Source organism: Prodigiosinella aquatilis, assembly GCA_030388725.1.
GTDB classification, from domain to species: domain Bacteria; phylum Pseudomonadota; class Gammaproteobacteria; order Enterobacterales; family Enterobacteriaceae; genus Prodigiosinella; species Prodigiosinella aquatilis.
In genome coordinates this window covers 920006-977676 of record CP128857.1, presented here as the reverse complement: position 1 = coordinate 977676, position 57671 = coordinate 920006, and the positions used below count along the sequence as shown (strand labels likewise).

The following is a 57671-nucleotide window of genomic DNA, read 5'->3' as shown; positions in this document are numbered from 1 at the left end:
GAATCTCGGACTTTTTTGGCGTTTCTTGTGAAGAAATAGAAGATTAAGATCTTGAAAAGGTCGAGTTGCTTAATAAAACCATCTCTTTTGAAGGCAATAGAAATCCTTCTGCCGTACCGATAATTCCTCAGTCAGAACTACTATCTGTATTTGAACAAAAAATTGGACAGTTAACCATTCAATACCCGTTAACCTATTTCTTTGGCGATGAAGCAAATATGCTGGCGATAAAAGTAGAGACCGCTATTGGTGATCAATTCTCACCTAACGACACTATTATTATCAAACGCCCACCAGCACTGGTATTGAATACACCAATGCTCTGCTATTCATACTCATCTGGCTTTATTATCCAATCAGCAGAAGAGCAGTCTACAGCAGATAAAAATAAACCACATGATATAAAGCTTTTGGGATATATCATAGAGGAAAGATTGTAAATGGAGTCTAACAGGAAGTTTAAATTATTAGGTTTTAACCATAGCGGGAAACTATCAGCCAATATCATGGTTCTCGCTACGGGAAAAACCATCAGCATGGATCTGAAAGAACTCACTGATAGTGAAATATCAGAAGATTTCAATCGGCATGAACTGAATGCCTTATACAAAAAGCTTTATAGTGGAAAAGAAATTGTTACTACCTATGATCTTAGTGACCGTCATGATCGTTCCTGGCATGCTTATGTTCTGCTCAGTATCGCACTAACTGTTATTTTTATTTTTTCCACTATCGCCGGTGTTAAACCCATTAATATTCCCAAATTGAATATGATTGTTCCACCTGCGGTTTTCGTTTATCCCATTACGTTTATTCTGGTGGATATTCTTAATGAATTTTACGGTTTGAAACTGGCCAGACGGACGATTATCATCAGCTTCTTCGCCCACCTTTTTTTCGTGTTGGCGTTATGGATTACCAGCCTGATTCCGCCACTGCCCCAATGGGAATACGGCCAAACTTATAATGGCATTATTCATAGTATGATGGCGGTATTGGTGGCCTCATCTCTCGCTTATCTGGTTTCTGAAAACGTTAATGCCTACGTACTGTATAAAATAAAGATCCTGACCAAATCCAAATATCTGTTTATCCGAGTGATTACCAGTACCGTTACAGCGTCTGCCCTGGACAGTATTATTTTTTGTACCCTGGCGTTCTATAATGTACTAAGTTTTGAGATAATCAAAGAGATGATTTTGTCGCAATTTCTGATCAAAGTAGGCTATGCGGTGCTGGGTGTCGGCCCTATTTATGGTACCCGCAAACTGTTCAGAAGCTATATCAATACCGCTACGGCAAGGAACTGATTACATGCATATTACGGAAAAAGATCACATCACACATTTGGGCGTCCGCTCCCATTATCCAGACCAGTACTCACCCCAGTTGCTGGAAGCCTTGCCCCGCGCCCGTGGCCGGGAAGTGATTGGTTTGAATACGCCGGCGTTACCGTTTACCGGATACGACTTGTGGACAGCATTTGAGCTTTCCTGGCTGAATAATAAAGGCAAACCCGTGGTGGGAATTGCGGAATTTATTATTCCCGCCAGCTCTGAAAACCTGATTGAGTCAAAATCATTCAAACTTTACCTTAACAGCCTCAATCAGACCCGTTTCCGAGACCTTGAAACCCTGCTCGCGACCTTAATCAACGATTTGTCTGAAGCCGCCAAGGGAGATGTCAAGGTTACGCTGTACCCTGGATTATCCGGTTACTCTTCGGCTATTGATACACTGCCCGGTATCAATATTGACGATCTGGATATTGAAGTGAACAACTATGACTTTAATCCGGATTATCTGAAATACGCCATATCCGAAAAATCAGACTATATCGCTGAAACATTATGCTCCAATTTACTGAAATCCAACTGTCTGGTGACCTATCAGCCTGACTGGGGCAGCGTCGTCATTAACTATGAAGGTAAGCAAATCGATCGAGAATGTCTGCTACGTTATCTGATCTCTTTTCGTCAGCATAATGAGTTTCATGAACAGTGTGTGGAAAGGATCTTCAATGATATCAAACGCTACTGCCAACCCCAGAAACTGACCGTGTTTGCCCGTTATACGCGACGTGGCGGGCTGGACATCAACCCATTCCGCAGCGATTTCGAAGAAAAAACAACGACGGGCCGCCTGATTCGTCAATAAACCGCTATACCCCAAATAATTCGAGTTGCAGGAAGGCGGTAAGAGAGTGAATCCCGAGGAGCTTACTCAGGTAAGTGATTCGGGTGAACGAACGCCGCCAACACACCTGCGACTTGAAGTATGACGGGTATAACCCTTCCGCCTGCGGTTAAACCGAGTCATGCCCGTGCAATACCGGGCATGACGCGATAGAACAATAAAAAGTATATCAACCACCTGGGATGTTCCGGTGTAAACGGGGATAGCGTCTAATCGGTTGCTTCAGTTACCCCTTTCACCATCAAATGCTGCTTCAGGTAGCTAATAAACGTATTAATACGCACCGGTACATGACGGCGATGCTGATAAACCGCATAAATATCCGCATCAGGCGTTTTGAAATCCGTCAGCAGCGCCACCAGTTCCCCCCGTTCGAGATGAGCCTTCACATCCCAGAAAGAGCGCAGGATAATACCTTGCCCATCCAACGCATAATGCACAATCGTTTCACCATCATTGCTGGAAAGGTTGCCGAAAGCACGATGTGTCAGCTCCTCACCGTCCCGATAAAAACGCCATAACGCATAGTCACTCTCATACTGACGCAGCACCAGGCAATTATGGGCAACCAGCTCCGCTACCGTTGCCGGTGTTCCGGCACGTTCAAGATAGGCAGGTGCTGCGCATAATATGCGGGGATTATTCATCAGTTTATGAGCAACCAAGCGGGAGTCCGGTGGTTCCCCCACCCGGATATCAATATCAACCCCGGCATCCAACATGTTTACTGGCAGGCTCGCTAGCCGAAGTTGTATCTCCAGTTCAGGATGTTGCTGGGAAAAGGAGGAAATCAGCGGTGCGACATACCGTCGGCCAAAACCAAAAGAGGCATTGATGGTTAACTTACCGCGTAACGCCAGTTGATTACGGCCCACCACACTTTCCAGCTCTTCAATCTCATTCAGTATCGGTAGCGCCCCTTCAGCATAAAGTTGTCCTTCCGGGGTTAAATCCAGGCGTCGGGTCGTTCGTTGAATCAACTGCACACCCAAACGGTGTTCAAGACGAGTCAATCGTTTACTGACCGCGGGCAGTGACACGCCCTGTTCCCGTGCCACGGCAGTCAGGCTGCCAAGAAACGCAATGCGACTGAAAAACAGCAGATCATCAATAGCGCTCATACATTCTTCTCTTTAATTCAACAATGACTTGCTCATAAGACGAATTGTTTACATAAGACAGAGTAAATACACTGGTTCTTACGTTAGTACAACCACACAGGAATCTCTGATGTCTGCACCTCACTACAAAATTGCTGTTATTCCCGGCGATGGAATTGGCAAAGAAGTTATGCCGGAAGGCGTACGGGTGATGGATCGCGCCGCACAACAATTCGGCTTGAACATCCAATGGGAATGGTTCGATTTCGCCAGCGCCGATTACTATCTCAAGCACGGCAAAATGATGCCGGATAACTGGTTTTCCCTGCTGAAAGACGTCGATGCTATTTATTTCGGTGCTGTTGGCTGGCCGGAAGTGGTACCGGACCACGTGTCACTCTGGCAATCCCTGTTATTGTTTCGTCGCGAGTTTGATCAGTATGTCAATCTGCGTCCGTGCCGCTTAATGCCGGGGGTAAAAACGCCACTGGCCGGACGCTATCCGGGGGATATCGATTTCTATATCGTGCGCGAGAATACCGAAGGGGAGTACTCCAGCGTTGGAGGTACGATGTTCGCCGGTACTGATCGGGAAGTAGTGATACAGGAAACAGTAATGACCCGCGTCGGGGTTGATCGCATTCTGAAATTCGCTTACGAGCTGGCGATGCGTCGTCCTAAGAAACACCTCACATCAGCGACCAAATCCAATGGTATCGCTATCACCATGCCATATTGGGATAGCCGTGTCGCAGAGATGGGGAAAAACTATCCGCAGGTCACGGTGGATAAATTCCATATAGATATCCTCAGCGCCAACTTTGTACTGCATCCGGACTGGTTTGATGTGGTGGTTGCCAGCAACCTGTTTGGCGATATTCTTTCCGACCTTGGTCCGGCCTGTACCGGCACCATTGGCATTGCACCATCGGCCAACATCAACCCGGCCCGAAATTTTCCCAGCCTGTTTGAACCGGTACATGGTTCAGCGCCGGATATCGCGGGGAAAGGCATTGCCAATCCGATTGGTCAAATCTGGTGTGGCGCGATGATGCTGGAACACTTAGGGCATTTCGATGCTGGTGCAGCGGTATTGAAGGCAATTGAAACTGTGCTGGCGCAAGGGCCGGAACAGGCACCACTGACGCGAGATCTGGGAGGGAAAGGTAATACTGAATCGTTGGGAAGAGCAATTGCTGACGCATTGTAAGTGAGAATGGGGAAAGCACAAAAAAAGGCCGCTAAACGGCCTTTTTCATAGAAATATTAATGCATGGCGCCAGGAGGGACATCTTTATAGACGTTGACATAAGCGGCCAGGATTTTTTTCAGTAATTTACGCACGTTGATTGCCTTGATTTACGTTGTTGTCTTGTTACTTGCCGGTGAAATATTCTACTGAGTGTTGATAAGCACCACAATACTTTTGTGATATACATCACAAAAATATTCGTATACTCATCTTCTGGTGTACCAATAACGCGGCATATGCTGGTTTTTAGGACCTAAAATCAAACAAATTTTAACGTACTGATGTAACCTATTTTGTTATTCTTTGATATATAAAAGTATTTCACGATGACATAAAAACAGCCATACTAGTACTTCGCCGCCTAAGTCATTACCATCCTTATCTTATGGAAACATGGAAACTCAATCTCTTCTCTGCCTGGCTAGGGTGCTTTTTCACCGGCATGGCAATGAGCCAGATCCTACCTTTTCTACCACTGTATATAGAACAGCTTGGCGTCACTGATCATGCGTCACTGAATCTCTGGTCCGGTCTGGTTTTCAGCTCATCCTTTCTGGTTTCAGCCATTGTCGCACCGCTGTGGGGAAGCCTGGCTGATCGTAAAGGCCGCAAGCTGATGCTGTTGCGAGCCGCGCTGGGGATGGCGATCGTCATGTGCCTACAAGGTTTGGCAACCAACGTCTGGCAACTGTTTTTCCTGCGCGCGGCAATGGGCCTGACATCCGGTTTTATTCCCAATGCCATGGCGCTGATTGCCTCGCAAGTGCCACGCACCAAAAGCGGCTGGGCACTGGGAACACTCTCCACCGGGCAAGTTTCTGGTGTGATTATTGGCCCGCTGCTAGGGGGGTTCATGGCGGATCACCTCGGGCTACGACTGGTATTCTTCGTCACTGGCGGTATGTTGTTCATCAGCTTTTTAATCACACTATTCGCTATCAAAGAAAGTGTTATCAAAGTCAGTAAAGCCGACCGGCTAAGTGGAAAGGCAGTGTTCTCCACATTGCCTTTTCCAATGCTGATTATCAGTTTGTTCTTCACCACCATGATGATCCAGATGGCAAACGGCTCGATCAGCCCTATTTTGACGCTGTTTATCCGTAATCTCTCGCCCGGTATTGATAATATTGCCTTTATCAGTGGCGTCATTGCCTCCGTCCCAGGTATTTCCGCATTGATATCAGCGCCCCGGCTTGGCCGGTTAGGTGACAGAATTGGTTCTCAGCGAGTGCTGATTGTCGCGTTGATTTTCTGCGCCTTGCTATTTTTCCTGATGTCTTCCGTCCAAAATGCCACACAATTGGGTATTTTGCGCTTCCTGCTCGGGTTCGCCGACGGTGCCCTGATGCCCGCCGTACAGACCTTACTGGTTAAATACAGTAGCCAGCAGGTAACGGGTCGTATCTTTGGTTATAACCAGTCTTTTGGCTATATGGGCAATGTCGTCGGCCCACTGCTTGGTTCCAGCATTTCCGCCATGATGGGCTACCGCTGGGTATTTTTGGTGACGGCTCTGCTGGTATTGATCAACATGCTACAGTTACTCATCAGTTTCCGCCGTCTGCCAAGGAAAACCTGATGTTCCAGACTGTTGGCTAACCGATGTATGGTGTCAGAACAGTGATAAGGGGAAAAGAGTAAAGCAATCTGTGCCAATACTGGCGCGGTTTGAAGTTTACAAAGATGTACTAGCGTCTTTACTCTCTTCCCATTATCGAGGCCACTTGCACTTTGCCATCAAACTCATGCTCTTTATTCTCCATACTCTACACGCCGATAGCCGGGTTATAGCGGCTTAGTTGTCGCATCGCAGACTCTTCATCTGCCTTTCATGATTTTGTCATCTTCCTCCTCAAAGATAGCGCCTGTGCAAACGTATGCACTCCTGAAAAAAGGCGCTCACTATGTTTGGCAAGAAACCACTTTCACGTTTTATTCTCGCTTCCGGGCTGCTGTTCAGCCTGATAGGCCACGCAGCAGATTTGGTCATCGCTGGCCGCGATGACGTTTATGGCAAAGCACTCGACAGCACACTGACCCGTTTCCAGCAGAAACATCCCGGCAAGCAGATTGAACTGCTTAAGCTGCCCTACGGCAACCTGTATGAAAAACTGGTCATCTCCATGCGTGAAAACGCGTCAGCCTACGATCTGGTATTGATGGACGATACCTGGAGTCCTGAGTTTGCAGGCAACGGTTGGCTACAACCACTACCGAAAAAGATGCAGAGCAATGACTTTATCCCAGCGGTGATGGATATCTCCCGTGTGCCGGAAAAAACTGGCCCGGCGTACAGTTTACCGGTAGTCGGTAACGTAGAAATGTTTGCCCTGCGCAAGGATTTGTTCGACAAACACCAGCTCAAAGCCCCCACCAGTTGGAACGATGTGCTGAGCAGTGCAAAAATCCTGCAACAACAGGAACCCGGTGTATCCGGCGTGGTATTCCGCGGCATGAAAGGCAACCCGATCGTCTCTGGCTTTATGCCCATTCTGTGGGCCTACAACGGCGCAGTGGTTAAAGATGGTAAAGCCGCGCTGGATTCCCCACAGGCGTTACAGGCTCTGAAAACCTTCATCGCGTTAAAAGCGTTCGCGCCAACTGGTGTGGATGTTTATAACGCCGCCGATGTCCGTCAGTCGCTGGAGCAAGGTAAAGCAGCGATGGCGATTGAAGTGTGGCCGGCATGGGCGGCGGCGCTGGATAACCCGGACAAATCCAAGGTCGTAGGTAAGGTTGAACTACAACCGGCACCCGGACAGGTTGCCGGCCCATCCCCTATGCTAGGCATCTGGCAGATGGCGATTACCAAAAACAGCCAACATAGCAAGCTGGCACAAGAATTCCTGACCTACCTCACCAGCGCTGAAAATCAGAAAGCATTGGCGCTGGAACTGGGACTTCCGCCGACCCGCCGCAGTGTTTATCAGGATAAGCAGATTATCCAGAAATACCGCTGGTATCCGGCACAGTTGACCGCACTGGAGGCTGGCAGAGCCCGTCCACGGATCCGTAACTGGCAGGAAGTGGAAAGTATTCTGGGTGACTATCTGCAACTGGCGTTGATGGATCAAATGCCTGCGCAGGTCGCACTGCAACAGGCTAACCAGAAAATTGCCCAGGCGCTGAAATAGTCCGCCACGGCTGACAACGCGATCCCTGCCAACGCGGGGGATCGCGTTGAACACAATACTGCGGTGAAAACAGGACTCCTGCTTGTGCAGGTGTGACACCCAGGCTAACCGCCGGGTTCAACCGTCGGTATCCGTGATTTGATGGCTGAAGGACACTCCATGCTTTTTGATTCCCGCTGGCAGCGCTGGTTGTTACTGCTCCCCGCCACGTTACTGCTGGTGGCACTCACGCTCTACCCTATCGGACAAATGTTGCTCTATTCGTTCAGCCATGTCGACTATGCCTCCGCGAGTCATCACTGGGTGGGCTGGGATAACTATCGCCAGTTATTCAATGACTGGTTCTTCACCACCAGCCTGAAGAATACACTGGTGTTTTCACTGGGCAGTTCGCTGCTACAGGTCTTGCTTGGGCTGGTACTGGCACTGCTGCTGTATCGCCATTTTCCTGGTCGCCAGTGGGTCCTGAGCCTGATGATTTACCCGATGATGCTCTCCACGCTGGTCTGTTCCGCTATCTGGCGCGTCTGGTTTCACTATGATTTTGGCCTGCTGAATAACTGCCTGACATCGCTGGGCCTGATGCCGGTGGAGTGGCTCTCCAACCCACACATCGCCTTATTATCACTGATGCTGGTAGATATCTGGCAGTGGACGCCGATGGCCTGCCTGATCATCCTGGCGGGATTGCAGTCAATCCCCAAAGAGCTGCTGGAAGCAGCACAGAGCGACGGCGCCAACGGCTGGCGACGTTTGTGGTACGTCACGCTACCGCTTATTCGTCAACCTATTTTGCTGGCGCTGTTATTGCGCTCCATCGACACCTTCAAACTGTTTGACAAGGTTTATGCGTTGACGGGCGGCGGTCCCGGCTATGCCACGGAGACGCTGTCACTGTACATCTATCAGCAAGGATTCAAGTTTTTTAATCTGGGGCTGGCCAGCGCCGGAGCCGTTATCATGTTGTTGTGTGCCAGCGTGATGAGCCTGACATATGCCTGGCAATTGATGCGCAAAGGGGAACCCCAATGACACGTTTTTCCTGGTTATCGATCTTGCGCGCCATGGCCATTATCACAGCGATGCTGTTTTTTACTCTACCGATTATCTGGATGGCGGCGGCGGCCTTTAAGTCTACCGCCGAATTTTCCAGCCGACACAGTCCCTTCTGGCCACAGCACTGGACACTGACCCACATCACTACCTTGCTGGCAAACGGCTTTGTCGATCGGCTGATCAATACGTTGCTGGTCGCAGGCGGCGCTACCGCACTGTCCCTGCTGGTCGGTTTTATGGCGGCTTATACGCTGGCGCGTCACCGTTTTCCGGCACGACTGGATACGCTGTTTCTGTTGCTGGTATTGCTGATCAAAATGATGCCGCCGATTGTGGTAGCTATCCCGTTGTTCTCATTACTGAAAACGCTGCATCTGCTGAATAGCCTCGCCGGATTGGTACTGGTATATCAGGTTTATACGCTACCATTCTGTATCTGGATGCTGCTAAGTTTTATCCGTGAGATCCCACTGACACTGGAAGAGGCAGCGGCGATGGATGGCGCCAACCTGTGGCGACGTCTGCGCTACATCGTCATCCCCGCCTGCGCGCCTGGTCTGGTGGCAACCGCCATTTTCACCCTGATTATCGCCTGGAACGAATTTCTCTTTGCCCTGCTTTATCTGCAAACACCGCAGCAGTTCACACTGCCACTGTTCATCGCCAATTTTATGACGGAAAACCAGGTGTACTGGGGAGAACTGATGAGTATCGGTCTGCTCTCATCACTGCCGGTGTTGCTGGTGGCAGGTTTTGTTCAACGTTATTTGTTACGCGGCTTTGCCGTTAGCCAGAAATAGGAATCCGGGATGAGTGAATTACAGTTACATCACATCACCAAAGGCTTTGGCAAACAGTCGGTGCTGCATGATATCGATCTGCACATCAATCACGGCGAATTGGTGGTATTTGTCGGCCCTTCCGGCAGCGGTAAATCCACATTGTTGCGGATTATCGCCGGGCTGGAGCAGCAGGACAACGGCCAAATCCTGCTGGATGGCGAGGATATTTCCCGTCAGGCACCGGGACGACGTGAAATGGCGATGGTATTTCAGTCCTACGCACTCTATCCCCATATGACGGTAGCGGAAAACATGGGCTTTGCGCTGAAGATGGTCGGTGAGAAACAACCGGTGATTGCGGAAAAAGTCGCGCGGGTGGCAGAGATGCTTCAGCTCACGCCACTCCTGAAACGGAAACCCGCCGCGCTCTCCGGTGGACAGCGCCAGCGGGTGGCTATCGGTCGAGCCATCGTGCGTAAACCGCGTTTATTCCTGTTCGATGAACCGCTCTCCAATCTGGATGCCAGACTCAGAACCCACACTCGTGTACAGCTCAAAGCACTGCATCAGCAACTGGCCGCCACAATGATTTACGTAACACACGATCAGGTGGAAGCCATGACATTGGCTGATCGGATCGTGGTATTGCACAATGGGCGAATCGCCCAGATTGGCACGCCGGAAGAGCTATATCACCGGCCCGCCAACCGGTTTGTAGCCGGATTTATCGGTTCGCCGGAAATGAACTTCTTCCCGATCATCGACGAACAACCACTGGCACCGTGGTTGCAGCAACTGTCATTGACCAATACGACCGCCGTCACGGTAGGTGTGCGCCCGGATGCCTTTGAAATCATCGATAACGTACCGACTTTTCAAGTGGATCTGCTGGAAAGTCTGGGTGCGGTATACCACCTGCATGGGCACTTTATTCATGAACCGCACATTACTGCGGTGGTGGAAACCCGTCAGACCATTAAACCGGGGAACCGACTGGCGCTTAATGTCAATTTATCTCGCTGCCACTGGTTTGACGTAGCAGGCAATCGCCTGACTTCCCCTGCGGTGTCCTGTAGCGCAACGCAGAAAACCGAAAAGGGAATGTAATATGGAACTGGATATTCTTGGTAGCGGGGAAGCCTACGACAATCAGCGGATCAATGCCGCGGTTCGGCTCATCAAAGGGGATTTTCAGTTACTGATCGACTGCGGGCCAACGGTGCCTCAGGCACTCTGGCAACGGCAGATCCAGCCGGATCAAATTCAGGCGGTCTACTTTACCCATTGTCACCCCGACCATGTGCTGGGCTTCACGACCTGGTTGAACTGGTGCGAGTCTTGTGGACGCACAGCACCACTACAAGCTATTGCGCCCCGTCGACAACTGACTCAGTTACAAGCGCTGGCGGATTTCGCTTTTTGGCCCGCCAACCGGCCACAGTTCGCTATCCATTGGCTGGCAACCGACCAGTTACACACTATTGGCCCGTGGCAATGCCAGACCGCCGCCACACGCCACTCGGTGCCTAACGTATCACTGTTACTAACCGGGCCAGAAGGCTCACTGTTTTACAGTGGTGATGGCTCGTTGTCCCCGAAGGGGGAAGCGTTGCTCGCGCAAGCAGATATGGCACTGGTGGAATGTTTTTCCGTGCAGGACTGTGCCTCGCCTTATCATGGCTCCTGGTCACAGATCCAACACTTTACCCGCAAACCAGGTGCCATGCTGGGGCTTTACCACGTTCAGCAAATGCAAAAACCCTTACTTCAACAAACACTGAAGCAGACAAAACAGGTATTCCTACCCGAGCAAGGGGAACGCTGGCAACTGCATAATGGCATCTGGCTACCTATCGCAGGAAGACAATCATGACGGTAAAACGTGTCACGTCCATTGACGTCGCACGCTGTGCGGGGGTTTCGCCTTCTGCCGTATCCCGCACGTACACAGCACAGCACAAGGTCAGCCCGGCGACCCGAGCCAAAGTTCTGGCAGCGGCGGAAACACTGGGGTATCGCCCCAATGCGCTGGCGCGGGCGCTGGTAAATTCCGGACGCCAGGGCTCTGGCATTATCGCCGTGGTGATGAGCGAGTTCGATAATCCGTTTCAGCCCTATCTGTTTTGCCTGTTAACCCAGGCGTTACAACGGCATGGCTTCGTACCGATGCTGATCACCGTTATCGAACCCTGTGATATTCGAGCCCAGTTGCAACAGGCACTCTCCTATCAAGTGGAAGCCGCGATTATCTCAGCCGGTAGTCTGTCGCAGCACACCACCGAACGTTGTCTGGAACTGAATCTGCCCATGGTGCTGATGGGCCGCGAGGATAAGCGTGAAACCATTACTGCCGTGCTGTCCGATAACCGGATGGCCGGGCAGCTGGCGGCAGACTATCTGGTCAGTCTTGGTCTGACCCAGTTGGCGTTTATCAGTGGCCGGCAAGATGGCCAGGCTTCGCAGGAACGACTGGCTGGCTTCTGCGCCACACTGCAACAATACGGATTGCCATCGCCGCATATCATGATCAATCAGGACTACGCTTATCACAGCGGGTATCGCGCCATGAAGCAGCTGTTGCAAAGCTACCCCGAAACTGAAGGCGTGTTTTGTGCCTGTGACGCACTGGCGTTTGGCGCGTTGGACGCCCTGCGGCTGGAAGGTGGCGACACACAGAAAATTATCGGCTGTGATGATACACCTCTGGCAGCGTGGGAAGGTTATCGGCTGACCACGATCCGCCAGCCGGTAGAGCAGTTGGTAGAACAGGTACTGGTGAATCTGGAACAGGTACTGAATGGCACCGCCAGCAGTGGGGTTACGGTGCGTATCGAGCCAACGCTGGTAGTACGTTAATATGACACAACCGAACGACAATCATGGGTACCGTGGCAATAACCGGGTGAATTCCTGAGAGCGGACTCCATGACAAATCTGCCAGAAGCCGATTTGAACGCAGTGTGCAGCCGCCCCATAAGGGCGAGGCCCATGGATGATGAGGCGAGTAACTGAGGTTCGACACCATACACCGGCAGTTTGACAGATGACCGGTATAGAACCATTTTTTATAATCCGACTAATGTTCTGGCACCTATTCCTCTCACGCAGTAGGATCAAAATGGTTTTTGTGGTCAAACGAAGGAGGCTATTGTGTATACAGCGTATGACAGATACAGAAATCCACTCAACCCCGGTTGTCGGGTGATGCAAAACGGCTCTCATCTGGTGGGTACTATTGCCGCTATTCACGACGAAAAGTTGAAACGTGAAGAGATCCGTAAAGCAAAATGTGTTGAGCTGAGAAACGTGGATGGCTATTTCGCACCAGAAGAGCTGATGCGTCTTGGGGGAGACTAAACCACGTTTATCGGGCGTCGTTCTGTCGCCCGATAATCATGTTTTTTGCCGCATATTTTTCTCATTATCTGTAATAAATCCCACCACACACCTAAAACCCGCATCAGAAATGCTCGAACCAATCGAGGTTCTGTTGGGCAATCGGGGTGATGGAATAGATCATTTCCTGAAGGTGTATACGAATAGCATTCTCCGCATCATCCGCATTGTGGGCTTTCAGCGCGTTGAAAATCTGGTAATGCTGCTGAATCAGACTCTGTGGCGGTGATACCTGGCTCAGGCTGAGGAAACGAACTCGGTCCATGGTGGACTTAATGGAATCTATCGTATCCCATGCCAACGGACAACTCGCCATCTGGGTCAAAAGGCGGTGAAAATCATCGTCCAGGTTAAGAAATTCTCGCATCTGGTTGTTTTGCGCGGCCAGCTCCTGCCGACGCAAATTATGTTCCAGAATCAGCAGTTGCTCATCCGTCGCCGCTTCAGCAGCACGACGGGCAACGGCACACTCTATCGCCTGCCGAATGAATCTCGCTTCGGCAACCCGCTGCTCCGAAATTTTCATCACAAAAGTACCACGCTGGGGCAATATCTGCACCAAACCAGCTTCGGCCAATTTGATAAACGCTTCACGAACTGGCTGTCGAGAAACATCAAAACGCGTAGATATTTCCTTTTCGGATAACAGCGTACCCGGTGGAATACTGCACTCAACGATATCTTTACGCAGCAAACGATATATTTGCTGATTTATCGGCTCGTTGTTGTTGATCTGAGAAGATGTATCCATACCACACAGTGAGTTATTCAAGAAATTTATCAATCATGATACATGTATAATCAAGACGATATCCATCTTCTTTTCCCAGCATTACATCAATCTGGCGTTAATCATCATCACGCCCATATTTCATTGAATGCATGGAAATTTGGCTCAGTCTATACTCAAAATAATTCGAGTTGCAGGAAGGCGGCAAGTGAGCGAATCCCGATGAGCTTACTCAGGTAAGTGATTCGGGTGAGCGAACGCAGCCAACACACCTGCAACTTGAAGTATGACGGGTATATATGGAGAAACACTATACCGTCGGCAAGTGACGGTATAGTGGAGTGTTCATCTGAACAAGGGAGGGTTAGTCTGTCCAGACTTTTTCATATTTATAACCGGTTAAATCTTCAACAACCTGTTTGGTATTTACATCTACGGTTTGTTTACTACCGTGGTCTCTTAGACGTTCAACTTCATTGACCAGAATAGTGTGTGTTTTCTTATTCAATCTAAAGGTCAACGCGATCATTAATGCCAGAACTAACAGAACCCCCGTTCCCAGAAACAGGAGTAAGGCAATTGTTTTTATCGCTTCTGGTGATTGAATGCTACTACCCGTTACAAACCCACCTTCCTGTAAAACCACCCCTACAATAAAAGTAGCGATAGCAACGGTGGTTTTTCTGGAAAATGTCATTACTGCGGCAAATAACCCTTCGCGCCTTTTTTTGGTAATGGCTTCGTCCACATCCGGGATAAAAGGAAAAACATTCCAGGGAGTAAACTCCAGCACACATCGTCCAACCTGATAAATACCCGCAATGACAAACAACATTATGATTTTTGACTGTGGTTCATAAACATACACCGCATACAGGCACCCCAGACACAGCAACATGACGGAATAGGCAAATATATACAGTCTGGACGGTCCATACTTGATCATAGCCAGACCGGCCAACAGCGTCACAGGCAACCCGATAATACTTAATGACAGCAAACTGGCTGCCACAGAAGAAGAAATACTCAAACAATATACACAGAAGAAAACAAATACGGTGTTATAGATATCTTTAGCCGTAAACGACAGTAAGTAGATGGCTAAATGTTTCCTGAATGCTCTGACTTTTAAAGTAGAAGCATATTCGGCCCACAGATTACAAAAACGAGTTAACTGTTCTCCAAGCGTCCTCTTCTGAGTGGCTTCCGGGGACTCTAATACCGCCTTCATCTCATCCGTCAATTCACGTTCCCAGGTGACTTTATAAGAGATAAATACACAGATGGCGAACAAAATAGCGAAAAACAAACCATTCACAAAATAGGCCGATGGGTTATGTTCCCCAAAATGGCTAATCAACAAACCAGGGATAAAGGTTGCCAGAAATGTCCCGACTGCCGATAAAAACATGCGGCATGTTGACAGTTTGGTACGCTGATTAAAATCTTTGGTCATTTCCGATGGCAGCGTTTCCCATGGTATCAATACCATAGCTGCAATCACTTCAAATAATAGATAAACCGTCAGATAGAACCAGTAGTTCATACCATTCACCCACAAGAGGGTATAAACCAGCATTAATGGTGTGCCAATTAGCAGGAAAAATCTCCGCCGGCCAAATTTCTTGCCGAAATAATTCTTGTAAAAATGGTCGGTAAAGCTACCCATAAACAAGCTGATTATCGCATCGACAATACGGGCGATCGCAACAATTGACGCGGCTTCTATAGGTGTTAAACCAACAAATGTGGTATAGAAAAATAACAACCAGGCACCGATAACCGTAAAGGCGCCTCCACCCATAATATCTGTTAACCCATAGCCGATGCCAATGGGTACGGTAACTTTTTTAGACATTCTATCAAGCCTCTATTTGCAAAAAATTATACGCAATGAAGATATCGTGGTAAAAATGTTTTTTTAATAAGGCCATCAGATACAGAGAAAAAATCATCTTCATATCTAACTTATTTGAACATCATCATTTTCACCTGGTGTATTCATCTCCTCGACAATGAAAATCCTGATAGCGCTCTATTTTATTTTTATAAAAATCTCAAAAAACAACATAATCCAAACTACATTTGATAGATAAAACCTCATTTAATAAAGACATGAAAAAAAATATCAAGCGTAGTTATCCTTCTTTAAAACTAAAAATTAAAGTAATCCCGTGCATTCTGATAACAGATATTCTTAATCAGTCGAGTTAGTAGCGCATTATCTTCAGGTATTTCACCATCCGTTACCCACTGCCCGACTAGATTGCATAAAATACGACGGAAGTATTCATGTCGGGTATAAGAAATAAAGCTACGTGAGTCAGTCAGCATACCGACAAAATTCACCAGCAAACCATGATCAGCCAGTGCGGTTAATTGTCGAATCATTCCACGTTTGGTGTCATTGAACCACCATCCCGCCCCCAATTGCATACGGGATTTCACAGCGCCAGCCGCCTGAAAATTTGCCAGTGAAGAGGCCACGACATCGTTATAGGTTGGATCCAGGTTATAAAAAATAATCTTAGGCAGCGCGTCATTACGCGACATCGCATCAAGCAACCCATTTATATTACTGGCGACATCCGTTTGATCACAGATAGAGTCATAACCGACATTGGCGCCTAACTGTTTAAACATACGGCTGTTATTATTGCGGGATGCGCCGAAATGAATTTGCATTGCCCAGTCACGTTTGGCATAAGAGGCCGCTAACGACAATAGCACCGCAGATTTATAGCGAGCATCATCATCGCGAGATAATACCAGACCTTGTCTTTTTTTCGCAAAAAGCGCTTCCTGTTCTTTTTCATCCGATGGAATGAATTCCAATTTGGTTAGACCATGATCGGATAAACGTCCTCCTTTCTGATGAAAATAAGCTACACGCCTATCTAATGCATCGAGGAAGTCTTGAAAATGGGTGATCGTTTTATTGTTCAATTTTTCCAGACGGTCAATAAACTGAATAAAGGTGTCACCCTGACCATCGAGTGCATCATCCGGCCGAAATGTCGGCAACACTTTGGTTGTAAATGTTTTATCTGCCCGCAGAATATCATGATATTCCAGTGAGTCAGTCGGTGCATCTGTTGTACAAATGGTTTCCACATTGGATTTTTTAATTAATCCTCTCGGAGAAAATGCCGGTGAGCGGAGTAATTCATTACATTTTTCCCAAACAGATTTCCAGTTATGACTATTTAACGTCTCCGTGATCCCGAAATAAAAATTTAATTCCAGATGCGTCCAGTGATAAAGCGGATTACCAATACACGATTCAACGGTTTCAGCCCATGCCTGGAATTTCTCTATTGCTGTTGCATTCCCGGTTATTTTCTCTTCCGGAATGCCATTAGCACGCATTGCCCGCCATTTATAATGATCTCCGGCCAGCCAAAGCGCCGTGATATCAGCAAATGGTCTGTCTTCAGCGATTACTTTTGGATCGAGATGACAGTGATAATCAATAATCGGTTGATGCTCAGCCACATCATGATAAAGTTTACGGGCGATCTCATTGTTTAAAATAAAATCCTTTCCGATAAACGCCATACTTTCCCCCTTACATAAATAAATTCACACCACAGTCCATTTTTTTCTAGTGGAAAGATAATATCCTTTCCTCAATAAGAAAAAATAACGTCATATTTAGTGCCAACTCATTAATATATAGGGATAATGCGTTACACCGTTTATCCCTATTACCCAATATCAGTCAGATTATTAAATCAGTATTTATTTACCTTCTGTAAAATCAGGCCAACTGATTTTTTTGCACCATGCGTTTGCAGTAAGGTATAAGCCGCAGAGACCTGTTGAATAAAAACAGAACTGTCTGGCAAATCGTGACCAAATACATCATGTAGACTTAATAACGCGTTGACTCTGGCCTGGCCATCCACACTTTGTGCCACCAGTTGTGCCAGTTTTTCTTTCAATGGATCACTGATCTCAATAGCTTGCCCTGCATCGTCCACACCACTGACATAGCGCATCCATCCCGCCACGCCCAGTGCCAACAAATCAAAAGACTCGCCTTTAGCCAGATGGACACGAATCGAGTCCAGCATGCGTTGTGGCAGCTTCAACGTTCCGTCCATCGCAATTTGCCAGGTACGGTGTTTTAGCCCGGTATTCCGGTAACGGTCGAGCAATGACTCGGCATAAGCCACCAGATCGACATTTTCAACATGTAACGTTGTTGCCTGCTCATTCAACATCAATTGCCGAGCTGCCTGTACATAGTCCTGGTCCTGCATGCACTCATCAATATACTGATAACCCGCCAGATAACCGAGGTAAGCCAGAAAAGAGTGGCTGCCATTCAGCATTCTCAGTTTCATTTCTTCGTAAGGCAGTACATCGGCTACCAATTCTGCACCGACCCTCTCCCAAGCGGGGCGTCCAGCGACGAAATTATCTTCAATGACCCATTGTCTGAAGGGCTCGCAGGCAATCCCCACCGGATCCTGAATGCCCCCAATGACCTGTGTAATTTTCTCCAGAGAGTCTGGTGTTATCGCGGGAACAATCCGATCAACCATCGTTGAAGGGAAGCTGACGTTGTCTTCAATCCATGTGGCCAACGTAACATCCTGCGCTTTAGCCAATGCAAGAACTACGTTACGGGTGACGCTGCCATTATTTGGCATATTGTCACAGGACATCACGGAAAACGGCATCAGGGATTTTTCCCGACGTAACCGCAATGCTTCAATAATCACCCCAGGCGCGGAGTGTGGCTGACGCGGGTGAGCGATATCATGCTGAATCAGCGGGTGACTCACATCAATAGATGCGGTTGACGGTAAATAGCAATACCCTTTCTCCGTTACCGTCAGCGAGACAATCGCAATATCAGGCTGAGTCATCGCCGCAAGCACCTTCTCGATACCATCCACTGCGCCGTGAAGCGCTTGTCGCACAACACCCACGACACGACCATGCCAATGGCTGCCACTCATTTCACAGACGGAATAGAGTAAGTCCTGTTGTTTCAGATCAGCAATTTGCTGCTCGCCGCCAATCAGGTTAACTTCGCAATATCCCCAGTCGCTACCATGTTCAGCCGCCAGTTGATCAGCGAAAACCGCCTGATGTGCCCGGTGGAATGCACCGAAGCCAAGATGCACGATACGAATTTTCAGTAAACTACGGTCATATACAGGAACAATCACCCCTGGCGACACCTGTTTAAGATTATTTTGTGAAAGATTCATCGAAAGACTCTCATTTCAAATTCAGCAAGCTAAGCGGAACCTTAGCCACAATTTTACGAACCTGCTGTACTGTTTCCACCTGACATAACGGAGTGTGAATGTCCCAGGGGAACAGCACGACAAAATCACCACTATTGAGGATCAAGGATTTTTCGTTACCTGATTTTCCATAATAGAAATCATTGTCCTGTTCAGGATGTGCCTCATCCGATGTCCGCGAGAGCACCGGCTGATATTCCAGATACTCAGTGCCAGAAATAACGAACTGTACATCTATATTCTGTCGATGAGTTTCAGCGATACGGGTTGCTGATGGCGCAGTATTCGCATGGAATGTTTTGTAAACCACACCCTGCTCGACCATTTCACCGTCTGGATGCTGGCTAAAATCCAAATTACGGATCCGAGCCAAAACGTCATAGATAGTCTCAGCAAACTCAGCTCGGCTTTTTTCTAGTTGGAGAATATTGCCAATAATCATGCGATCACCGATTTCGACAATGCCAAAACTTCAGCCCACACCCCATCGTCGACCGGAATTCCCTGAACCCGATTTTCATTGCGGGTTTTCATCTCACGCTCTCCTGGGTAGTAAACCTCTTTCTGCCCTTCGGCAAGTTCCGACGTTTTAACGTAATCCGCTACGCTATCAGCCATACGATTACTGAAATCACTCCCGCCAAGCTGAGTTGGATCAAAAACGATAAAAATCTGACTGGCCCCGGTACAACTGCCTCGCCCAACGTTATCGATCTCATTCGTCGGATTACCGGCAGAAAGCAGAGCGGCCATCGCATCAAGCAGAATTGCCATACCGGAACCCTTCCAATAACCGGTAGGGAGAATACGCATGGATTGTTCAATCGGGCCGGGTTCATCCGTCAGGTTGCCCTCTTTATCGTAACCGCCGGGGAAAGGTAAACGTTCGCCTTTCAGGCGCGTTACCTGTAACTTTCCGTACGCATATTGCGACATCGCCATATCCAGTACCAACGGCCCTTTTTCACGCGGCACCGCCATCACAAAAGGGTTATTACCCAAGCGGGTATTTTTAGCGCCCCATGCTGGCATGCAAGATTCCGTATTGGTCCAGCAAATGGCAGCGAGCCCCTTTTCTGCGATTTTCCATCCATACGTGCCGCCTCGCATCCAATGTGTGGTATTACGTAATGCAACAATACCGATGCCATTTTTACGTGCAACTTCCGTCGCTCTTTCAACAGCAAACAAGGCGTTAGTAATACCGACACCTTGATTACCATCATAAATTTCAATAACACCCAATGATTTAACTTGAGTGGGTTCAGCCTGAATATCAACCCAACCTTTTTTAACGTAATCGACAAACCGGGATACGCGATTTAATCCATGTGAATAAATGCCATCACAGCTGGATTCAGTATGAATCTGAGCACAAACCTCGGCTTTTTTTTCACTTAATCCCACATTCAGAAATGCTTTTTTCACCGTCGCTTTCATGACATCAAAATTAATTCTTTGCATATATCCCCCCCATTAATTATGTGAGTTAAAGATAACTGTTATTTCTATTCAGGAGTCATGATCAAGAAGGATGACATGCTGCATCAATAATTAATGTCGATTGGATTCCATTTAATAACATCATGACACATACCCGCCAAATATTCTGAATACAACAGAGAAAATTATAATATAGACGCTGATTTAAATGATTCTTTTGATAACTTGGGCGTCTTAATTACCAACAATACTAATACTGCCCCCAATGCTGCCACACCACCGGCAAGAATAAAGGCACTGTCAAATTTACCTGTATTCTGCACAATAAACCCGGTAACAACCGGACCGACAATCCCTGAAATACTACCAATTAAATGAATAAAACCGCTGGTACCGCCGACACGACTTTTATGTACCACATCCTGAATAATCGCCCAATAAATAGCCCCTGTAATATAAAGAAAGAAAATAGATATAGACATTAAAATAACAGCAGGAATCACACTAGAAACCGTTCCAGCTAATGCAACACATACCGCGGCTGCCAACAGAGACACAACCAGGACTATTTTACGCGAAAGCAGTAACCGTCCGGTAATTTTGAATATCTTATCAGATATCCAGCCACCCAATGCCAACCCGACAAAACCGACAATCCATGGAATAACTGTAGTCAAGCTCATTTCTTTAATATTAAGGCCATGTGCCTGCACCAAATAAGCCGGGAACCAACTGAGAAAGAAAAATAAAATATAGTTATAACAGAAGAAGGCAAAGGCAGTGACAAGAATTATCGGCTGACGCAGATAATAGCCAAGTCCATGCGCGGACTGAGCCATTTCATCTTCAACAGAAAGACTCTCGTCTTTAAGCTGATTAATCAGTTCTCGTTCGCTTTGGGTAATGTGCCGACTACTCACTGGGTTGTCTGATGAAATAAAAAACCAAACCACCATCCAGACAATACCCACCGCGCAGATAATCATAAAGGCGGGACGCCAGCCAAAAGAGAGTGCAAGATACCCGACAATAGGCCCGGCGACAGCGCCTCCCAATGGCGATCCGGCACTTAACAGTCCCATCGCGGTAGCAGCCTGTTTTTTGGGAAACCATCCATTGATCATTTTATTCGCCGACGAACAGATAGGGCCTTCCGCCATGCCGAACAGTACCCGTAAAATCAATAATGACCAGAATCCTGTTGCTATTGCCGTCATACCGCAGAAGATGGACCATAACCCAACAGCGAGTCCCATTACTAATGTTGGACCAAATTTATCTACCGCCAATCCTCCAATAAAATTAAATAATGCATAACCAAAAAAGAAACTACCGAAAATCATGCCAAACTGCTCAGCATTAATCATCAAATCTTTTTCGATCATAGGAACAGTAATAGATAAGGCCACACGATCAAGGTAATTAATCATGTAAACCATAAATAATAAAAAGACAATAATCCAACGTAAATTCCTGAACATGATTGCTCCGAAATATTAACTTATTTTTAGTAATGTAGGGACAGAGGCAGCTTAGCTGCCTCCCTGGATGTGTTAATTAACGCTTAAAATAACCTTACAACAATTACGCTGATCTTTCTCAAATAGGCTCATTGCCTTTTCTATGTTCTCTAACGGAACATAATGTGTTACCAGTTTTTCCGGCTTAATAAGCTCGTTCACCATCCAGTCAATAACGATTGGGAACCGATGACTATTCAGACGAGAGGTAAATAATGATAATTCTTTACTGGTCAGACTCTGCTGTGTAATTAAACTGGGTTCGCCAGAAAATCCAAGTAGACCAATACGTGCGGCGGGCGACGCTAATGATGCCGCTTCAGCCAAAATAGAAGGATGACATGCCGCATCAATAATTAATGTCGGTTGAATTCCATTTAATAAGTCAGACAAAGGTATCTGGCTATTATCCAATATAATGTCAGCGCCATTTTCTTTTGCCATAGCCAGACGTTCAGGCAACCGATCGGCAACAATAACCTGTTGTACGTTATAAACACCTTTTAATACCTGAACGGCGGTGAGTCCCATCGGCCCGGCACCATATACCAGCGCGACATCTTTTGCTGTCGGTTGCAAAAAGGCAGTAATGTTGGCCGCGATCGTAAACGGTTCAACCAAACTCGCCAGCTTGTCTGGTATTGAATCAGGAATACGGTAAGCATTGGTTGCAGGAGCACAAGCGTATTCGCTGAAGCCACCATCACGATGTACGCCAATTACCTGTAACTCGCTACACACATTAGGACGACCGACAGAGCAAGGGTAACAATGTCCGCAGCTAATCACCGGATCTACGGCGACACGTTCCCCAATACGCGAAACATCAATGTCCTTTCCCACCGCATCAATAATGCCAAAAAACTCATGACCAATAACCCGCGGATATTTCGCAAACGGATTGTGTCCGTGCCAGATATGCACATCAGAACCACAGATACTGGCATAGCTCACTTTTACCCGAACTTCATTCGCGGCGGGCTGAGGCAGCGGACGTTCCTGAATAATCAATTTTCCGGGTGTTTCAATCACAACACTTTTCATTGCCTGGATTCCTGTTTTTTAACTGTCACTATTTACCAGCTCCACATCGTGCCATCTTCCAGACGCGCAACGGGCAAATAGGCCGGTTCATAGGGATATTTAGCAGCCAGTTTTTCATCAAAATCGATGCCCAATCCCGGTTTGTCGCTGGGGTGCATGTAGCCGTCTTCGAACGTCCAGTGATGCGGGAAGACTTCCAGCATCTGCTCGGAATAGCCCATATATTCCTGCACGCCAAAGTTGGGTACCCACAGGTCGAAATGTAACGCCGCCGCCATACAGACCGGGGACAAATCCGACGGACCATGAGAACCGGTACGCACCTGATACAAAGAGGCAAAATCAGCAATGCGACGCATACCGGTAATACCACCTGCATGAGTGATGGTGGTGCGGATATAGTCGATCAATTGCTCTTCGATCAGTTGTTTGCAATCCCAGATGCTGTTAAAGACTTCTCCTACGGCAATAGGTGTAACCGTATGCTGACGGATCAGTCGGAAGCATTCCTGGTTTTCTGCCGGGGTGGGATCTTCCATCCAGAACAGGCGATAATCTTCAACGCTCTTGCCAAAACGGGCCGCTTCAATCGGCGTCAGGCGGTGATGCATGTCGTGCAGCAAATGTTCGTTAAAACCAAACCGCTCGCGCACCGCTTCAAACAGTTTGGGCGTGAAATCGAGGTATTTTTCGGTGGACCATAGCTGCTCTTCAGGCCAGTTACCTTTCGTGGCGGGTTCATAAGCCAGACCTTTACCTTTCGCCATGCCATAGGTGGTTTTCATGCCCGGAACCCCACACTGTGTGCGGATGGCTTTAAAACCCATTTCCTTATGTTTGGCATAATCATCCAGCACCTCATCAATGCTGTGACCCGTGGTGTGGCAATAGACCATCACACCACTGCGGGAAGCGCCACCCAGCAATTGGTACACTGGCATATTGGCAACTTTTCCTTTGATATCCCACAGCGCCATATCCACGGCAGAAATGGCAGACATGGTTACCGGCCCACGTCGCCAATACGCCCCTTTATAGAAATACTGCCAAATATCTTCAATCTGATGTGCATTACGACCAATCAACTGCGGGCAGACATGATCTTTGAGATAAGACGCAACGGGTAACTCACGGCCATTCAATGTGGCATCGCCCACACCGGTCACACCGCTGTCGGTCGTAATTTTCACGGTGACGAAGTTACGCCCTGGACAGGTAACAAACACTTCAGCACTGACAATTTTCACTTTTCGTATCCTTTTAAACTCAATATAACGGCTTAGTTCTAATGCAACTACCATACAAGTATAACTAAGTATAAAAATTGAAGCACCTCACAGTTATGCATTCAGAAAAAGGAAAGATCCCGACAGGATCCTGATGACAAAATGCCACCACTCATGATGGGATTAATACTTGGTTAAGCAGGAATAGTCAGAGAAAACCGTCGTGTTAGTGTGGCGGGAACCTGCTAGCCGGCTTTGCGAAAAGTCAGGTTAAAGCGGTATGCGCCAGGCATACCAGCCGGAAGTGGGCCGTTTTTTAACGACTGAACAGCATGGTAATACAATCGAGACGCCCCACCCCACACCACAACATCACCATGCCCCAGTAACAGTCTGTGGACCGGATCATTACGTTTTATGCCACCGAATAAAAACGTCGCGGCCAGCCCCAATGAAAAAGAGACAATAGGCTGGCTAAAATCCTGCTCGTCTTTGTCCTGATGTAGTGAAAGCCGGCTCCCCACGTCATAACGGTTAATCAGACAAGCATCGGGGAAAAAATCCGGGAATCCTGCCGCCTGCGCGGCGAAAGTCGCCAGTTGGAAAAACAGCGCCGGCATCTCAGGCCACGGCTGAGCGGTCAATGGATCTTCGGCCACATAGCGATAGCCGTGTTCATCCGTTACCCATCCCCGCGGGCCACAGTTAGTCATAGCCACCGACATCGTATAACCACCTGGCGTCACCATATGGCGAAACGGTGAAGCGTGGGTAATCTCATCAATCAGGGTGATCAGTGTCTGCGCTTGTTCCCACACATAACCATGCAAGATGGCGGCACCCGGTGCCAGGTTTTCTGTCCAGCGTCTGGGCATTTCATCGGCAAATAAATCGCAAGTCATCATTACTCCGCATTCGATCTGTCTCTCTGATAACATTTGTCCTGTCTTCAACGGCATACGCCGTACTCTGCAAAATAGTTATCGCGGATTAACGCAATGCCAACGCGTATACTGCAACCGTGATTTAAGGTGACACTACCTTCTCACGTCGAAGAACTCGCTCACGCAACGTATCATAAACCCAATTATAAGCGACGGTATAAGGCAGGAAAAACAGGAAAAAACCCATCTCAATCAGGAATGCTTGCCACAAGGTAATGTTCAGCATCCCTGCGGCCAGCGGCAGACCAATCACGATAAAACCACACTCAAAACCAACCGCATGGCTTATACGTATGGACAGACGTCGTTTGAACCGGCTTACCGGCCACAGCCGATCGAACAGATTGTTGTAAATCACATTCCAGATCATTGCCACGCTAGAGAGCATCACCGAGAGCAGACCTGTGTCAAATAGCGGACGATCCAGCAGAATGCTACTCGCTGGCGCACAGATTAACATCGCCATGACCTCAAATCCCACGGCATGAACCATCCGTTCACATAAGGTTTTTTCTTTCATTTCACACCACAGTTGATAAAACAGTGGCCATTTTCATCGCTATAATCAATAGAAAGAAATTAGTTTCCATCGAAAAAAACGATAGAGGTATGATGCGTTATTCTCCTGAATCCTTATTAGCTTTCGTGACAACGGTCAATACCGGTTCTTTTTCCGCTGCGGCACGCCATTTACATAAAAGCCAGTCAACAATCAGTGCTTCCATCGCTAATCTGGAAACCGACCTGAGGCTGACATTGTTTGATCGACAAGGACATCAGCCCGTATTGACCCCGGAAGGCCGCAAGGTGTTGACACACATTAAAGCAATCCTGTCAGCCAGCGAAGCACTGGATGAATTAGCTATCCGGCTAGGAGACAGCATCGAGCCAAAACTGACGTTCGTACTCTCTGAAACCTGGCAAAACATCCATTATGAGTCTGTCTTACAACGCTTTTCCCAGCGGTTTCCTGATATTGAGTTTGAATGCCTGATTGCCGAAGATGAAGATGTGCTTGACCTATTGCAATCCCAGCGCGCTCATGTGGGTATACTGCGCGCCCGGCCGCACTATCCAACGGATATTTCGGTGTCGCGGCTACGGGTGACAACAGAGATGTCCGTGTTCGTTGCCGCCACTCATTCATTGGCTCAGATGCCAACCGTAACCACCAGCCAACTCGCCACTGTGCGGCAATTGTGTCTGAATACCTACGCACAAGGAGAACGTCCTCAGACTGAAGGGCTCATCTGGTCCGCGCCCTCTTACCTGATGTTACTGGAAATGGCAGAGCAAGGATTCGGTTGGAGTATTCTTCCTCGCTGGCTCATTACACAGTACGGCAATCAAAAGCTAACAGAACTGATGCTACCTGGCTGGCCACAGCACGTTAAAGTAGATATCGCGTGGTCACGCCCTCACCCACCGGGTCCAGCCGGATTATGGATGATTGACAACCTGCTGGCACAAAGAGAGTAAATATCCAGGCGTTACTCTCGCAAATGTCAGTAACAACGGTTTCTTTTACGATGCATGGTTATTGCAACCCGTCAGGGAATTAATTAAACAATAAACCACATTTATTTAGTGGTTATTGAATCCATTCACCATCTTTACTTTAATTAAGTAAGTTAATTAAATGATTTAATGTTTATGCTGTTTATAAAAACACATTACGGGCGCAAACCATTGCTATTTTTTCAATAAAAACATGACAGAGATTAATAATAATGTGACACAACAAAGTGGTACTAAGCGTTGTAAAACCCTACTATGATAAGGCTTATTGCTTTTTTCATAGCGTCAATTGAGATTGCCACAATGACGAAGACCGGTACAAGAACATAAATAAAAGACCATACCCAATAGATTTCAAAATGCTAAAATCGTCAAAATTAGATCTATGTAAAAAATACAACAGGGTAGCAAGCCTGACTCAGGTTCATGATGGCAAAATAAGCCAGCCCATTGGGATAATCTCTAAGGAAATTAAACCTAACAGGATTAACACCTACAATTAATACAGCTGTAAGTGAGAAAACAATGCCGAATAAACCTTTTTATTACCAAGAACCGTTTCCACTAGATAAAGATAATACTGAGTACCGTTTGATCAGCAGCGACTATGTTTCCGTCGCCCAATTTGAAAACCAGGATATCCTTAAAATCGCCCCGCAAGCACTGACACTGCTGGCACAACAGGCTTTCCATGATGTCTCCTTTATGCTTCGCCCCGCTCATCAGCAACAGGTCGCTGATATTTTAAGCGACCCCGAAGCCAGCGAAAACGACAAATATGTCGCTCTGCAATTTCTACGTAACTCTGAAATCGCCGCCAAGGGGATTCTGCCTACCTGCCAGGATACCGGCACAGCGATTATCGTCGGCAAGAAAGGTCAGCGTGTGTGGACTGACTGTAACGATGCAGAAGCCTTGTCCCACGGTGTTTACAATACTTTTACCGAAGACAATCTGCGTTACTCACAAAATGCGGCACTGGATATGTACAAAGAGATCAACACCGGCACTAACCTGCCCGCACAGATCGATCTTTACAGTACCGAAGGCGAAGAATATAAATTCCTGTTTGTTACCAAGGGTGGTGGCTCTGCAAATAAAACCTATTTGTATCAGGAAACCAGAGCATTGCTGACACCGGTAAAATTGAAAAACTTCCTGGTGGAAAAAATGCGCACACTGGGCACCGCAGCCTGTCCGCCTTATCATATCGCGTTTGTCATTGGTGGTACTTCTGCGGAAACTAACCTGAAAACAGTGAAGCTGGCATCCACCAAATATTACGATACATTACCTACAGAGGGTAATGAGCATGGTCAGGCGTTCCGTGATGTGGCGTTAGAGCAGGAATTGTTGCAGGAAGCCCGTAATCTGGGTCTGGGAGCACAGTTTGGCGGTAAATATTTCGCCCATGATGTACGTATTATCCGGCTACCGCGTCATGGTGCATCCTGTCCGGTCGGTATGGGGGTTTCCTGCTCCGCAGACCGCAATATCAAAGCCAAAATCAACCGCCACGGCATCTGGCTGGAACAGTTGGAACAGAACCCGGGGAAATATATTCCGGAACACTTGCGTCAGGCTGGTGAGGGTGAGGCTGTCCATATCGATCTCAACCGCCCAATGGCAGATATTCTAAAGACACTGTCACAATATCCGGTATCTACTCGTCTTTCTTTGAGTGGCACTATCATCGTGGCTCGTGATATCGCCCATGCCAAACTGAAAGAACTCCTGGATAACGGTGAAGCGTTGCCGCAATACGTGAAAGATCATCCGATCTACTATGCAGGCCCAGCAAAAACCCCGACCGGTTATGCTTCCGGCTCTCTTGGTCCCACTACGGCTGGACGTATGGACTCTTACGTGGATCTGCTGCAATCCCACGGTGCCAGTATGATCATGCTGGCAAAAGGTAACCGCAGCAATCAGGTTACCTATGCTTGCCATAAACACGGCGGTTTCTACCTTGGCAGCATCGGTGGCCCGGCCGCGATCCTGGCAGAAAACAGCATCAAGAGTCTGACTTGCGTGGAATACCCGGAACTGGGTATGGAAGCTATCTGGAAGATTGAAGTAGAAAACTTCCCGGCCTTTATTCTGGTGGATGATAAAGGTAATGACTTCTTCCAACTGATACCGCCTAACAAATGTAACACGTGCGGCTAAATATCACCGATAGTCCAGTAAAACCCCGAGAATGTCGGGGTTTTACTATTTTTCCCTTCTGTTTTTCCTCTTCAATAGCAATATCAACCACAGCTAGATGTCTTAATTGATGCATTTATAATACATGTTATTGGACATACTATAACAAGGTTTATAGAATCACCTCATGACACAGAGACAAGAGGTTTTTATGCAGGCGTTGATTTGCTACAAACAGATGCCAGTGTGGAACAGTAACACTTTACCGGCGGCGTTCAGGGAAAAGCACAATATCCAGGAAGGTACCTGGGCAAGATTACATATTCTGAAAGGCAATCTGACTTTTGCACAGTTAGAAGAGAACGGCGACACTCAAGAGTTACACTATTTTTCAGTCCAACAACAACCACCTTACATTGAACCCCATCATTGGCATCGCATCGTTTCATGTTCTGATGATATGGAATGCCAACTCGGTTTTTACTGCAACACAGAAGATTATTACCACCAAAAGTATGAGTTAACCCGCACCCATTCAGAAGTCATTAATGCAATAGACCATATCAAACCGGGTAGAGCATTGGACTTGGGTTGTGGTCGTGGCCGTAATTCACTCTATTTGAACCTGAAGGGCTTTGAGGTAACGGCCTACGATAAGAGTGCGCAAAGCATCAGTGTGCTAAATAACATTATCACCCATGAACAGCTCAACGGGATCCATGCCACTGTACATGACATTAATCTGGCGGATATCCACGCCTCCTACGATTTTATCTTGTCCACGGTGGTATTCATGTTTTTGGATCGGGAACGCATTCCCTTTATTACCCGTAACATGCAGCAAAACACATCGGCAGGAGGTCATAATCTGATAGTAACCGTCATGTCGACAGACGATTTCCCTTGTACCATTCCGTTTTCGTTTACCTTCAAACAGGACGAGCTACGGCAATACTATACTGGATGGGAATTGCTCAAATACAACGAAGACGTTGGCGAACTGCATAAAACTGACGCTAACGGCAACCGTATCCAACTACGCTTTGCCACCCTGTTGGCAAAAAAACCGGAATAAATTCCCAGAAAAAAAGGCCGACAAGTCGGCCTCTGCTATATCGTTCGGTTCAAAATCACCAAATCAGCTTGCTTTGCGCTCCAGGGCGTGGCGGTACTCCACCAGATCCTCAATGGTCAGCACAGGCATATCGTGTTGTTTGGCAAAAGTGATCACTTCAGGTGCGTGAGCCATGGAACCATCATCGTTAGTTAATTCACACAGCACACCAAACGGTTTCAGGCCAGCCAGTGTCATCATGTCGACAGTCGCTTCAGTGTGACCCCCACGAACCAGAACCCCACCCGGCAGAGCACGCAGCGGGAAAACATGACCGGGGTGATTCAGGTCGCTGGGTCGGGCATCATCGGCAATCGCGGCACGAATAGTGGTAATACGGTCAGCGGCAGACACGCCGGTGGTTACACCTTCTGCGGCTTCAATCGTCACCGTGAAGGCTGTCTGGTAATGGCTGGAGTTATGTTCCACCATCATGGGCAGTTCCAGCGCCTGACGGCGTTCTTCCGTCAAGCACAGGCACACAATGCCACTGCCATGACGGATCGTCAGTGCCATCTGTTCCACCGTCATCTTCTCCGCAGAGAAGATCATGTCACCTTCGTTTTCACGATCTTCGTCGTCCAGCACCATAACGCCACGCCCTTGACGCAGAGCATCAAGCGCACGTTCAACGCGTTCAGCAGGAGTACCAAATTTGGAAAGTAATGTCTGATTCATGGTAAAAAACCTCACCGTTATTATGGGTTACCAGAATCAGGGCGATCTTGAGGAGTTGCTTTTGTCACTGATTGCAACAAAAACCAATAAAATAACGCGAGCAGGCGTTAACCTGACAGAAACCGTTAATCTCTCCCATCCGGACTATAACCGTCGGCTCCGGAATTTCACCGGATCTGCTGACCTCAGGCTGCACGGGCAACCTGAGCGCTCGCGGGCTTCCAACGAATATACATCGGTATATCGCTGGTTTACCGCCGGTGGGGAATTACGCCCCGCCCTGAGAATAAGTCCGATAACTATAACGCCAATTATATTACAGAGCAATTCATAACATGGGTGTTCAGAGTGAAATTACACACGATGGCAATCACTTTTAGTTTATACAATGCCTGACACGCATTACACTTACAGACATCATTATGCCGTCAGAGAAATCAGGAAAACCTCATGATTGACCCGAAGAAAATAGAACAAATCGCCCGCCAGGTGCATGAATCCATGCCCAAAGGCATCCGGGAGCTGGGTGAAGACGTGGAGAAAAAGATCCGCCAGGTACTGCAATCGCAACTCACCAAGCTCAACTTAGTCAACCGGGAAGAGTTCGACATACAAACCCAGGTACTGTTACGTACCCGCGAAAAACTGGCAATGCTGGAGCAAAGGCTGACTGAGCTTGAAACTAAAACAGCCCCTGAGGCTGCGGCGCAACAACCTACTGATCACGAGTAGTCCATCAGACAGAGCCATGACGAATCCGGCTCTGTCTTTTGTATACCAATAGTGGTTTTATTCTGATAGCAACGCAGTAGACTTATGCGGCAAAAACAGCCACAGCGCACCGAACATTATCAGTGCGTAGAGCGACCTCCCACCAATTACGACCAACAAAGCACCACAGAGTACGCTGCCGATAGCCGCCATCACTCGCGAGCGTCCCCGTAATAAACGACATCCCGCCAGCATACAGAGCAGGTATATCAGCACAAAAATACCATTGGCATACACAATCAGCGTATCCAGCGGTAGTGCCAACCAGTAAATCAGCACACAACACACCAGGCAGCAGAGCACCACGACAGAAAGAGCATTAACGGGAGCCTGCCCGGCGGAGAGCTTTGCCAGCGGGCTGCTGCTCGATGCCTGAGACCACACCAGACGAGAAAACCCCTGCGTATAAATGTTCACGCTGGCAAAGCAGGCGAGATAACCCACGATACAGGCAATCCACAACGCACGCTCACCGAACAACCGTACAACAATGTCTGGTAACGATGCCGTAGCAGCCCTACCCGAACCATAGGCGCCAAAATGCAGCACCGCGACAGTACATCCCCAGTAGACTACTCCAGCGACCAACATGCCGATCAACAACGCACGCGGGAAATCCCGTTCCGGTGATTTGAATTCTGTTGCCAGATGGGCAAACGCCTCCAGGCCGACAAAACACCAGAACATAACGGCTAGCGCATTAAAGGTATGAGGCCATGAAATATTATCCAATGCTGGCCAGGGAATTTGCGCTGGCGTAATATCGCCCTGCCACCAGATAGCTACCACCAAGGCAACCACCAGGAATGCGATAATCGTTTGGATCGTGGCACTGGAACCGGCACTGCGTATCCCCAATAGCCAAATAACACCAAGCGTCAGTAGCTGAACCACCAACAACCCTCGCTCTCCCCAACCAAATGCCGCCTGCCAGAACCCGGCGGCAATTTGCATAGCGGCAGGCAAACCAATGGGAATAACAGACAAAAACAGCCAGCCAGTCACACGCGCCAAACGAGGACCAAACGCCAACGTGACAAAATGCGCTGCTCCTCCAGCATTTGGGAAATGACGCCCCAGAGAAGCAAAAGCAATGGCAATAGGAAAGACAAACAGGATCAACAACGGCCAGGCCCACAAACTATCTGCATGTGATGATTGCGCCACTAATGCCGGTACAGCAAATACGCCGGTGCCCAATAACGATGTTGACAGCAATCCGATACCCTGCACTAAACCAATTTCCTGTTTTAATCCATTCGCGCTCACAACCGACCACCCTGTATTTCTATTGTTCACCACAGTTGGAATACCCAAACACATTCATCATGGTGTAAAAGTAAAAAGCCCCCGTAAGCGGGGGCTTTTTACTTTTACACCTAAACCACTGCTATCAACTGTTGGCTTTCAGTACGTCACGAATTCGAGCTTTATAAGACTCAACCTTTTGCGGCGTCATCATTCGCCGTTCATCATCCAACACCACGCCGCCCACATCATCCGCAATACGCTGGGCTGACTGTAGCATCAGTTTGAAATTCTGATTGGCATCGCCGTAGGAAGGCACCATCATAAAGATTGACACACCAGGCGTCGAAAACTCGGACATTTCATCCACACTGAAAGACCCTGGCTTCACCATATTTGCCAGACTAAACAGCACCGGACCACCGCCCGCAGGATTAACGTAACGATGAAAAATACTCATCTCACCAAACTGAAAACCTGACTGCAATACACTCTGCAACAGCACTTCACCGCCAATGATACCTCCGTGGTGGGCCGCAACATGCAACACCAGTACGACTTCTTTTGCTGCGGCATCCTCCTCAGGTGCGGATTCTGCCACCGGTGCATCAAATCCAGATTCTGAATAGGAAGTTTCAGGCGGCTCTACAGGCTGATCGTCATCCCTTGGATGCTGCCGAGGTGGTACAACACCAGAATCATGCTGAACATGAAAAACGTCCTCCGACGTGTTTTCACCCAACAGTGGATCGTAAGCATCGTCAGATGCTGACATAGAACGCTGACTTGGTGGGACAGATGATTTGTTAGCCGCATTCTGCCCCTGGGTATTATAGCTACCCAGAGATGGTTCATTCTCCGTTCGAGTCTTCCTTACACGAACTTCACCCACACCTTCGTCAAGCTCCTCAAGCGGTGCTTCAGTACGCTCCGGCTTGATACGCTTAACGGGACGATCTCGAAAAAGGGACGAACGCTCTTTACGGCTTGTCCACAAGCCGTGCAGTAACAGTGCTATAATTGCGATCGCGCCAACAACGATTAATATCAGACGCAAGTCCTGCATCATTGCTATCCCAGTTGTTCCAATACATTGCCACCACGGCAAACCCTCATACCACTAACTCTATTTGCCTGTGTACACAAGTGCAAGTCTGGTCGGTAGTTTATGATAATAAAGATAGATAGTTCGCACCTTTTTGCTGTTTTTTCATACAAAAGCGCGCTAGCCAGCAGAAAATCATCTCTATATGATGCGATAACCTGCAATTAATGGAGCGACCGACAAGATGTCTGACCTGCAATACACTGATAACAACCATAGTGGTATCTATTACTTTGTGAAAGGATGGCATTTGCTCTCTCTTCCCGGCATCCGTCGTTTTGTCATTCTTCCCATGCTGATCAATGTTCTTTTGATGAGTGGCGCTTTCTGGTGGCTGTTGCATCAGCTAGATAACTGGATACCCCATCTCATGGCCGATATTCCACATTGGCTGCAATGGCTAAGTTATCTCATCTGGCCACTGGCGGTTATTTCTGTCTTGCTGGTTTTCAGTTACTTATTCAGCACTATCACCAATTTTATTGCCGCACCGTTCAATGGTCTGCTGGCCGAACAGTTGGAAGCTCGCTTGACCGGAAAAGCGCTGCCGGACAGCGGTATTATCAGCATCGCCAAAGATATTCCCCGCATCATGAAGCGTGAAGTTCAGAAACTGGCCTATTATTTACCTCGGGCAGTGGTATTGCTACTGCTCTATTTCATACCAGGAATCGGTCAAACACTAGCACCTGTAATTTGGTTCATGTTCAGTGCCTGGATGCTGGCAATACAATATTGTGATTATCCATTTGATAACCATAAAGTCAGTTTTCCTGTCATGCGAAAAGCACTACGGCAGCACAAGATGACCAATTTGCAGTTTGGCGCCTTGATTAGTTTGTTTACTCTCATCCCGGTACTTAACCTGATTATCATGCCGGTTGCGGTTTGTGGCGCAACAGCGTTGTGGGTTGACCGTTATCGCCATCTGTCCGAGGCACTAAAACCACGCCGGTAATGTAATCAGTTGATATCAAGTAAATGATGAAAATATATTTCCTAAGAACATAACGATATAACGATTCCTTACTTCACTGGCCGCCATGAACAGGTATTCTCTCTGATGTTCACAAAAAATTTCATACAGTCATTAAAGGACAGGCTATGAGCAAGATCTATGAAGACAATTCTTTTACAATCGGCCATACGCCGCTGGTTCGCCTGAATCGTATCGGTAATGGGCGCATCCTGGTCAAGGTTGAATCCCGTAACCCAAGTTTCAGCGTAAAATGCCGCATCGGTGCCAATATGATTTGGGATGCGGAAAAACGTGGCGTACTGAAATCGGGTATCGAACTCGTAGAACCTACCAGTGGTAACACCGGTATTGCTTTAGCTTACGTTGCTGCTGCACGTGGCTATAAGCTGACGCTGACCATGCCGGAAACCATGAGTATTGAACGCCGCAAGTTGCTCAAGGCGCTGGGAGCCAACCTGGTACTGACTGAAGGCGCCAAAGGGATGAAAGGCGCCATCACCAAAGCAGAAGAAATCGTTGCCAGCGACCCGCAGCGTTATCTGATGCTGCAGCAGTTTAGTAACCCGGCCAACCCCGAAATTCATGAAAAAACAACTGGCCCGGAAATCTGGGAAGATACCGACGGTCAAGTGGATGTATTCATCGCCGGGGTGGGTACAGGGGGGACATTAACGGGAGTAAGCCGTTACATCAAGAACACCAAAGGTAAAGCGATTACTACTGTCGCCGTTGAACCCACTGATTCTCCGGTAATAAGCCAGGCACTGGCTGGTGAAGAAATCAAGCCGGGTCCACACAAGATTCAAGGCATCGGTGCTGGATTCATCCCAGACAATTTGGATCTGAAGCTGATTGATCGCGTAGAGAAAATCAGCAATGACGAGGCTATCCAGACAGCCCGCCGGTTGATGGAAGAGGAAGGTATTCTGGCTGGTATTTCCTCCGGTGCAGCAGTAGCTGCGGCACTTAATCTACTAAAAGAAGATGCATTTTCAAATAAAACTATCGTCGTTATTTTACCGTCTTCCGGTGAACGTTATCTGAGTACAGCCCTGTTTGCGGATCTGTTTACCGAACAGGAACTACAGCAGTAACCCTCCACCATACGCACGAATAGTAATCAAAATGTTAAAAAAAGCACCTCTCGGGGTGCTTTTTTGCGGCAGACTTCAAACTTTCCATTACTTATGCATTGCTTTTCCGAGCCAAGTTTAGTATTTAACCGGTCAATTATTTTGATGCGTGAAATTAATATCCGTTAAGATCCTTTTTGCAAAATCGCTCTTGGTAGGGATGAAATAGTGAAAGTAAACTTCCCACACTGCCAGTGTTCGAGTAGAAAACAGGTGATTATTACTGATATTGTAATAAGGGAAACGTGAAGTTGTCTCCTTGCCGCATCCCGGCCTGCCCCTGTAACATGCTCAGGGTGCTAACCAAACAGGCTAAAGTTCGGTGGACACACTAAACTTTAGTTCCACAACATTAATTTTTAATCCAATAAGTTGGGGAAAACAGAATGTTCCAACAAGAAGTGACTATTACCGCTCCGAATGGCTTACACACGCGACCCGCCGCCCAATTTGTCAAGGAAGCCAAGGGCTTTGCTTCAGAAATTACCGTTGCTTCTAACGGAAAAAGCGCCAGCGCAAAAAGTTTGTTCAAATTACAGACACTCGGTTTAACTCAGGGTACTGTTGTTACTATTTCAGCAGAAGGTGAAGACGAACAGAAAGCTGTTGAACATCTGGTTAAACTGATGGCTGAGCTCGAATAAACGGCACGGTCTTTTTAGTGAACATCAGTATCAAGTAAGGTAAGGTTATGATTTCAGGCATATTAGTATCACCCGGTATCGCTTTTGGTAAGGCACTTTTACTGAAAGAAGATGAGATTATCATCAACCGAAAAAAAATCTCTGCAGATCAAGTAAATAAGGAAGTCGACCGTTTTCTGGAAGGTCGCGCCAAAGCGTCTAAACAGTTGGAAGTGATCAAGACCAAAGCGGCAGAAACGCTGGGTGCAGAGAAAGAAGCCATCTTCGAAGGGCATATCATGTTACTTGAAGATGAGGAATTCGAGCAGGAAATCATATCCCTGATTAAAGATGAGCACGCCTCTGCTGATGCAGCGGCGTTTTCTGTTATCGAGAACCAGGCCAAAGCGCTGGAAGAACTTGATGATGAATACCTGAAAGAACGCGCGGCAGACATGCGCGACATTGGCAAGCGTCTGCTGAAAAATATTCTCGGCATGAATATCGTTGACCTGGGCGACATCCAGGAAGAAGTGATTCTGGTCGCAACTGATCTGACGCCATCTGAAACTGCGCAGTTAAATCTGGACAAAGTGCTGGGGTTCATCACTGATATTGGCGGACGGACATCACATACCTCTATCATGGCTCGTTCACTGGAATTGCCAGCCATTGTGGGCACCACCGACGTCACCAAGCAGGTTAAAAACGGTGATTTTCTGATTCTGGACGGTGTCAACAACAAGGTTTATCAAAACCCAAGCCAAGAAACAATTGACCAGCTAAAAACGGTTCAGCAGCAATACAACACCGAAAAATATGAGCTCGCCAAACTGAAAGACCTGCCAGCCATAACACTGGATGGTCATCAGGTAGAAGTCTGTGCCAACATTGGTACAGTACGTGACGTAGCAGGTGCCGAGCGTAATGGCGCCGAAGGTGTTGGCCTGTACCGCACAGAATTTCTGTTCATGGACCGTGATACATTCCCGACAGAAGAAGAACAGTTCCAGGCTTACAAGGCCGTGGCTGAAGCCGTAGGTGCACAAGCAGTGATTGTCCGCACCATGGATATCGGTGGCGACAAAGATTTGCCATATATGAATCTGCCAAAAGAGGAAAACCCTTTTCTCGGCTGGCGGGCTATTCGCATCTGTCTTGACCGTAAAGAAATTCTTCATGCACAGCTACGCGCCATTTTGCGTGCGTCCGCATTTGGTAAACTGCGAATCATGTTCCCGATGATCATTTCAGTCGAAGAAGTTCGTGCCCTTAAAGCCGAACTGAATATGCTGAAAGTGCAGTTGAAAGAAGAAAGTAAAGCTTATGATGAGAATATCGAAATGGGCGTAATGGTGGAAACACCAGCAGCTGCAGCCATTGCTCACCATCTGGCGAAGGAAGTTGATTTCTTTAGTATTGGGACAAACGACTTAACTCAGTATACTCTGGCTGTAGATCGTGGTAATGAGCTGATTTCCCATCTCTATAACCCGATGTCCCCAGCGGTATTAACCCTGATCAAACAGGTAATTGACGCATCTCATGCCGAAGGCAAGTGGACAGGTATGTGTGGTGAGCTCGCTGGAGACGAACGTGCTACACTACTGTTATTGGGAATGGGTCTGGATGAATTCAGCATGAGTTCTATCTCTATCCCAAGCATCAAGAAAATAATTCGTAATGCAAATTACGAAGATGCGAAGGCGCTGGCGGAACAGGCTATGACCCTACCAACTGCAGAAGAGTTAAGTAACCTGGTAAGCCGGTTCATTAAAGAAAAGACACTTTGCTGATACCACTACGCTGACCCAATATTAATGCTTAGGAGAGAATCATGGGTTTGTTCGATAAACTGAAATCTCTGGTTTCTGATGATAAAAAAGACACTGGCAGCATTGTGATCATTGCCCCGCTGTCCGGAGAAATCGTAAATATTGAAGATGTTCCTGATGTTGTTTTTGCCGAAAAAATCGTAGGTGATGGTATAGCGATTAAACCGACAGGCAACAAAATGGTGGCCCCGGTTGACGGCACCATCGGTAAAATATTCGAAACTAACCATGCTTTTTCTATCGAATCAGACAGTGGCATCGAACTCTTTGTTCACTTTGGTATTGATACCGTCGAACTGAAAGGTGAAGGTTTCAAACGCATCGCGGAAGAAGGCCAGCGGGTGAAGAAAGGCGATTTGGTGATCGAATTCGATCTGGCTCTGCTGGAAGAGAAAGCTAAATCTACCTTAACACCGGTAGTCATCTCCAATATGGATGAGATCAAAGAATTGACCAAACTGACCGGGACAGTAGTTGTCGGAGAAACGCCGATAATCCGCATCAAAAAATAATACCGATTATTATATAAATGGCGCCTGGATGAAGGCGCCGTTTTCATTTCCAGCGTGGGATACAGACTCGTACCAGTAACCCGCCTTGTCCCCGGTTTTCTGCTTCAATCTTACCACCATGAGCCTGTATTGCCTTGCGGGCAATCGCCAGACCTAAGCCATATCCTTTACCTGATAGTGGCGAATCTATGCGTATAAACGGGTCAAAAATACTGGAAAGCTTACTTTTCTCTACACCAGGCCCTTGATCAGCCACACCGATAATCCATTCCTGCTCATCTCGTCCCAAAGTAACTGACACCAGTTGCCCAGGCGAAGAAAAACGCAGCGCATTCCTGAGAATATTGTCAATTGCGCGACGAATCAGTTCTGAAACACCAGTAACCGTATAATCATCAAATCCACTGGTGCTCAATGTAATCTCAATCCCTGGAACCTGTGCCTCATAACGGGCGTCATTCACCACCGCCGTCACCAACCCAAGTAAGTCAAAGTATTCTTCATTAGCGGCCGTGTTTTCAGTACGTGACAATGTCAACAACTCACCGATCATTTTGTCCATACGTTCAGCTTCACGCTCAATACGATGTAATGAATTTTCCAGGTTACCTTCGTTCTGTCGTACTAATCCTATCGCCAGTTGCAAACGAGCCAGTGGTGAACGCAGCTCATGTGAAACATCATGCAACAGTTGCTCTCTGGCACTGACCAGCACTTCCAGCCGCTCGGACATTGAGTCAAAATCACGGGCCACATCACTGATTTCATCATGACGCCGCCGCATGACGGGCAGCAATCGCACTGATAAATCTCCCTGAGCTACTCGCCCAAACCCAGCGCGCAATTGACTGAGTGGACGCGTCAGGTTCCAGGCCAACATCCAGCTAAAAATCAACCCGCCCAATACGCCAATCCATACCATCGGTGCAGGCAGATGCAGAAACTGTTGTACCTCTGGTAGCCCAGGCAAGAACTCTTTACGCCAGATCTTCGTATCAAAATAGAGCTGGTAATGCTCACCGTTTGGCCCGGTAACCTGTGTCAGGGTGTTCCTGTGTGAAGATCTGAAACGATCCCAAAAACTATCGGGCTCACTGTGCTTATCAATGATGAAATCTATTGGTGTGGGAAAATCTTTCGTGAAGACTTTTAAGTACCGACGCTCACTTTCCGGCCATGTGGCTACTACCGCTTTTAACCTAGGCAATCCTCCCTGTTGCAGGGCCTGCGTCGCTAGCGCTATCTGTAAAGTGCCAACATGTTTTTCCACCTGAACTTCCGGTGGATCACGCCGGTCACCATAAAAAGAGAACCCCACCCACATGAGTTGAGATATAAAAATAAACGTGAACCACAGCCCCAACAGTATTTTCCAGAACAATCGCCCATACATCATTAACGTATCCGATAACCTACACTACGTACTGTTTCAATCAGCAAAGAACATCCATCCAGGGCAATGAGCTTTTGGCGAATATTACTGATATGCACGTCAACACTACGATCATAGGCCTCACGCTGGCGACCCAGACATTTTTCTGACAGCTCGTCTTTTGTCACTACTCGTTCAGGAGATCGCACCAACAGCTCCAGGAGATTAAACTCAGAAGCCGTAAGATCAAACGACTGACCACGCCACTCACTGCTACGCGTCGCTGGATTAAACACCAGATCGCCATAACTAACGATACCGGTGTCATCGGTTTTATCCGGTTTTTCTTCATAACGCCGGAATACCGCCCGCAGCCGAGCAACCAATTCTCGGGGATAACAGGGTTTCGGTACATAGTCATCCGCCCCCATTTCCAGCCCAATGACCCGATCAATATTGTCACCTTTGGCTGTTAGCATAATGATTGGCAGTTGACGGTTGCGCCTGACATGACGCAGAACATCAATACCACTCATATCCGGCAGCATAATGTCCAGAATCATTGCGGCATACTGATCGGACATTGCACCTTCAATGCCTTCTTTTCCTGTCAATACCTGAGAAGCTGAGAATCCTTCCGCTCTCAGATACTCGCAAAGCATGTTTCCCAGTTCTGCATCATCATCCACAAGTAAAATTTTCATACATTATCCCCATTATACTTTTACATTACAGAATCTATTGTCAGGCCTAGTATCAATCTTCGCAGTCGGATTTACGGAATTCTTACCTTTCCCTTAAGGAAATACTACGCCTCACTACTGGAGTGAAGCGTAAATTATCACCTCTCGATACCTTTCGTTTAGCAGTAACAGTGAGGAAGCCCCTGTCTTGATAAAATCGCGTTTACTTTCAGCCCGCTCGCTACTGATATTGTTGTCAGTAATAATCGTTGCGCTGCTTTTCTCCCTGTTCCTCGCCCATCAAGGTACTCCGGTACACTACATTACCACCCCGGTTGTGGTCCGCGATTTAGAGCAAACTGTATTAGCCGATGGCACCATTCAGGCACAAAAACAGGTAAGCGTAGGCGCGCAAGTTTCAGGGCAGATAAAAACATTGCGCATTGCATTGGGTGATAAAGTCAAAAAAGGCCAGTTATTAGCAGAAATTGATGATCTTACCCAACAAAACTCGCTTAAAGACAGCGAAGCCGGGTTAAAAAATATTCAGGCCCAACGGTTGGCTAAGCAAGCCACAATGAGAAACGATCTGCTCAGTTGGCAACGCCAGAAAATGCTAATGAAAAAAGGCCTGGGAGTGCAGGCCGATTACGATAGCACACAGACTACTTTGGAAGCCACTCAGGCGGAAATAGCTGCACTTGATGCACAAATCATTCAGGCCAAAATTGCGGTTAACACGGCCCAGGTTAACCTGGGATACACAAAAATCCGCTCTCCCATTGACGGCTCTATCGTATCGATTCCGGTTGAAGAGGGCCAAACAGTCAATGCAGCACAAAGCACGCCCACTATTGCCAAAGTTGCCAACCTGAAGACCATGACGGTAGAAGCAAAAATATCAGAAGCTGACGTCATTAAAGTCAAACCCGGAATGCCGGTCTGGTTCACTATTTTAGGTAACCCCAAGAAACGCTATCAGGCCGTATTACGTGCAATAGAACCCGCCCCTGAATCCACCAGCACGGATAGCACATCAAGTACCAGCACGACCAGTTCAAGCAGTACCTCATCCTCCAGTAGTGCCATTTACTACTACGGTCTGTTTGATATTGATAATCCAGGAGAAGTCCTCCGGATTTCCATGACGGCACAGGTCTATATTCTGTTGTCATCGGTAAAAAACGCGCTGGTTGTACCGGTTACCGCATTAAGCACGATGGACGGTAAGGATGTGGTTCAGGTCGTTGGCCCCTCAGGGGAAATATCAACGAGAGAAGTAAAGGCCGGGGTTAGCGATAATGTCTATGTGCAGTTGGTGTCAGGTGTTAAAGCCGGTGAAGAGGTGATTGTCAGTCAGCAAAACAATAATGGGACAACCACCACACAGCAGCGTCCCGGCCCTCCGATGGGATTCTGAATGATGGCGATTCCTTTACTTCAGCTCACCAATGTCACGCGCCGTTTCGTTAACGGCGATCAATCCACCGATGTCCTGAAGAACATCGATCTCACTATTCAGAGCGGAGAAATGGTTGCGATTGTTGGTGCGTCAGGTTCCGGGAAGTCAACACTCATGAACCTTCTCGGCTGCCTGGACAAGCCCTCTGAAGGCGACTATAAAATTGCAGGACGCTCAATTCTCTCACAGAACAACGATCAACTGGCTGAACTGCGACGTGAACATTTTGGCTTTATTTTTCAGCGTTATCATTTACTCAACGACCTTACTGTTCAGGATAACGTAGAAGTACCGGCTATTTATGCGGGAAAAACACGCCATGAACGTCAACAACGATCGATTGAATTGTTGTCCCGACTGGGATTAAAAGAACGCCTTCACTACCATCCAAATGCACTGTCGGGGGGTCAACAGCAGCGTACCAGCATTGCCAGAGCGCTGATGAATGGCGGCGACGTCATTCTGGCGGACGAACCCACCGGGGCGCTGGACAGCACCAGCGGCCAGGAAGTGCTGAATATATTGAGAGAGCTTCACCAGCAAGGACAGACCATCATTATCGTGACTCACGATATGAACATTGCCCAACTGGCCGAAAGAATTATCGAAATAAAGGACGGTGAAATTATCGCCGACAGCAGGACAAGCCCCACTGTCTCTGTGGTTACGCCCAAACCGGCGGCAACGATCATCACTGCGAATCCGTTCAGCCAGTTTCGTGGCCGCTTTTTCAACGCTTTTAAAATGGCTTTGCGTGCCATGAATGCCCAGCGGATGAGAACGTTCCTGACCATGTTGGGCATCATTATCGGTATCGCTTCCGTCGTTTCTGTCGTCGCGCTAGGCAAAGGATCACAGCAACAAGTATTGGCAAATATCAACGCCATGGGAACCAGTACGCTGGAAATTTTCCCCGGCAAAAATTTTGGTGACATGCGTTCCAGCGCGATCCAGACACTACGGGCCAACGACATCAAACCACTGGCTGAACAGCCTTATGTTCATAGCATAACCCCCTCACTTTCCACCAGTGCTACATTGCGCTATGGCAACATCGCGGTATCCACCAATGTCACTGGCGTAGGTGAACAGTTTTTCACTGTACGGGGATATACCATTGATGAAGGCATTACCTTTCCGCCATCCAGCGTAAAGCAATTGACCCAGGACGCCGTTATCGATCAAAACACCCGGGCAGAACTGTTCAGTTCAGGGGAAAACCCAATTGGGCAGGTTATTCTGCTGGATTCTTTACCCTGTCGGGTGATTGGTGTTATCACCCGAAAACAAAGTGGTTTCGGCAGTGATGACAATCTGAATGTCTGGATCCCCTACACCACCATGATGTGGCGTATGGTGGGCCAGTCCTATCTCAAAAGCATTACGGTGAGAGTAAAAGATAACGTTGATCTCAGCATGGCCGAGCAAGGTATCACACAGGTGTTGACCCGCCAGCATGGCACCAAAGACTTTTTTATCATGAATACGGACAGTATTCGCCAAACCATTCAGAAAACGACATCGACCATGACACTACTGGTTTCGCTGATCGCTCTGATCTCGCTGATTGTCGGTGGAATTGGTGTGATGAATATCATGCTGGTTTCAGTAACGGAGAGAACGCGAGAAATAGGCGTTAGAATGGCGGTCGGTGCCCGCACCAGCGATATTCTACAGCAGTTTCTGATTGAAGCTGTTCTGGTGTGTCTGCTTGGTGGGTTTCTGGGCGTGATACTGTCTTTGCTTGCCGGCGTTATCTTCAGGCAGTTTACCAGCAGCTTCTCCATGGTTTATTCCACCACATCCATTACTGTAGCGTTCTTATGCTCCAGCCTAATTGGCGTGATATTTGGATTTTTCCCTGCTAAACGGGCCGCAAACATGCAACCTATCCATGCACTGGAAAGAGAGTAATCTAATGAAAAATAGGCGTATTCTTATCTGAATCGAGAAAAAAGCACACACAAGAGTGCTACCCTAATTCCTGGTTGAGTAAAAGAGGCAGGATATTTGCCGTTCTCTATTAACTATACCCGCCATCTTTCAAGTTGCAGATGCGTTGTTTGCCCTCACTCACTGCCAGCCATTTACTGGCGGTGGGCAGTTGGGGATTGACTCGGTTGTCACCTTCCTGGAACTTGAAATCTATTGGGTATAGATATGGATAAGCTGCCATTATACGGCGGTCAATATATCTGGTAATCCCATATTGATCGCCTCAAACATTATATTCAGAATTTAATCTGTATTTTTGATGATACTGTTTTATCAGCAGCGGTAATCAGCGCCATTTCAATATCTTCTGGTTTATATTCACCACTCAGTAACGGTAGCGGATCAATACGGTGATCTTGTAACCACTGTACTGCGGTTTCAAATTCACCGACAAAACGGAATGATCCGACCCAACGAATTTCCTTCACCAGCATCGACATTACCGGATATTCCACATTTCCAGCGCCCATTCCGACCTGCACAACAGTGCCAGCCGGTCGCGTCAACGACACAGTAGACTGGATGCCCGCCACGCTGCCGGAAACCTCAAATACGACATCAAAATAACCGTTATTTTCGAAATAGAGCGAAGCATGTTCTTTCTCCATCGGGTTAAATGTAGCGGTTGCCCCCATTTCACGGGCTAATTCCAGACAACGGCTGCTGATGTCGGAGGCCACTAATTCAGTGGCTCCGGCACTGCGTGCAGCCGCAAGAATCAAACAACCAATAGGCCCCGCACCAATAACCAACACTTTTTTGCCAACCAATGAACCAGCTACATTCACCGCGTGAATGGCTACAGCCAAAGGCTCGGCGAAAGCCATAACTTTAGGAAGCGTCTGCCCATCATAAGGAATACATTGTTTTTCATTCACTACCACATATTCCGAGAATCCGCCGTTAACATGTGGGGTAAACTGGGCGCTCCCCATAAAACGCATGGTAGTACAAAGATTCTGTTTCCCTTCCAGACAGAATTCACAGTGGTTACAAGGCTGTGATGGATTAATGGCTACATGCTGACCGGCATATAATTTGGAACCGATAGGTGATTTGCTGACGATACCGACAAACTCGTGGCCAACGACCATCGGTTGTTTCAGAATCGACATACCTGCTCGTCCATGCTGGTAGTAGTGAATGTCAGAACCGCAGATACCCCCGCAGTCCACTTTTATCAGCACATCATCCTCTCCGTATTCCAGTTCACGCTGTTCCACACGCACATCTTTTTCACCATAGGCGAAACAGGCTTTACAACTCATTGTTTGGTTCATTATTTAGCCTCAACATTAAGGGATTTCGCAGTAGATTGCGGTATTGAAGATTTTCCGGATTCAGGAGGGACGATGACTTCGATCTTTCCGACCAAAAAGGCATAGGCCAGCAACCCGATAAGGGCAACAGCGGCGATGTACCACATAGCATAATGAAAGTTATTGGTACGCTGCAGAATTACGCCAATAACGATAGGACTGATGACACCGGAAAGATTGCCGCAAATATTCAGGCACCCCCCCATGGTGCCAATAAAATTACGCGGGATAATATCACTCCATACTACCCAGCCAAGATTGGAAAAGGCATTTGCAAAGAAGGCGATAGACAGGATCGCAATAGCAATCACAGGTTGGTTTTCAAAGAAATTGACCAGACAGATAATCATTGTCAGGAACAAACCGGACATTACTGGCAGTTTGCGGGAAAAAGTACGTGACTTTCCTTTCTTCAACAACATGTCACTCAAGGTACCGCCGCACAGGACACCAGCCATCGCCATCATGTACGGGAAGGATGCCCCCAGACCAGCCTTGGCAATCGACAGGTTAAGTCCTTTCTCCAGATAAACGATAAACCAGGTCAAGAAGAAATACAGGGTGGAAGAACAAGCGAACTGGGCAATAAACAGTCCCCATATGGTACGTTTCTTCAGGAAAAAAGTGATATCACTCCAACGAACTTTATCACTGACATGGGTCTGATTTTCCGAGCCATAGCCCCCCCCTTCACGAATATAGTCCAGTTCAAGCTGATTGGTTTTATCACTATGCTGAGGATCACGGTATTTCATCAGCCAATAAACGCCGAACAGTATCCCCATACCGCCAGAGAGATAAAAAGACATTTCCCAGCCATAAATCGCCACGATGAATGACAGCACCGGCGTTAACAGCGCCAGACCAATATATTGTGCGCTGGAGTAAATGGCCGTAGCACGGGCACGCTCATGATCCGGAAACCAGGTAGCGATGATCTTGGTGTTGGAAGGAAAAGAAGGTGCTTCAGCCACGCCGATCAATGCCCGGCAGGTTAACAACATCATGAATGAGGCTGTCGCGGTGACAAACAGGTGATGAGAAGAAAACCCCATCATAAAGGTAAATATGCTCCACAGTATGATGGCGGAGCCATATAACATACGCGAACCAATACGATCGAGCACATAGCCAATCGGGATCTGGCTGGCGGCATAAAACCAGGTAAACATCGAGAATAACAGGCCAAGCTGAGTGGCGCTTAGATCAAATTCGGACTGAAGATTGCTCCCGGCGACGGAAAGGTTGGCTCTATCCATGTAATTTATTGCCGTCACAGTAAATAACAGTGACAGAATAAAAAATCTTGATTTTGTTGCTTTCATTTTTTTGTCCTGGTCAATTGTTAGTTTTTCTTTTATTAACAGATAAATAAGCAGGTTTAATCCACGGCAGAAAAATGCCGTGGGTAGAGCCTTGATCAGGTAAGATGTGGCTTGGTTACAACACGGCCAGCCAACCGCCATCGACGTATATAATCTGACCATTGATGTAGTCAGAAGCGGTAGAGGAGAGGAATACAGCGGTACCAATCAGTTCTTTCGGGTGTCCCCAACGTTTGGAGGGATTACTGGCTTTTACCCAAGCATCAAACTCTTTATTCTCTATCAGAGCGGTATTCATATCCGTGAGGATGTAGCCTGGGCCGATCGCATTGGTCTGAATATTAAATTCCGCCCATTCTGCGGCCATGGAACAGGTGAGTAGTTTAATCCCACCTTTTGCCGCAGTATAAGGTGCGACAGTAGGACGTGCAGCCTGACTAGTTAATGAGCCAATGTTGATGATTTTTCCGCCATCCCCCCGGGAAATCATCCGTTTTGCGGCAGCACGTGAAACAATAAAGGCACTGGTCAGATTGGTATCAATAACGCGTTTCCACTGCTCCAGTTCCAACTCAACCATGGGTTTTCGATATTGAATACCTGCGTTATTGATCAGGATATCCACGTACAGGCCTTGCTGCTCCAGCGTGGCAAACGCACTTTCTACCTCGTCTTCATTTGTGACATCAAAAACTATGCTATGTGCCTGATAATCTTTCTCGCGTAGTTTCTGTACTGATGCATTCAGTAAGTCTTCTCGTATGTCATTTAAAATCACACTGGCACCAGCAGCAGCCAGCCCTTCGGCATAGGCAAAACCCAGACCACGAGCAGAACCCGTAACCAAAGCTGTTTTTCCTGTTAAATCAAATAGAGCTGACATAACAAAGTCCTCATTTTTCATCATTAAAAGAAGAAATAGACATCACCAACTTGTATGACGTCATTTGTATTTAAATTGTTATACAGCTATTTTTAAATCAACATAAATTGGTTGTTTTTGTAATTACGATCACAAAACAAACTTTTGATAACTTCATCAAATGAATAAAATTATTTATTTTTCAAATAAATATAAACAATAATGACAAAAAATATTGCCATCATCATTTTCTTTTCTAATGTAGAAAAAATAAAACATCAAAAAAACAACTTGTATGACGACATATAAGTTGATAAATATGATTACAGGCAATAACTGGATGTTTGTTGTTGATGGGAACGAGCATATGTCTGCGTATTGGACAATAAACCCAATTGGTTTTAGCATTGAAATTAAGGAGTTACTGTGAGTAGTGTGAAGATCACCGCAGTGAAGACCATCCTGACAGCACCAGGAGGAATTGATCTGGCAGTGGTAAAAATCGAGACCAGTCAACCCGGCCTTTATGGCCTGGGCTGCGCTACCTTTACCCAACGGATTCATGCAGTTAAAACTGCAATTAACGAATATATGGCACCTTTCCTTATTGGTAAGGAGCCAACTCGTATTGAGGATATCTGGCAGTCTGCCTGCGTCAGTGGATACTGGCGAAATGGCCCGATTATGAATAATGCCCTCTCCGGCGTGGACATGGCATTGTGGGACATCAAAGGCAAGCTGGCCGGAATGCCGGTCTATGAATTACTTGGCGGCCGATGCCGCGATGGGATCCCTTTGTATGTTCATACCGATGGAAGTGACGAGCTTGAAGTCGAAGACAATATCCGTGCACGTATGGAGGAAGGATACCAGTATGTCCGTTGTCAGATGGGCATGTATGGCGGCGCGGGTACCGACGATCTGAAACTGATTGCCACTCAATTGGCACGAGCAAAAAACATCCAACCCAAACGCTCTCCGCGCAACAACACGCCGGGTATCTATTTCGATCCTGAAGCTTATGTAAAGAGCGTACCGCGTTTGTTCGAGCACTTACGTAATAAACTGGGGTTCGGAATTGAGTTCATTCATGACGTTCATGAGCGCGTAACACCCATTGCCGCTATTCACCTGGCGAAAACCCTGGAACAATACCAGCTGTTTTATCTTGAAGATCCCGTAGCACCAGAAAACATCGACTGGCTGAAGATGCTGCGCCAACAATCCTCCACGCCTATCTCAATGGGAGAGTTATTTACCAGCATCAATGACTGGAAACCGCTGATCACCAATAACCTGATCGACTATATTCGTTGCCATGTCAGTACCATCGGCGGAATCACCCCAGCCAGGAAACTGGCGGCGCTAAGTGAAATTCATGGTGTACGTACCGCCTGGCACGGTCCTGGGGACATTTCGCCAGTAGGCGTTTGCGCTAATCTGCATTTGGATATGAGCGTAACCAACTTTGGCATTCAAGAGTACACACCGATAAATGACGCGCTACGTGATGTGTTCCCCGGATGCCCGGAAATAACGCAGGGTTATGCCTATCTAAGTGAACGTCCTGGGCTGGGAATTGATATTGACGAAAATAAAGCCGCCAAGTACCCCTGTATTGGCGGCATTCCATCCTGGACCAACGCCCGCACGCCGGATGGCACGGCATCCCGTCCTTGAAAGGGTAAAATGGCTGCCTGGCAGCCATTCAGATTGCGGACAAACCTATATATGGAGCCCACAAATGATAGTGGGATAGATGAGTAAAACACGCGCGTCAGGGATGGCAAAGCGGGGATTACAGTAATGTCAGCATCTTTACCTTCTCCCCATTCTCACCGCTATAGCTCGTTGCTATAAGCCTGAGGCAATCTGAAATGTCTGTCTGTGCGACTGTTTCAATCAGTTATTCATTTTCCGATACTGACTGTTTTAGCTTTTCAATCGCAATAACATTGTCTGACATTGCTTCATTGAGTACCGCTACGGCGGTAGAAGAGTCACGGTTCTTGATAGCCATGAAGACTTTGATATGTGCCTCGACACTTTCTAGCGAGATACCCAATGCCCGATTCAGTTCCTCAAGGTAATAGTAATAACTATCCTTAATGGAATTCATCACATTGTAGAATACCTTGTTCTGTGAAGCCTTAGCGATTGCCAGGTGAAAATCAAAATCTGCCTGAGAATATTTTTTATAGTCATCCCTGTTTATTAACATGCGATTCAATGCCTGTTCCAGCGCAGAAATATCCTCTGTCGTAGCATTCTGAACCGCCAACTCCATACATTTGAATTCAACAGTCTGGCGGAACACCATCATATCGTGAAACTCTTCCCGACTAAGATGCATGATCGGCTGTTGCTCATTGAGCAAGGTATGCAGATTGAGTTTCTCAGTAACAAAGCTACCTTTCCCATGCTGCGTAATCACAATACCCAGATCGCGTAAACGTTGTACGGCACTACGGATGCTGACACGGCTGACATTAAACGATGTTGTCAGTTCAGACTCTGAAGGGAGCTTACAGCCTGCCGGCCAACTGCCATCCAATAGTTTTTCCTTAATTTGCTCATATACCGCGTCGACGACATTGTGTTTTTGTATTGATTGGATGCTCATAATCCTTATCGTATAAGTTGTCCTACAACATATCATTGGTATAGCATGCGGCATGAAACATTGCCCACTGTTTTGTGCTCTGAATCTAACGAAAACGTGGCGACACCAATACTGACAGTACCCTTTTTCTGTTTCCGCCTTGCCAAGGATTATCTTCTGGTTTCCATATCACCGTTGAAAGAAAATGATGATTATTGCCAGCACGACACCGGTATCATCGGCCCGACGTTGCAGTGTGATAAATGGAATATTGCCAATGCCGAGTGCGGACGCAGTCACGCCATCTTCCCCGATGAATTATCAGTATTTCCGACAGGCTAATTATTTTCCCCATAAAAAACAGGCACCGTTGAACGGTGCCTGTATAACAAAATACGGGTTAATGCGTTACAGCGATAGCAAGCGATCAAGAGAGGGTGCAAAGAAATAGCTGCCACTCACTGCGCGGGTAAAACGCAACATATCGTCACGTTTCCCGTCACGTTCACCGAACATACTCAGCAGTTGTTGTTCTATATTGTACAGGCGGGCACAGTAGGCGATGAAGTAAAGACCGTTTTTGCCACTGGCCGTCCCATAAGGTAAGCTCTGACGCAGAATTTTCAGCCCTTTGCCATCTTCTTTCAAGTCAACACGGCTGACATGAGACGTCGCTGGTCGTTGATCTGACGACAATTCTTCATTGTCCTGTTTAGTGCGACCAATAATTTGTTCCTGCTGCCCTACGCTCATCCGCTGTAACTGTTTCAGGTTATGTTCCCAACGCTGAACGAAAACATAACTGCCGCCCGATCCAGACTTCTCGTCAGGAATAATGGCAACACTATGACGCTCATCACCTTGCGGGTTTTCAGTACCATCCACAAAACCGCTCAGATCGCGCTCCTCTATCCAACGAAAGCCATGAGTTTCTTCTTCGATATGGATGGTCTTACCAAAACTGGACAGCACCGCCTGTGCCAAAGTGAAATTGACATCGTGGCGCAGAGACTGAATATGAATCAACAGGTCGCGCTGGGTAGCGGGTGCCAGGCCGTTACCTAAAGGTGTAAAAGGTTTAAGCTCTGTCGCACTGTTTTCGCAGTCCAACTCACGCCATACGTCGTCACCAAACGCAATAACGGCACCCAGACCAGCATCAGGGAAACGCTGCTGCAACTCATTCAATGCCTGACAAAACTTTTTGCAACCCTGGCGGATGGCATCAAATTCCCCTTGAACCATCGCTTCCATAAAAATGGCAAAACGGCGATGCTCCAGCAAAATACCGCTTTGAATTTGTGTCATCTCTTGCTTCCTCACGTTATTCAGTGCCTTAGTTGTTATCTGGCATCCACCATGCACAGCCTGTTCATCATACCGGATACGGTAAATTTTACTTTGCTTCAGCGCAAAATGTTCCGGTAATCACATCGGTAAAGAAAGAAACCGGGAAATACGCTGGCGATAGGGGGTAGCAAGGCGCGCGCCACAGACGCAACGCCGATAAATGCTCAGTTTCTGGCTTGGGCATGCCAGATAATTTTACTGACCTTCCATTTTTTCAGCATATCGTCAGGAGGCATCAACCCTTCCGGCCCACTCCATGTCCCAGAAAACAGGTAGCTAACGTGTTTGCTTTGCGGAGCAACACACTCCACACTTTGTGCGTTATTACCCTGCCCTAATCGACAAACATCAAACGCTTTACTGTAGTACGAACCGAATTCATCACCAATTTTCACACCCCATTGGCTGGCAATGCTCTTATCCTGTACTTCCACCTTGTTCACATGGCCTTTAGGCTCGCCGCTAATCACCAGCATCACGTTGTTATCTTTGCGAGCTTCATAAAACGCTGTCAGCTTGCCATTTTCGATACCCATGCCACTGAGCAGGGAGTAATTGCCATTCAGCGCTTTATCCAATACCGGCTGTGACAACGGCGTACCGGCGTTGATTCCCCCAACACCAGTATCAGAAACAGTGATTGGACTACCAAACCAGTTGAACGGCGACAAGCTAGACCAGGAAAAACCAGAAAGCGTACCGCATCCCGACAATAGCAGCGGTAATGCCAGAAACAACGGGCGGACTTTAATCACAACTCACTCCTCAAAATGAAACAGCACCTGATTTTTACTTGTTGGACCGATGGTGCAGACCTCAGCCGTTATGTCAGACGGGTAAAAAAACAAAAAGTGCCGCAAAACGGCTATATAGTTTAAAAACCTGGATATACCGGGCGACCACCGCGTTGTGCGTCTCTCTGAGGAGAGACACAACCTAATACTCCTGATCTTCAATCAGTCGTTTACCCAATGTCACACTATCGACAGTTTCGTAATCCAGCTTTTCATACATCCCGATAACTGCCTCATTATCTTCTCGCACCATCAGATGGATTTTCGGGCAACCACGGGCAATCAGCTTTTTCTCCAGGCGATTGATCAACGCATTGGCAATGCCTCGGCCGCGAAAATCCGGATGGACACCAAGGTAATAGGCGGAGCCACGGTGACCGTCATAGCCACCCATTACTGACCCCACCACCTCGCTACCCACTTCAGCCACCAAAAATAAATCAGGATCATGGTTGAGTTTACGCTCAATATCCATTTCCGGATCATTCCAGGGACGCAACAGATCACAACGTTCCCAAAGGGTGATCACTTCCTCAAAGTCATCCTGCCTGAATATGCGAATTTCCATTGCTGATTGCCATTCGATAAATTAGGGATGTTTTGATTATCGCGTGATTTGTGTCAGACGCAACATCAAATTCATAGGCTTCTGACGGGAAAATACGAGTAACTGCGCTGATATTCATCTGCCGCCGATTCCCGTTATACTGGCTGCTTTCTCCCCCCTCATCATAAGGGACATTATGAGCACACCTGATATCAACCAGGTCAAAAGCTTTCTGCTTTCCTTGCAGGATACGATCTGTCAGCAATTAGAGCGTATTGACGGCGCTGTAACGTTCATGGAAGATGCCTGGGAACATGCCTCTGGCGGCGGTGGTCGCAGCCGCATATTGCGACAAGGCAGTGTGTTTGAACAGGCGGGCGTCAATTTCTCTCATGTATCAGGCCCATCGCTGCCGCCATCGGCCAGCACTCACCGACCAGAACTGGCAGGCCGTCGATTCCAGGCAATGGGCATTTCATTGGTTATCCATCCGTTAAACCCTTACATTCCCACCAGTCATGCCAATGTGCGTTTCTTTATCGCGGAAAAAGAAGATGAACCCGCAGTATGGTGGTTTGGCGGTGGCTTCGATCTCACACCGTTTTATGGTTTTGAAGCAGATGCCGTACACTGGCACCAAACCGCCTACAATCTGTGTAAACCGTTTGGTGATGACGTCTATCCGCGCTACAAGAAATGGTGTGATGACTATTTTTATCTCAAGCACCGGAATGAGGCCAGAGGCATTGGTGGTCTGTTCTTTGACGATCTGAACACCCCTGATTTCAACACCTGTTTTGCTTTTATGCGCGCCGTAGGTGAAGGCTTTCTAGATGCCTATTTACCCATTGTGAATCGCCATAAAGACATGCAATGGGGTGAGCGTGAGCGTCAGTTCCAGCTCTACCGTCGTGGACGCTATGTGGAATTCAATCTGGTATGGGACCGCGGCACGCTGTTCGGCCTGCAAAGTGGTGGACGCACTGAATCTATTCTGATGTCAATGCCGCCGCTAGTAAGGTGGGAATACCAGTATCAACCCGAGCCAGATAGTCCTGAAGCCGCGTTGTACCAGGATTTTCTGCCAGCCCGTGACTGGCTGGGATTATCTGATGAAAAAGGAAAATACTAATGCCAGTTATTTGGGTAGATGCCGATGCCTGTCCCAACGTGATCAAAGAGGTGCTGTATCGCGCAGCGGAACGGACAGAGACATCAGTAACATTGGTTGCCAATCAATCGCTCAAAGTGCCACCTTCACGTTTTATTCATACCCTGCGAGTACCCGCAGGTTTTGATGTGGCAGACAATGAAATCGTGCGTCGTGCCAACCCTGGTGATTTGGTGGTGACCAGCGACATTCCGCTGGCCGCAGAAGTCCTGGAAAAACAGGCGGTGGCGCTTAATCCTCGTGGAGAACGTTATACGCCGGATACCATCCGTGAACGCCTTACATTACGTGATTTCATGGATACTTTACGCTCCAGTGGTATTCAGACTGGTGGCCCCAACGTCCTTAACCAACGGGACCGACAGCAGTTTGCCAACGAGCTGGATAAATGGCTACAGCAGAAGGCCGCATCCTGACAGGGATAAAAAAGCCGGTAGATTTCTCTGCCGGCCTGTCAGATACCAATATCACTTACCGCAACGTAGTCTGTGCTTCAACCACTGCCAGCGCCACCATGTTAATAATACGGCGAACAGAAGCAATCGGCGTCAGGATATGAACCGGTTTGGCGATACCCATCAGCACCGGACCAACCGTCACCCCTTCGGACGAAGAAACACGTAACAGATTATAGCTGATACGAGCAGACTCCATATTCGGCATGATCAGAATGTTGGCAGAGCCTTTCAACGGACTGTCAGGCATCTGTTCATTACGAATCGACTCCATCAACGCAGCATCGCCGTGCATTTCACCATCGATTTGCAAATCTGGCGCCATCTTGTTCACCAGCGCCAGCGTGTCGCGCATTTTCTTCGCTGTTGGGGAATCAGAAGTACCAAAGCTGGAGTGAGACAGCAATGCCACTTTCGGCTCAATACCGAAACGACGTACTGTCTCAGCCGCCATCAGCGTGATCTCCGCCAATTGTTCCGGCGTTGGATCAGCGTTCACATACGTATCAGCGATAAACGTATTGCCGCTTGGCAACAGCAATGCATTCATTGCACCCGCAACATGCACACCATCACGATAGCCAAACACGTCTTCCACTACAGCGAAATGCTCTTCATAATTCCCGACGGTGCCACAAATTAATGCATCGGCCTCGCCGCGATGAACCATGATAGAACCGATCAACGTCAAATTGGCGCGCATCTCACGCTGCGCCTGATCCTGTGAAATACCGCGCCGTTTCATCATCTCAAAGTATTCTTGCCAGTACGCTTTAAAACGAGGATCGGACTCGTTATTCACAACCTCAAAATCTTTTCCGATAGTAATCTGCAAGCCGAGCTTCTGGATGCGTTTTTCTATTACGCTGGGGCGGCCAATCAATATCGGGAACGCCAGCCCCAGGGTGACCAATTCCTGAGTTGCATGCAGAATACGCGGGTCTTCCCCTTCGGCCAGCACCACGCGTTTCGACTGTAGACGGGCCTGAGAAAACACCGGTTTCATGAACAGATTGGTCTTGTAGACAAACTCGGTCAGTTTCTCGGTGTAAGCATTGAAGTCCTCGATAGGACGTGTCGCCACCCCTGAATCCATCGCCGCTTTCGCCACGGCTGGTGCAATCTTGATGATCAAGCGCGGATCGAAAGGTTTGGGAATCAAGTATTCCGGACCAAAGGAGAGCTCTTGATCGCCATAGGCAGAGGCGACCACCTCACTCTGTTCCGCCAGAGCCAAATCGGCAATCGCATGAACACAAGCCAGTTTCATCTCTTCGTTGATAACGGTCGCGCCCACATCCAGCGCACCGCGGAAAATAAACGGAAAACACAGTACGTTGTTAACCTGATTCGGGTAATCCGAACGGCCGGTACAGACAATGGCATCCGGGCGGACAGCCTTCGCCAACGGTGGCAGGATTTCCGGTTCCGGGTTGGCCAACGCCAGAATCAATGGATTCGGCGCCATCGTTTTGACCATATCCTGAGTCAGCACGCCAGGACCGGAACAACCGAGGAAAATATCGGCGTCAGGAATAACATCAGCCAGTTTCCTGCAACCATTATCCTCAATAGCATAGGCGGCCTTGGTTTCAGCCATATTCTCGTCACGGCCTTTGTAAATCACGCCACGTGAGTCACAAACCACAATATTTTCGTGTCTCAGCCCCAGCGCCACCAGTAAATTCAGACAGGCGATAGACGCAGCACCAGCACCAGAGACCACCAACCGTACATCAGAAATAGCCTTTTTCACTACTCGAAGACCGTTAAGTACGGCGGCAGTACAGATAATGGCCGTACCGTGTTGGTCGTCGTGAAATACCGGAATCTTCATCCGTTCACGCAGTTTCTTCTCAATATAGAAACATTCCGGTGCCTTGATATCCTCCAGGTTGATACCGCCAAACGTGGGTTCCAGTGCAGCAATCACGTCAATCAGCTTGTCTGGATCCAACTCATCTACTTCAATATCGAAAACATCAATACCTGAGAATTTTTTAAACAACACTCCTTTGCCTTCCATGACTGGCTTGCCTGCCAGTGCGCCAATGTTCCCTAAACCCAGCACCGCTGTACCATTGGAGATAACCGCAACCAGATTTCCTCGTGCGGTGTATTTATAGGCAGCTTGCGGATCTTTGGCAATTTCCAAACAGGGTGCGGCAACGCCAGGAGAATAGGCCAACGCCAAATCACGCTGAGTGACCAGCGGTTTGGTCGGTGAAACCTGAATTTTTCCCGGTACCGGATATTGGTGGAAGTCCAGTGCGCTTTGCTTTAGTTGTTCATCCATTTTTAATTACCTTACCTTTTCGCTTTGTTGTTCAAGTAGGGTTGCGAGTTACTTAAGTATAGTGTTCACCTTTGGTTAAACCATGACGCATTACAAAATCCAAGAGTGAATATCGCTTAATATAATTAATTAATGAGGGGAAAAATCAGTTATCGAGCGCCCTTCAGGAATAAATTCTCGGACGAGTCTATGCTCAAAGTCTGGGAAATGCAGATAGCCACTCCGGGACCGCTCTCCTGCAAATATCCAGCAACAGAAAACAGATAACACAATGCAGCACGACAGCCTGCCTTATGCTGTGTCATCGACATTTCCCGTCGCAGCAATCAGAGAAAGCGCATGTCACTCTTCCCGGTAATGATGCAGTGTGTTGCCCTGCGTTTTTATTTTCATATTATTGTTCAAGGAGTTAAGCGATGAACCAATTAGAAGCCCTTAAACAGCTGACCGTTGTGGTGGCTGATAGTGGCGATATCGAATCTACCCGTCATTACTCTCCACAGGACGCTACAACCAATCCATCCCTGATCCTGAAAGCGGCCAGCCTGCCACAATACCAACCACTGTTTGACGACGCGCTGGTTTATGCCCGCAAGCAGGGCGGTTCCCGTGAAACCCAACTGATTAACGCCAGTGACCGCCTGGCGGTGAACATTGGTGCGGAAGTGCTGAAAAGTATTCCCGGCC

Annotated in this window: 52 protein-coding genes, 1 pseudogene and 1 riboswitch (2 of these 54 running past the window's edge); of the genes and pseudogenes, 28 read left to right on the top strand and 25 right to left on the bottom strand. The window is 47.6% G+C overall.

Translation table 11 applies throughout. The features are described from left to right. From PCO85_04655 to queF, 3 genes and pseudogenes are all read left to right on the top strand, one after another. Window positions 1-440, top strand: a pseudogene (locus PCO85_04655) (helix-turn-helix transcriptional regulator); it begins 175 nt to the left of the window's first position. Beyond that, entirely contained in the window at window positions 441-1310 is an 870-nt protein-coding gene (locus PCO85_04650) for a queuosine precursor transporter (GenBank protein ID WJV54736.1), read from the top strand. Between the two features lie 4 nt (window positions 1311-1314). Further along, on the top strand, window positions 1315-2157 hold the full coding sequence (queF, locus tag PCO85_04645; protein ID WJV54735.1) for an NADPH-dependent 7-cyano-7-deazaguanine reductase QueF: 843 nt from the start codon (window positions 1315-1317) through the stop codon (window positions 2155-2157). A 248-nt stretch (window positions 2158-2405) separates the two neighbouring features. Here the strand turns inward: queF and PCO85_04640 are convergent, their stop codons facing one another. Beyond that, on the bottom strand, window positions 2406-3317 hold the full coding sequence (locus tag PCO85_04640; protein WJV54734.1) for a LysR family transcriptional regulator: 912 nt from the start codon (window positions 3315-3317) through the stop codon (window positions 2406-2408). A 109-nt stretch (window positions 3318-3426) separates the two neighbouring features. On the opposite strand from PCO85_04640, the gene PCO85_04635 reads away from it, so the two are divergent. The 9 genes from PCO85_04635 to ydfZ all read left to right on the top strand — a co-directional run bounded on the left by PCO85_04635 (window position 3427) and on the right by ydfZ (window position 12877). After that, complete coding sequence (locus tag PCO85_04635) at window positions 3427-4506, top strand: tartrate dehydrogenase (protein WJV54733.1); 1080 nt, start codon at window positions 3427-3429, stop codon at window positions 4504-4506. Between the two features lie 427 nt (window positions 4507-4933). After that, complete coding sequence (locus tag PCO85_04630) at window positions 4934-6127, top strand: multidrug efflux MFS transporter (GenBank protein ID WJV54732.1); 1194 nt, start codon at window positions 4934-4936, stop codon at window positions 6125-6127. 325 nt (window positions 6128-6452) lie between these two features. Continuing rightward, window positions 6453-7682, top strand: coding sequence for an ABC transporter substrate-binding protein (locus tag PCO85_04625; protein ID WJV54731.1), 1230 nt, complete (start codon window positions 6453-6455; stop codon window positions 7680-7682). A gap of 159 nt (window positions 7683-7841) precedes the next feature. Then, on the top strand, window positions 7842-8714 hold the full coding sequence (locus tag PCO85_04620) for a sugar ABC transporter permease (protein WJV54730.1): 873 nt from the start codon (window positions 7842-7844) through the stop codon (window positions 8712-8714). After that, window positions 8711-9538 carry a carbohydrate ABC transporter permease gene (locus PCO85_04615; GenBank protein WJV54729.1) on the top strand — a complete coding sequence of 276 codons (828 nt, stop codon included), beginning with the start codon at window positions 8711-8713 and terminating at the stop codon, window positions 9536-9538. Before PCO85_04620 ends, PCO85_04615 begins: the two co-directional genes overlap by 4 nt. Window positions 9539-9547: 9 nt before the next feature. Further along, complete coding sequence (locus tag PCO85_04610; protein ID WJV54728.1) at window positions 9548-10627, top strand: ABC transporter ATP-binding protein; 1080 nt, start codon at window positions 9548-9550, stop codon at window positions 10625-10627. A 1-nt stretch (window position 10628) separates the two neighbouring features. Beyond that, a complete protein-coding gene (locus tag PCO85_04605) occupies window positions 10629-11393 on the top strand; it encodes an MBL fold metallo-hydrolase (protein ID WJV54727.1) in 765 nt (254 codons plus the stop codon). Next, complete coding sequence (locus PCO85_04600; GenBank protein WJV54726.1) at window positions 11390-12376, top strand: LacI family DNA-binding transcriptional regulator; 987 nt, start codon at window positions 11390-11392, stop codon at window positions 12374-12376. The genes PCO85_04605 and PCO85_04600 overlap by 4 nt, the downstream gene beginning before the upstream one ends. Before the next feature lie 294 nt (window positions 12377-12670). Beyond that, window positions 12671-12877, top strand: a complete 207-nt coding sequence (gene ydfZ, locus PCO85_04595) for a putative selenium delivery protein YdfZ (GenBank protein ID WJV54725.1) — start codon at window positions 12671-12673, stop codon at window positions 12875-12877. A gap of 103 nt (window positions 12878-12980) precedes the next feature. Here the strand turns inward: ydfZ and PCO85_04590 are convergent, their stop codons facing one another. The 11 genes from PCO85_04590 to PCO85_04540 form a co-directional block, all read right to left on the bottom strand. Continuing rightward, window positions 12981-13667 (bottom strand): GntR family transcriptional regulator, encoded by a 687-nt coding sequence (locus tag PCO85_04590; protein ID WJV54724.1) that lies wholly within the window; start codon window positions 13665-13667, stop codon window positions 12981-12983. A 343-nt stretch (window positions 13668-14010) separates the two neighbouring features. Beyond that, window positions 14011-15504: an MFS transporter gene (locus PCO85_04585; GenBank protein WJV54723.1), complete on the bottom strand. Its 1494-nt coding sequence runs from the start codon at window positions 15502-15504 to the stop codon at window positions 14011-14013. Between the two features lie 296 nt (window positions 15505-15800). Continuing rightward, entirely contained in the window at window positions 15801-17204 is a 1404-nt protein-coding gene (uxaC, locus tag PCO85_04580) for a glucuronate isomerase (protein ID WJV54722.1), read from the bottom strand. A 176-nt stretch (window positions 17205-17380) separates the two neighbouring features. Next, window positions 17381-18871 (bottom strand): fructuronate reductase, encoded by a 1491-nt coding sequence (locus PCO85_04575; GenBank protein ID WJV54721.1) that lies wholly within the window; start codon window positions 18869-18871, stop codon window positions 17381-17383. 10 nt (window positions 18872-18881) lie between these two features. Further along, window positions 18882-19352 carry a YhcH/YjgK/YiaL family protein gene (locus PCO85_04570; protein ID WJV54720.1) on the bottom strand — a complete coding sequence of 157 codons (471 nt, stop codon included), beginning with the start codon at window positions 19350-19352 and terminating at the stop codon, window positions 18882-18884. Next, entirely contained in the window at window positions 19349-20374 is a 1026-nt protein-coding gene (yiaK, locus tag PCO85_04565) for a 3-dehydro-L-gulonate 2-dehydrogenase (protein ID WJV54719.1), read from the bottom strand. The genes PCO85_04570 and yiaK overlap by 4 nt, the downstream gene beginning before the upstream one ends. A gap of 164 nt (window positions 20375-20538) precedes the next feature. Continuing rightward, the gene (locus PCO85_04560; GenBank protein ID WJV54718.1) at window positions 20539-21834 is read right to left on the bottom strand and encodes an MFS transporter; all 1296 of its coding nucleotides are present in this window, start codon (window positions 21832-21834) and stop codon (window positions 20539-20541) included. Window positions 21835-21906: 72 nt separating this feature from the next. Continuing rightward, on the bottom strand, window positions 21907-22917 hold the full coding sequence (locus tag PCO85_04555; GenBank protein ID WJV54717.1) for a Zn-dependent oxidoreductase: 1011 nt from the start codon (window positions 22915-22917) through the stop codon (window positions 21907-21909). A gap of 32 nt (window positions 22918-22949) precedes the next feature. After that, window positions 22950-24164 carry a D-galactonate dehydratase family protein gene (locus PCO85_04550; GenBank protein ID WJV54716.1) on the bottom strand — a complete coding sequence of 405 codons (1215 nt, stop codon included), beginning with the start codon at window positions 24162-24164 and terminating at the stop codon, window positions 22950-22952. A 224-nt stretch (window positions 24165-24388) separates the two neighbouring features. Further along, window positions 24389-25045, bottom strand: coding sequence for a DNA oxidative demethylase AlkB (alkB, locus tag PCO85_04545; protein WJV55996.1), 657 nt, complete (start codon window positions 25043-25045; stop codon window positions 24389-24391). 124 nt (window positions 25046-25169) lie between these two features. Continuing rightward, window positions 25170-25607 (bottom strand): multidrug/biocide efflux PACE transporter, encoded by a 438-nt coding sequence (locus PCO85_04540; GenBank protein WJV54715.1) that lies wholly within the window; start codon window positions 25605-25607, stop codon window positions 25170-25172. Between the two features lie 92 nt (window positions 25608-25699). Here PCO85_04540 and PCO85_04535 point away from each other — a divergent pair, with 92 nt between their 5' ends. The 3 genes from PCO85_04535 (at window position 25700) to tehB (ending at window position 29828) form a co-directional block, all read left to right on the top strand. After that, window positions 25700-26566, top strand: coding sequence for a LysR family transcriptional regulator (locus tag PCO85_04535; GenBank protein ID WJV55995.1), 867 nt, complete (start codon window positions 25700-25702; stop codon window positions 26564-26566). Window positions 26567-27130: 564 nt separating this feature from the next. Further along, the gene (gene fumA, locus PCO85_04530) at window positions 27131-28774 is read left to right on the top strand and encodes a class I fumarate hydratase FumA (protein WJV54714.1); all 1644 of its coding nucleotides are present in this window, start codon (window positions 27131-27133) and stop codon (window positions 28772-28774) included. Window positions 28775-28964: 190 nt separating this feature from the next. After that, window positions 28965-29828 carry an SAM-dependent methyltransferase TehB gene (tehB, locus tag PCO85_04525; protein ID WJV55994.1) on the top strand — a complete coding sequence of 288 codons (864 nt, stop codon included), beginning with the start codon at window positions 28965-28967 and terminating at the stop codon, window positions 29826-29828. A 63-nt stretch (window positions 29829-29891) separates the two neighbouring features. Here the strand turns inward: tehB and ribB are convergent, their stop codons facing one another. Next, window positions 29892-30545: a 3,4-dihydroxy-2-butanone-4-phosphate synthase gene (gene ribB, locus PCO85_04520; GenBank protein ID WJV54713.1), complete on the bottom strand. Its 654-nt coding sequence runs from the start codon at window positions 30543-30545 to the stop codon at window positions 29892-29894. Between the two features lie 123 nt (window positions 30546-30668). Then, window positions 30669-30837: riboswitch (FMN riboswitch) on the bottom strand. Window positions 30838-30995: 158 nt separating this feature from the next. On the opposite strand from ribB, the gene PCO85_04515 reads away from it, so the two are divergent. Beyond that, window positions 30996-31277, top strand: a complete 282-nt coding sequence (locus PCO85_04515; GenBank protein WJV54712.1) for an accessory factor UbiK family protein — start codon at window positions 30996-30998, stop codon at window positions 31275-31277. Between the two features lie 57 nt (window positions 31278-31334). On the opposite strand, the gene yjeH is transcribed toward PCO85_04515, so the two are convergent. Together yjeH and zipA are read right to left on the bottom strand one after the other, a co-directional pair. Then, window positions 31335-32639: an L-methionine/branched-chain amino acid transporter gene (gene yjeH, locus PCO85_04510; protein ID WJV54711.1), complete on the bottom strand. Its 1305-nt coding sequence runs from the start codon at window positions 32637-32639 to the stop codon at window positions 31335-31337. A gap of 70 nt (window positions 32640-32709) precedes the next feature. Then, window positions 32710-33633, bottom strand: coding sequence for a cell division protein ZipA (zipA, locus tag PCO85_04505; protein WJV54710.1), 924 nt, complete (start codon window positions 33631-33633; stop codon window positions 32710-32712). Between the two features lie 220 nt (window positions 33634-33853). On the opposite strand from zipA, the gene cysZ reads away from it, so the two are divergent. The 5 genes from cysZ to crr all read left to right on the top strand — a co-directional run bounded on the left by cysZ (window position 33854) and on the right by crr (window position 38751). After that, window positions 33854-34627: a sulfate transporter CysZ gene (gene cysZ, locus PCO85_04500; protein ID WJV54709.1), complete on the top strand. Its 774-nt coding sequence runs from the start codon at window positions 33854-33856 to the stop codon at window positions 34625-34627. 146 nt (window positions 34628-34773) lie between these two features. Then, the gene (gene cysK / locus PCO85_04495) at window positions 34774-35742 is read left to right on the top strand and encodes a cysteine synthase A (GenBank protein WJV54708.1); all 969 of its coding nucleotides are present in this window, start codon (window positions 34774-34776) and stop codon (window positions 35740-35742) included. A gap of 425 nt (window positions 35743-36167) precedes the next feature. After that, on the top strand, window positions 36168-36425 hold the full coding sequence (ptsH, locus tag PCO85_04490; protein WJV54707.1) for a phosphocarrier protein Hpr: 258 nt from the start codon (window positions 36168-36170) through the stop codon (window positions 36423-36425). A gap of 47 nt (window positions 36426-36472) precedes the next feature. Further along, a complete protein-coding gene (gene ptsI, locus PCO85_04485; protein WJV54706.1) occupies window positions 36473-38200 on the top strand; it encodes a phosphoenolpyruvate-protein phosphotransferase PtsI in 1728 nt (575 codons plus the stop codon). 41 nt (window positions 38201-38241) lie between these two features. Beyond that, window positions 38242-38751 (top strand): PTS glucose transporter subunit IIA, encoded by a 510-nt coding sequence (crr, locus tag PCO85_04480; protein ID WJV54705.1) that lies wholly within the window; start codon window positions 38242-38244, stop codon window positions 38749-38751. 43 nt (window positions 38752-38794) lie between these two features. Here the strand turns inward: crr and PCO85_04475 are convergent, their stop codons facing one another. Both PCO85_04475 and PCO85_04470 read right to left on the bottom strand, forming a co-directional pair. Beyond that, window positions 38795-40147, bottom strand: coding sequence for an ATP-binding protein (locus PCO85_04475; protein WJV54704.1), 1353 nt, complete (start codon window positions 40145-40147; stop codon window positions 38795-38797). After that, entirely contained in the window at window positions 40147-40827 is a 681-nt protein-coding gene (locus tag PCO85_04470; protein WJV54703.1) for a response regulator transcription factor, read from the bottom strand. The genes PCO85_04475 and PCO85_04470 overlap by 1 nt, the downstream gene beginning before the upstream one ends. 190 nt (window positions 40828-41017) lie before the next feature. Here PCO85_04470 and PCO85_04465 point away from each other — a divergent pair, with 190 nt between their 5' ends. Together PCO85_04465 and PCO85_04460 are read left to right on the top strand one after the other, a co-directional pair. After that, on the top strand, window positions 41018-42226 hold the full coding sequence (locus PCO85_04465; protein ID WJV55993.1) for an efflux RND transporter periplasmic adaptor subunit: 1209 nt from the start codon (window positions 41018-41020) through the stop codon (window positions 42224-42226). 3 nt (window positions 42227-42229) lie between these two features. Continuing rightward, window positions 42230-44182 (top strand): MacB family efflux pump subunit, encoded by a 1953-nt coding sequence (locus PCO85_04460; GenBank protein ID WJV55992.1) that lies wholly within the window; start codon window positions 42230-42232, stop codon window positions 44180-44182. A gap of 317 nt (window positions 44183-44499) precedes the next feature. On the opposite strand, the gene idnD is transcribed toward PCO85_04460, so the two are convergent. From idnD to PCO85_04445, 3 genes are all read right to left on the bottom strand, one after another. Then, complete coding sequence (idnD, locus tag PCO85_04455) at window positions 44500-45543, bottom strand: L-idonate 5-dehydrogenase (protein ID WJV54702.1); 1044 nt, start codon at window positions 45541-45543, stop codon at window positions 44500-44502. Continuing rightward, window positions 45543-46907: an MFS transporter gene (locus tag PCO85_04450; GenBank protein ID WJV54701.1), complete on the bottom strand. Its 1365-nt coding sequence runs from the start codon at window positions 46905-46907 to the stop codon at window positions 45543-45545. Before PCO85_04450 ends, idnD begins: the two co-directional genes overlap by 1 nt. Window positions 46908-47022: 115 nt before the next feature. After that, window positions 47023-47790, bottom strand: coding sequence for an SDR family oxidoreductase (locus tag PCO85_04445; protein ID WJV54700.1), 768 nt, complete (start codon window positions 47788-47790; stop codon window positions 47023-47025). Window positions 47791-48195: 405 nt separating this feature from the next. On the opposite strand from PCO85_04445, the gene PCO85_04440 reads away from it, so the two are divergent. Continuing rightward, window positions 48196-49449, top strand: a complete 1254-nt coding sequence (locus PCO85_04440; GenBank protein ID WJV54699.1) for an enolase C-terminal domain-like protein — start codon at window positions 48196-48198, stop codon at window positions 49447-49449. Window positions 49450-49675: 226 nt separating this feature from the next. Here PCO85_04440 and PCO85_04435 read toward each other — a convergent pair whose 3' ends face one another. Continuing rightward, a complete protein-coding gene (locus PCO85_04435) occupies window positions 49676-50392 on the bottom strand; it encodes a FadR/GntR family transcriptional regulator (GenBank protein WJV54698.1) in 717 nt (238 codons plus the stop codon). 45 nt (window positions 50393-50437) lie between these two features. Here PCO85_04435 and PCO85_04430 point away from each other — a divergent pair, with 45 nt between their 5' ends. Then, entirely contained in the window at window positions 50438-50713 is a 276-nt protein-coding gene (locus PCO85_04430) for a hypothetical protein (protein WJV54697.1), read from the top strand. A 66-nt stretch (window positions 50714-50779) separates the two neighbouring features. On the opposite strand, the gene PCO85_04425 is transcribed toward PCO85_04430, so the two are convergent. The 3 genes from PCO85_04425 to PCO85_04415 form a co-directional block, all read right to left on the bottom strand. Beyond that, on the bottom strand, window positions 50780-51679 hold the full coding sequence (locus PCO85_04425; protein WJV54696.1) for a Dyp-type peroxidase: 900 nt from the start codon (window positions 51677-51679) through the stop codon (window positions 50780-50782). A gap of 206 nt (window positions 51680-51885) precedes the next feature. Continuing rightward, window positions 51886-52476, bottom strand: coding sequence for an RpoE-regulated lipoprotein (locus tag PCO85_04420; protein WJV54695.1), 591 nt, complete (start codon window positions 52474-52476; stop codon window positions 51886-51888). A 181-nt stretch (window positions 52477-52657) separates the two neighbouring features. After that, on the bottom strand, window positions 52658-53083 hold the full coding sequence (locus PCO85_04415) for a GNAT family acetyltransferase (GenBank protein ID WJV54694.1): 426 nt from the start codon (window positions 53081-53083) through the stop codon (window positions 52658-52660). A gap of 175 nt (window positions 53084-53258) precedes the next feature. On the opposite strand from PCO85_04415, the gene hemF reads away from it, so the two are divergent. Both hemF and PCO85_04405 read left to right on the top strand, forming a co-directional pair. After that, window positions 53259-54194, top strand: a complete 936-nt coding sequence (gene hemF / locus PCO85_04410; protein WJV54693.1) for an oxygen-dependent coproporphyrinogen oxidase — start codon at window positions 53259-53261, stop codon at window positions 54192-54194. Continuing rightward, window positions 54194-54649, top strand: a complete 456-nt coding sequence (locus PCO85_04405; GenBank protein WJV54692.1) for a YaiI/YqxD family protein — start codon at window positions 54194-54196, stop codon at window positions 54647-54649. The genes hemF and PCO85_04405 overlap by 1 nt, the downstream gene beginning before the upstream one ends. A gap of 55 nt (window positions 54650-54704) precedes the next feature. On the opposite strand, the gene maeB is transcribed toward PCO85_04405, so the two are convergent. After that, window positions 54705-56984 (bottom strand): NADP-dependent oxaloacetate-decarboxylating malate dehydrogenase, encoded by a 2280-nt coding sequence (maeB, locus tag PCO85_04400; GenBank protein ID WJV54691.1) that lies wholly within the window; start codon window positions 56982-56984, stop codon window positions 54705-54707. A gap of 416 nt (window positions 56985-57400) precedes the next feature. Between maeB and tal the strand changes: the two genes are divergently transcribed. After that, a protein-coding gene (gene tal / locus PCO85_04395) for a transaldolase (protein WJV54690.1) crosses the window boundary here: on the top strand, window positions 57401-57671 show its start. 680 nt of this gene lie beyond the right edge of the window; only the first 271 of its 951 coding nucleotides appear in the window; it begins with the start codon at window positions 57401-57403; its stop codon lies beyond the right edge, outside the window.

What these genes read in the sequence shown, in the direction of transcription:
- PCO85_04535 (WJV55995.1), top strand. Translation starts at nt 25,700, where the DNA reads ATGCGTTATTCTCCTGAATCCTTATTAGCTTTCGTGACAACGGTCAAT.
- PCO85_04620 (WJV54730.1), top strand. Translation starts at nt 7,842, where the DNA reads ATGCTTTTTGATTCCCGCTGGCAGCGCTGGTTGTTACTGCTCCCCGCC.
- PCO85_04555 (WJV54717.1), bottom strand. Translation starts at nt 22,917, where the DNA reads ATGAAAAGTGTTGTGATTGAAACACCCGGAAAATTGATTATTCAGGAA.
- PCO85_04600 (WJV54726.1), top strand. Translation starts at nt 11,390, where the DNA reads ATGACGGTAAAACGTGTCACGTCCATTGACGTCGCACGCTGTGCGGGG.
- ribB (WJV54713.1), bottom strand. Translation starts at nt 30,545, where the DNA reads ATGAATCAGACATTACTTTCCAAATTTGGTACTCCTGCTGAACGCGTT.
- PCO85_04445 (WJV54700.1), bottom strand. Translation starts at nt 47,790, where the DNA reads ATGTCAGCTCTATTTGATTTAACAGGAAAAACAGCTTTGGTTACGGGT.
- PCO85_04630 (WJV54732.1), top strand. Translation starts at nt 4,934, where the DNA reads ATGGAAACATGGAAACTCAATCTCTTCTCTGCCTGGCTAGGGTGCTTT.
- PCO85_04610 (WJV54728.1), top strand. Translation starts at nt 9,548, where the DNA reads ATGAGTGAATTACAGTTACATCACATCACCAAAGGCTTTGGCAAACAG.
- cysZ (WJV54709.1), top strand. Translation starts at nt 33,854, where the DNA reads ATGTCTGACCTGCAATACACTGATAACAACCATAGTGGTATCTATTAC.
- PCO85_04605 (WJV54727.1), top strand. Translation starts at nt 10,629, where the DNA reads ATGGAACTGGATATTCTTGGTAGCGGGGAAGCCTACGACAATCAGCGG.
- PCO85_04640 (WJV54734.1), bottom strand. Translation starts at nt 3,317, where the DNA reads ATGAGCGCTATTGATGATCTGCTGTTTTTCAGTCGCATTGCGTTTCTT.
- uxaC (WJV54722.1), bottom strand. Translation starts at nt 17,204, where the DNA reads ATGGCGTTTATCGGAAAGGATTTTATTTTAAACAATGAGATCGCCCGT.
- PCO85_04560 (WJV54718.1), bottom strand. Translation starts at nt 21,834, where the DNA reads ATGTTCAGGAATTTACGTTGGATTATTGTCTTTTTATTATTTATGGTT.
- PCO85_04405 (WJV54692.1), top strand. Translation starts at nt 54,194, where the DNA reads ATGCCAGTTATTTGGGTAGATGCCGATGCCTGTCCCAACGTGATCAAA.
- maeB (WJV54691.1), bottom strand. Translation starts at nt 56,984, where the DNA reads ATGGATGAACAACTAAAGCAAAGCGCACTGGACTTCCACCAATATCCG.
- cysK (WJV54708.1), top strand. Translation starts at nt 34,774, where the DNA reads ATGAGCAAGATCTATGAAGACAATTCTTTTACAATCGGCCATACGCCG.
- queF (WJV54735.1), top strand. Translation starts at nt 1,315, where the DNA reads ATGCATATTACGGAAAAAGATCACATCACACATTTGGGCGTCCGCTCC.
- PCO85_04430 (WJV54697.1), top strand. Translation starts at nt 50,438, where the DNA reads ATGCGGCATGAAACATTGCCCACTGTTTTGTGCTCTGAATCTAACGAA.
- PCO85_04415 (WJV54694.1), bottom strand. Translation starts at nt 53,083, where the DNA reads ATGGAAATTCGCATATTCAGGCAGGATGACTTTGAGGAAGTGATCACC.
- PCO85_04635 (WJV54733.1), top strand. Translation starts at nt 3,427, where the DNA reads ATGTCTGCACCTCACTACAAAATTGCTGTTATTCCCGGCGATGGAATT.
- PCO85_04475 (WJV54704.1), bottom strand. Translation starts at nt 40,147, where the DNA reads ATGATGTATGGGCGATTGTTCTGGAAAATACTGTTGGGGCTGTGGTTC.
- PCO85_04515 (WJV54712.1), top strand. Translation starts at nt 30,996, where the DNA reads ATGATTGACCCGAAGAAAATAGAACAAATCGCCCGCCAGGTGCATGAA.
- idnD (WJV54702.1), bottom strand. Translation starts at nt 45,543, where the DNA reads ATGAACCAAACAATGAGTTGTAAAGCCTGTTTCGCCTATGGTGAAAAA.
- alkB (WJV55996.1), bottom strand. Translation starts at nt 25,045, where the DNA reads ATGACTTGCGATTTATTTGCCGATGAAATGCCCAGACGCTGGACAGAA.
- PCO85_04425 (WJV54696.1), bottom strand. Translation starts at nt 51,679, where the DNA reads ATGACACAAATTCAAAGCGGTATTTTGCTGGAGCATCGCCGTTTTGCC.
- PCO85_04615 (WJV54729.1), top strand. Translation starts at nt 8,711, where the DNA reads ATGACACGTTTTTCCTGGTTATCGATCTTGCGCGCCATGGCCATTATC.
- PCO85_04450 (WJV54701.1), bottom strand. Translation starts at nt 46,907, where the DNA reads ATGAAAGCAACAAAATCAAGATTTTTTATTCTGTCACTGTTATTTACT.
- PCO85_04575 (WJV54721.1), bottom strand. Translation starts at nt 18,871, where the DNA reads ATGAATCTTTCACAAAATAATCTTAAACAGGTGTCGCCAGGGGTGATT.
- crr (WJV54705.1), top strand. Translation starts at nt 38,242, where the DNA reads ATGGGTTTGTTCGATAAACTGAAATCTCTGGTTTCTGATGATAAAAAA.
- PCO85_04460 (WJV55992.1), top strand. Translation starts at nt 42,230, where the DNA reads ATGGCGATTCCTTTACTTCAGCTCACCAATGTCACGCGCCGTTTCGTT.
- hemF (WJV54693.1), top strand. Translation starts at nt 53,259, where the DNA reads ATGAGCACACCTGATATCAACCAGGTCAAAAGCTTTCTGCTTTCCTTG.
- ptsI (WJV54706.1), top strand. Translation starts at nt 36,473, where the DNA reads ATGATTTCAGGCATATTAGTATCACCCGGTATCGCTTTTGGTAAGGCA.
- PCO85_04435 (WJV54698.1), bottom strand. Translation starts at nt 50,392, where the DNA reads ATGAGCATCCAATCAATACAAAAACACAATGTCGTCGACGCGGTATAT.
- zipA (WJV54710.1), bottom strand. Translation starts at nt 33,633, where the DNA reads ATGATGCAGGACTTGCGTCTGATATTAATCGTTGTTGGCGCGATCGCA.
- fumA (WJV54714.1), top strand. Translation starts at nt 27,131, where the DNA reads ATGCCGAATAAACCTTTTTATTACCAAGAACCGTTTCCACTAGATAAA.
- PCO85_04625 (WJV54731.1), top strand. Translation starts at nt 6,453, where the DNA reads ATGTTTGGCAAGAAACCACTTTCACGTTTTATTCTCGCTTCCGGGCTG.
- PCO85_04470 (WJV54703.1), bottom strand. Translation starts at nt 40,827, where the DNA reads ATGAAAATTTTACTTGTGGATGATGATGCAGAACTGGGAAACATGCTT.
- PCO85_04650 (WJV54736.1), top strand. Translation starts at nt 441, where the DNA reads ATGGAGTCTAACAGGAAGTTTAAATTATTAGGTTTTAACCATAGCGGG.
- tehB (WJV55994.1), top strand. Translation starts at nt 28,965, where the DNA reads ATGCAGGCGTTGATTTGCTACAAACAGATGCCAGTGTGGAACAGTAAC.
- PCO85_04570 (WJV54720.1), bottom strand. Translation starts at nt 19,352, where the DNA reads ATGATTATTGGCAATATTCTCCAACTAGAAAAAAGCCGAGCTGAGTTT.
- yiaK (WJV54719.1), bottom strand. Translation starts at nt 20,374, where the DNA reads ATGCAAAGAATTAATTTTGATGTCATGAAAGCGACGGTGAAAAAAGCA.
- ptsH (WJV54707.1), top strand. Translation starts at nt 36,168, where the DNA reads ATGTTCCAACAAGAAGTGACTATTACCGCTCCGAATGGCTTACACACG.
- PCO85_04590 (WJV54724.1), bottom strand. Translation starts at nt 13,667, where the DNA reads ATGGATACATCTTCTCAGATCAACAACAACGAGCCGATAAATCAGCAA.
- PCO85_04585 (WJV54723.1), bottom strand. Translation starts at nt 15,504, where the DNA reads ATGTCTAAAAAAGTTACCGTACCCATTGGCATCGGCTATGGGTTAACA.
- yjeH (WJV54711.1), bottom strand. Translation starts at nt 32,639, where the DNA reads ATGTGTTTGGGTATTCCAACTGTGGTGAACAATAGAAATACAGGGTGG.
- PCO85_04540 (WJV54715.1), bottom strand. Translation starts at nt 25,607, where the DNA reads ATGAAAGAAAAAACCTTATGTGAACGGATGGTTCATGCCGTGGGATTT.